Here is a 57,671-nt window from a genome sequence, read left to right as displayed (position 1 = left end):
CCCGCTGCGTACTTAATTCCCAGTTCGATGCAAATTGCGCATTTGCAATAGGAACATTATCTGTATGTCCAGATACTGTGATTTCACGAGGTGATGCTGAAACAAGTAAATTAGACATTTCTTTCGCAATACTTAACGATTCTAATTTTACGTCCGCTTTCCCAGAATCAAATAGTACATTTTCTAATATCGTTACCTTCAATCCCTTTTCTGTTAAATCAGTTTTAAAAGAAGAAGATAATCGATTTTCCTCAATATACTTATCAATACCTTTTTGTACCGCTTTTAATTCGTTCATTTCTTGTTGCTTTACTTCAGCTTCAGCATTCTTTTTAATCTTCTCAGACTCTAAACTACTTGCTGATAATTCCTTTTCATCATTTGGCTTCTGATCACTTAAAAATTCTTTGTTACCTGTTCCACCAGCTAATTCACTTCGAAAAGCAACAGCCATCTGTTTAAACTTAGCAGCATCTATACTGCTCATTGCGAATAAAACGATGAACAATGCAAACAACAACGTTAACATATCAGAATAAGGGATTAGCCAAGTTTCATCGATATGTTCTTCGTGTTTTTTCTTTTTACTTCTTCTATTTTTTTTACTCCGCATTTTTTTCTGCCCCTTTTTCAAGCTTTTTGCGCTCAGTTGCAGAAAGTGCACCTAAAATGCGGTTCTTCATAATAAACGGATATGTACCTTCTTGTAACATTAATAAACAATCAATAATTAAACGTTTTTTCTCTAATTCAGCTGCAGATTTTTGCTTTAATTTATTTGCAAATGGATGCCATAGTATATAACCTGAGAAAATACCAAAAATCGTTGCAATAAATGCACCCGAAATAGCGTGACCTAACTTTTCAATATCAGTTAAATTACCAAGTGCAGCTACAAGACCAATAACAGCACCTAAAACCCCTAATGTTGGTGCATATGTACCAGCTTGAGAAAAAATTGCTGCCCCCTTTGCATGCCTTTCTTCAATTGCTTCTAATTCAGCTTCTAAAATCTGCTCTAAATCTTCTGCAGATACGCCATCAATCACAAACTTCATACCACGCAAAAGAAATTCATCTTGAATTTTGTCTAATTGCTGCTCTAAAGACAAAATACCGTATTTTCTACTTTCAGATGTCCAATGAACAAACAATTCTAGCAACTGTTCATAACTTAAATCTTTTTTATTAGACCCAAAAAGAACTTTAAATAATTTTGGAATCTTTTTTAATTGATCCATCGGAAATGCGATACATACTGCAGCAAATGTACCAACAAAAATAATTAATGCTGCAGCAGGATTAACTAAGGCCATTACGTCAGCGCCCTTGACGACCATCCCTACAACTACCGCCACTACTCCTAAAATGATTCCAATAAGTGTTGCAAAATCCATTCCCATTCACTCCTAGTCTATACAAGAAGTTCTTTATTCTCGATAATCGCTACATCTTCTTATGTATATATATTACATAAAAAATGAATTTCATGAAAGATAAGAAATGAATTATATAAAAAAATACTACAATTCCACACATTTTCTGACATTTTCTTTGCATTTCTATTACGTTACGACTCTTATATTTCTTTTTCAGTAAACTAGACTTATAATAAAAAACGATACATATTTTATTAAGAAAGGATTGTGATTACAAGGCATCATGAAAAAAATAATCCTTATTTCTGCCGCTACTATTGTAATCGGTATCACTTCTTTCGCTTACTTTGATTCTAAATCGCCACTACAAAATGAGGCGAAAGCTGTCGAAAGTCAACAGCATAATAATCACCAAAAAGAAGAGATTCCTGCTTTTCCAAAAGCTGATCATAACGCCAAGAAGCTAGACAATGATTTTTCCGTTGTAACAAATCCAGATTCTAACCTTGTATTAGTTAATAAACATCGAAAACTACCAGATGGATACACACCTGAAGACTTAACAAGACCAAATGTACCATTTACTAGTCCAAAAGATAAAGAAAAAACATTGCTACGCAAAGATGCTGCAGATGCGCTTGAAAATATGTTTGAAGCAGCAAAAAAAGAAGGACTTGAACTTACAGCTGTATCTGGTTATCGTTCATACAAACGCCAAAAATCATTACATGATACATACGTTAGACGTCAAGGAAAAGCTGAGGCAGATTCAGTAAGCGCCATTCCTGGTACGAGTGAACATCAAACTGGTTTAGCAATGGATATTAGTTCAAAATCTGCTAAATTCCAATTAGAGCCTATTTTTGGAGAGACAGCCGAAGGTAAATGGGTTGCAAAACATGCTCATGAATTTGGCTTTGTCATTCGTTATTTAGAAGATAAAACAGAAACAACAGAATACTCATATGAACCGTGGCATTTGCGCTACGTTGGAAATCCATACGCTACATACATATATAAACATCATTTAACATTAGAAGAAGCGATGGAAGACAAAAAATAAGAGAGCATGTTGCTCTCTTATTTTTCTTTCACTCTATTATTGTAGTAATTTTTTCTTCCACTCTTCAGGCCACGGTTCGCCTCTTCCTGTTTTTTTCGACGCTTGGACCATCATTCCACGACCAACTAAACAAACCTCTCCTTCTGCATTCTTCACCATATAATGCAAATCTAATGAAGAATTTCCAACTGATCCCGCTTTTACATACACCTTCAACTGTTCATCAAAATATATTTGTTTAATAAAATTACATTGTAAATCCGCAACAACAATCATCGTTTCTGAAGATTCATGCGTCCATTCTTGCATAAATCCAAGTTCTTTAAACAATGCGATACGAGCTTCTTCAAAATAGGTGAAGGCAACGACATTATTTACATGTCCAAACATATCTACTTCACCAAAACGAACCTTTACAGGATTGTAAAACGAAAAACCACTTTCCCATTGCTCAAAGTCTTCAATATAAGAAATCCTCTTCATTGTTCCCTCTCCTTTTCGTTTTAAAATAAACAGAATAAACAGAAAAATATAGTTATAAATATTGCCCCTTCGAAATGAAGAGGCAATATTTTTTAATAGTTATTGTCGCTACCAAAGAAATCTTTGAACGATTGAATTGTTGTATCACGGTTTAACGCCGCAATTGAAGTTGTTAATGGAATACCCTTTGGACATGATTGCACACAGTTTTGAGAGTTACCACAGTTTGCAAGTCCTCCATCACCCATAATTGCACGTAAGCGATCTGCTTTATGCATTTCACCCGTTGGATGTGAGTTAAATAAACGAGCTTGTGATAACGGTGCTGGTCCAATAAAGTCCGATTTACTATTTACGTTTGGACATGATTCTAAGCAAACACCACATGTCATACATTTTGAAAGCTCATAAGCCCATTGACGTTTCTTCTCTGGCATTCTTGGTCCTGGTCCTAAGTCATACGTACCATCAATTGGAATCCAAGCTTTAACACGTTTTAGAGCATTAAACATGCGACTACGGTCAACTTGTAAGTCACGAACAACCGGGAATGTCTTCATCGGTTTTAAGCGAATTGGTTGTTCTAATTGATCGATAAGCGCTGTACATGATTGACGTGGTTTTCCGTTAATCACCATCGAACATGCACCACATACTTCCTCTAAACAGTTCATATCCCATGCAATCGGAGTTGTTTTGTTTCCTTTTGAATCAACAGGATTACGACGAATTTCCATAAGCGCCGAAATAATATTCATATTCGGACGATACGGAATTTCAAACTCTTGGTCAAACGCTTGCGCATCTGGTCCGTCTTGTCTCGTAATGATGAGGCGGATTGTTTTCTCAGACATGTTGTTTATCCCCCTTCTCTTCACTCTTAGCAGCTACATCGTGTTTTGAAGAATAATCACGTTTACGTGGTTTAATTAATGAAATATCCACGTCTTCGTAATGGAATGCCGGTGCATTTCCTTCTCCTTCAAATTTCGCCATCGTAGTTTTTAAGAAGTTTGCATCATCACGATTTGGGAATTCAGGTTTGTAATGCGCCCCACGACTCTCATTACGGTTATATGCGCCAATTGTAATAACACGTGCTAATTCAAACATATTTGCAAGTTGGCGTGTAAATGAAGCACCTTGGTTGCTCCATCTCGCTGTATCGTTAATGTTAATACGTTTGTAGCGAGCCATTAACTCTTCAATTTTTGCATCTGTTTCTAATAATTTTTTATTTTCACGAACTACTGTAACGTTATCTGTCATCCATTCTCCTAGCTCTTTATGAAGAACATACGCATTTTCGTTACCATCGAGCGTTAAAATATTGTTAAATTTCTCTGTTTCGATTAATTCATTTTGTTCATACACAGTAGATGAAACAGCATCTGATGATTTAGAAAGACCTTTCATATATTCAATTGCATTTGGTCCTGCTACCATACCACCGTAAATTGCTGATAATAGTGAGTTCGCGCCAAGACGGTTACCACCGTGCATAGAATAATCACACTCACCCGCTGCAAATAAACCTGGAATGCTTGTCATCTGCTTATAATCAACCCATAGCCCGCCCATTGAATAGTGAACAGCTGGGAAGATTTTCATTGGTAGTTTACGAGGGTCGTCACCTGTAAATTTCTCATAGATTTCAATAATTCCACCAAGTTTAATATCTAGTTCTTTCGGATCTTTATGAGAAAGATCTAAGTACACCATGTTTTCACCGTTAATACCTAGTTTTTGCTCTACGCAAACATCAAAGATTTCACGCGTTGCGATATCACGAGGTACAAGGTTTCCGTAAGCCGGATATTTTTCTTCTAAGAAGTACCATGGTTTACCATCTTTATATGTCCAAACACGTCCACCTTCACCACGTGCAGATTCACTCATCAGACGTAATTTATCGTCTCCAGGAATTGCCGTTGGGTGAATTTGAATGAACTCACCGTTTGCATAATATGCGCCTTGTTGATATACAGCAGAAGCTGCTGTACCTGTATTGATAATGGAGTTTGTTGATTTTCCGAAGATGATACCAGGGCCCCCTGTTGCCATAATCACGGCATCAGCTCGGAAACTTCTAATCTCCATAGTTTGTAAGTCTTGTGCAACGATTCCTCGGCACACACCTTCATCATCAATAACAGCACGTAAGAAATCCCAACCTTCATATTTCGTTACAAGTCCTGCTACTTCGTGACGACGTACTTGCTCATCTAATGCGTATAGTAATTGCTGTCCAGTTGTTGCACCAGCAAATGCTGTACGGTGATGTTGAGTTCCACCAAAACGACGGAAATCAAGAAGTCCTTCTTCCGTACGGTTGAACATAACACCCATACGGTCCATTAAATGAATGATACCAGGTGCTGCTTCACACATTGCTTTAACTGGTGGTTGGTTCGCTAAGAAGTCCCCACCATAAATTGTATCGTCAAAGTGGATCCATGGAGAATCCCCTTCACCTTTCGTATTTACGGCACCGTTAATTCCACCTTGGGCACATACAGAATGCGAACGTTTTACTGGTACTAAAGAGAACAGTTCAACATTTACTCCTGCTTCCGCCGCTTTAATCGTTGCCATTAAGCCAGCCAAGCCACCGCCGACTACTATAAGTTTCCCTTTCATGCTCTCCCACTCCTTACTGGTTTGCTAGCTGTGGATCGATGAACGCTAATAATGCACTCACACCTACATAAGATAGACCTAAGAAAATAGCTAATGTTACATAAGTAGAGATTCTTTGTGAACGTGGTGATACTGTAATTCCCCAGCTAATGCAGAATGTCCATAGTCCATTTGCAAAGTGGAAAATTGTTGAAACAACACCAACTAAGTAGAATGCGAACATAGCTGGATTGTTTAAAATATCAGCCATCATATCATAGTTTACCTCTTTACCTAACATTGCTTGAATACGAGTTTCCCAGACGTGCCAAGAAATGAAAATCAGCGTAACGATACCTGAAATTCTTTGGAAGACGAACATCCAATTACGGAAATAACCGTAAGAAACCGCATTGTTCTTAGCTGTAAATGCAATATATAAGCCATATATAGCATGGTACAGTATTGGTAAAAAGATAATGAAAATTTCTAGCGCATACCGGAATGGAAGGAGCTCCATAAAGCCTGCAGCTTTGTTAAAAGCCTCTGCTCCTCGTGTTGCAAAGTTGTTTACAATTAAATGTTGCGTCAAAAAGACACCAACCGGGATGACCCCCATTAATGAGTGCCACTTACGAAACGTATACTCGCGGCCTTTCATGTCCCCATTACCCCCCTTGAGTGATTGACTGCTGTTTTCAGATTAGTTTATGGCAATAATGTTTTTTCACTATTGGCATAAGAAAAACTGAAAAAATTATTCGAAATATTTCAGCATAATTTGATACCAAGTTCATTTTACTCCTATTTTTGTCGAAGCGTCAAGAAAACGTATACATAATTTGCATATAATTTGCCATTTCTTTTTTTCTTCTTATATATTCAGATTTTCCTAAAGAAAAATCTGTTTTTATAAATGAGAAATGTTATATAATAATCCCTATAGAAAGAGGGGAATATTGTGAGTAAAAATACAATCGATACAACATCTTTAGAAGATGTTTCATTGAACGCCTTCGCTTACGAATTGCTACGTGAAGAATTACTACCTGATTTAATCGGTAACGATCTAGATGGTATTTTATACTGGTCCGGTAGAAACCTTGCAAGAAAATATCCACTAGACACAATTGAAGAAGTCATTCAGTTCTTTGAAAAAGCTGGCTGGGGCACTTTAAGCATTATTGAACATAAGCGTCGTGAAATGCAGTTCCAACTTAAAGGCACACTCATCGCTGAACGTCAAAAACAAAAAAGACATTCTTCTTATCAATTAGAAGCTGGGTTCATCGCTGAACAAATTCAAAAGCAACGAAACGTCGTTGCAGAGTCCTACGAAGAAAAGAAAAAACGTTCAGACTCTATTACATTTCTCGTAAAATGGGATATAAAAGATCTCATTGAAGTGTAGCATTACCCACAGTCAACTAGACATATCAGTTTAGTTGACTTTTTTGCATTTTCATTCATTTGAATTTATTTTAAATCTTCAGAAATTATACCAAAAAATAGAAGACGTTGTAAACTACAACGTCTTCTTATCCGCTAAATAACTATAAATCGTCTCTGCGACATTTTTCGGCATACCCGCTTCGACAAATTCTGTTACAGAAGCCTCTTTCATCTTTTTTAGCGATCCGAAATGTTTTAACAATATCTTTTTTCGTTTATCTCCAATTCCAGGAATATCATCGAGTGCCGATTGAATGACAGATTTCCCGTGTAATTGACGATGGAATGTAATTGCAAATCGATGCACCTCATCTTGAATGCGCTGCAATAAATAAAATTCTTGGCTATTTCTCTCAAGCATCACAGGTTCAGGTGGATCTCCAATAATTAAATGAGATGTTTTATGTTTGTCATCTTTTACAAGACCTGCCATCGGAATATATAAACCGAGCTCATTTTCTAAAACATCACTTGCAGCCGCCAGATGGCCTTTTCCGCCATCAATAATGATTAAATCTGGTAAAGGTAACCCCTCTTTCAGCGCCCTTGTATAACGGCGTCTCACAACTTCTCTCATAGACTCATAATCATCTGGTCCTTGAACTGTTTTAATTTTATATTTCCTGTATTCTTTCTTAGCTGGTTTCCCATCAATAAAAGCAATCATTGCCGAAACAGGATTTGTCCCTTGAATATTTGAGTTATCAAATGCTTCAATACGATAAGGCGTTTCAATTCCGAGCTGCTTCCCTAAATTCTCTACCGCTTTAATCGTTCGCTCTTCATCACGCTCAATTAAATAGAATTTCTCTTCCAAGGCAATCTTCGCATTTTTATTTGCCAGTTCTACAAGATCTTTTTTCTTACCGCGTTTCGGCTGTGTCGCTTCCACTTCTAAAAAGCGTTCTACTAATTCTGAGTCTATACTTCCTGGAACAACTATTTCTTTCGGCTTAAAATGACTGCTGTTTTCATAAAATTGACCGATAAACGTTAAAAATCCCTCTTCTGGTTCATCATATATTGGAAACATAGAAACATCACGTTCAATTAGCTTTCCTTTTCGAACGAAGAAAACTTGAACACACATCCACCCTTTATCAACTGCATAGCCAAACACATCACGGTCCACTAAATCACTCATAATCATCTTTTGTTTTTCCATAATCGCATCGATATGAGCGATTTGATCACGTAACTCTTTTGCACGTTCAAACTCTAGTTTCTCTGAAGCTTCATACATTTTTGTTTCTAATTCTGAACGAACTTCTTTATGTCCACCATTTAAAAACTTAATAATTTCATCTACAATTTCTTTATTTTGTTCTTCCGTAACTTCTTTCACACAAGGTGCTAAACATTGACCCATATGATAATATAAACAAACTTTATCGGGCATATTTGAGCACTTACGAAGCGGATACATACGATCTAGCAGTTTTTTCGTTTCATGAGCTGATTGTGCATTCGGATAAGGACCAAAATACTTTCCCTTATCCTTTTTTACATTTCGCGTAATAAGTAATCGCGGTTGTTTCTCAGCTGTAATTTTAATAAAAGGATATGTTTTATCATCTTTTAATTGAATATTATATTTTGGGTCATGTTTTTTTATTAAGTTTAACTCCAAAATGAGCGCCTCTAGATTTGAGGAGGTTACAATATATTCAAAATCTACAATTTCTCCTACTAACCGAAGTGTTTTCCCATCATGCGAACCAGTAAAGTACGAGCGCACACGATTTTTAAGCACTTTTGCCTTTCCGACATATATAACCGTTCCTTGCTTATCTTTCATTAAATAACAACCAGGTTGATCTGGTAAAATAGCCAACTTCTCTTTTAAATGTTCGTGCACTCGTTACCCTCCATTTCTACATGCTTAGCATTTTTATTTTCACATGAAAACATACTATGCCAAAATACCCAACATACGTTCTTTCATTGTAACGGAAAGGTGTAAAAAAGGAAAATAAAAAAGGCTACCAAATGGTAGCCTTTTTATTTTAGAAGTGTTTAGAAACTAATTCTACTAACGCTTCTTTCGGTTTGTAACCTAACGCTTGATCAACTACTTTACCGTCTTTTAATACGAAAAGAGCTGGAATGCTCATTACTTCGAATTGACGAGCAGTTTCTTGGTTTTCATCCACGTCTACTTTTACTACTTTTACTTTTTCGCCTAGTTCTGCATCAATTTCCTCTAATACAGGAGCGATCATTTTACAAGGTCCACACCAAGGTGCCCAGAAATCTAATAATACAACACCTTCGCTAGTTTCTGCTGCGAAGCTTTGGTCATTTGCATTTACAATTGCCATTTTATTTCCTCCTTCAAGTATATTCTACCAAGAGTATATCATTAACTTATATACGTGGCGAATAATATGTATCGTTATGTATTGTAACAAAAAAGTGTTCCTTTATACTATATAAAAATACGGATTAAATACTAAAAAGATGAGAGACAGGGGATCTCTCACCTTTTTCTATATATAGGGGTACTTCACTTGGAACTCAAGGGTACTCAAATCATGAATGTACTTTTAACTTTTTAAACTCTTCTGTTAAAAGAGGTACGACTTCAAATAGATCGCCAACAATACCGTAGTCAGCTACTTTGAATATACTTGCTTCTGGGTCTTTATTAATCGCAACGATTATTTTTGAGTTAGACATACCAGCTAAATGCTGAATCGCTCCAGAAATACCGCATGCAATGTATAGGTCTGGTGTAACAACTTTACCAGTTTGCCCAATTTGTAATGAGTAATCACAATACTCAGCGTCACAAGCACCACGAGATGCTCCAACAGCGCCGCCTAGTACGTCAGCTAACTCTTTTAATGGTTTAAATCCGTCTTCACTCTTCACACCGCGTCCGCCAGCGATAATCACTTTCGCTTCTGAAAGGTCAACGCCTTCTGCCGTCTTACGGACGACATCTTGAATGATTGTACGTAAGTCTTTCACATCTACTGTAATAGAAGACACGTCACCACTGCGAGACTCATCTTTTTCAAGCGATGCGATGTTATTTGGACGCACTGTCGCAAATAAGATGCCGTCTGTTACAATTTTCTTCTCAAACGCTTTACCAGAGTAAATTGGACGAGTAAAGATAACATTTCCACCTTCAACTTCTAAAGCAGTTACGTCAGAAACTAGACCAGCTTCAAGCTTCGCTGCTAATTTTGGTGATAAATCTTTACCAAGTGCTGTATGTCCAAATACAATACCTTCTGGATTTTCTTCAGCATATACAGCTAAAAATGCTTGTGCATACCCATCAGATGTATATGATTTTAATTTATCATTTTCAACTGTCACAACGCGATCTGCACCGTAATGAATCAACTCATTTGCAAAAGAGGCAACGCTGTCTCCAACTAGAAGACCTACTACTTCACCGCCTTCTGCAATTGTTTTTGCTGCTGCTACCGCTTCAAACGAAACGTTACGTAGCGATCCATCACGAACTTCACCCATTACTAATACTTTACGAGCCATAGATTTTCCCTCCTGCATATATAATTTCGTATTTTATTAGATTACTTTCGCTTCTGTATGGAGCAACGATACAAGTTCTTTTACTTGATCTTGCAGCTCGCCTTGTAACACTTTTCCTGCATCTTTCTTAGGAGGCAAATAGATTTCAATTGTTTTTGTCTTTGCTTCCACATCATCTTCTTCTAAATCTAAATCATCTAATTCTAATTCTTCTAGTGGCTTTTTCTTCGCTTTCATAATACCTGGAAGCGATGGATAACGAGGTTCATTTAAACCTTGCTGTGCTGTTACTAAAACTGGTAATGAAGTTTCAATCACTTCTGTATCACCTTCAACATCGCGCTCAATCTTCACGTTTGTACCGTCAATTTCAAGTTTTGTAATTGTCGTTACGTACGGAATATTTAATGCTTCAGCTACACGCGGACCAACTTGTCCAGATGCACCATCAATTGCAACGTTTCCGCCTAAAATTAAATCTGCATCTTTATCTTTTAAATATTCAGCAAGCACTTTTGCTGTCGTGAACTGGTCACCATTTTCTACATCATCTTCAATATTAATTAATACCGCTTTATCGCAGCCCATCGCTAACGCCGTACGAAGTTCTTTCTCACTATCTTCGCCACCAACTGTTACGACAGTAACTTCTCCACCTTGTGCGTCTCTTACTTGAATTGCTTCTTCAATTGCATATTCATCGTAAGGGTTGATGATGAATTCCGCTTCGCCATCGTAAATTGCACCGTTTTTAATTACGATTTTTTCTTCTGTATCAAATGTTCGTTTCATGAGTACGTAGATGTTCATTCCATTTACCCCCTTGTTTTTCAGAAAGATTCTATCAATTTTAATTTTCTGTTAATTTATATTAAAAAAATAATTGAACTACCTGCCGCTAAATGAAGGCTTACGCTTTTCTAAAAATGCTGCGACACCTTCTCTTCCATCTTCACTCGTAAATACTTCACCAAAGATTTGAGCTTCGCGTTGTACACCTTCATAATAATGAGACGATTTCGTTGTTTGCAATAACTCTAGTACAGCACGAGTCGTCGCTGGGCTTTTTCCAGCAATCTGTTTTGCAACTTTAAGCGTATCATCTAAAAATGTTTCTTCAGCAAAAACTCCGTTAACTAGTCCCCATTTTAATGCTTCTGCACCAGTAATCGGTGTACTTGTTAACATCATTTCACAAGCTTTCGCTTTCCCAACATAACGTGGTAATCGCTGTGTACCTGCAAATCCAGGAATTAATCCAAGTGTTAATTCAGGTAAACCAAGTTTTGCACTTTCAGTTGCAAAGCGCATGTGGCAAGACATAGCAAACTCAAGGCCGCCGCCAAGTGCCGCTCCATGAATTGCCGCGATAACTGGTTTTGAACATTTTTCAACGCGCTCAAACGTAACTTGTCCAAGCTGCGCTAATTCAGTCGCTTGTTTCGCTTCAGTAACAGATGTAAATTCTTTAATATCTGCTCCCGCCGAGAAGAAGCGCCCTTCACCGTGAATAACAACAACACGAATGTTATCATCCTTCTCCACTTGATCAATTAATTCAGTAACGTCATGCATAACTTGTGAAGACATCGCGTTAGCTGGCGCATGATTTAACGTAGCCACCGCGATATGATCTTCAACTCTTACAGATAGGAATTTCAACATGATCCCTCCCATTATTGACGATAACCACAAGCTGCAATAAGTAGCCCATGTACCGTTTTTGAAAGTGCGACCAGATCATACTTATGATCGCTCATTACCCAATTGGTCACAACTTCATCTACTGTTCCAAAGATCATTTGTCTTGCCACGCGAACATTTAAATCCGCTTGGAATTCACCTTGCTTTATACCTGTCTCTAAAATCTCATCAATAACTTGTAAGTAGCCTTTTAATACTTCATTTATTTTCAGGCGTAAGTCTTGATTGGACTGTCTTAGCTCTAATTGCGTAACGATAGCAAGAGGATCATTTTGCGACAACAGCAAGAAGTGCGTTTCTACCAACATGAATAACTTCGATACAGCGCTTTCAATTCCTGCTGTTTTTTGACGAATTGTTTCGACAAATTCTCCCATCTTCTCTTGGAATAAGGATATTAATATATCTTCTTTATTTTTAAAATATAAATAAATCGTGCCATCAGCTACCCCAGCTTGCTTTGCTATTTTAGAAACTTGCGCTTGATGGTACCCATTCTCCGCAATCACAATGACTGCCGCATCAATAATTTGATTGTATTTCGGTCTATTTTTCTTCACTTTACTGTCCCCTTCAAGAAGATGACTGAATGAATAGTCATTCATATTCTTATAATACTGACTATTTAGAAAAGTGTCAATCCCATTTTTTCAAAAAGAAAGGGCCTTAGCCCGTTTGCTCATCCTCATTCTTTCTTTTCTCTTCCTCAATTAGGACACGGCGCAAAATTTTCCCAACTGTCGTTTTCGGCAGTTCATCTCTAAACTCATATACTTTCGGAACTTTATAGGCCGCTAAATATTTACGAGCAAACTGATTTAATTCTTCCTCAGAACACTCCGTACCTTCTTTTAACACAACAAACGCTTTAACTGTCTCTCCCCTATACGGATCAGGAACTCCAATCGTCACTACTTCTTGCACCTTTTCATGCTCATATAATACCTCTTCTACTTCACGAGGATACACATTAAATCCGCTCGCAACAATCATATCTTTCTTACGATCTTTCACATAGAAGAAGCCATCTTCATCCATGTAGCCAACATCCCCTGTATGAAGCCACCCATCTTGCAGTACAGCTGCTGTTTCTTCTGGCTTATTCCAATACCCTTTCATAATTTGAGGGCCTTTTACTACAATTTCACCGATTTCTCCCGGTGGTAATGCCTCACCAGTTTCAAGCGACATAATCATTGCTTCTGTATCTGGCCACGGAACTCCAATGCTACCTGGCACTCGCTTTTCCCATAAAAAATTACTATGTGTAACTGGAGATGATTCTGTTAAACCATATCCCTCTACTAGTTTCCCCCCTGTAACTGTTTCGAATTTTTCCTGTACTTCTACTGGTAGTGGTGCTGATCCACTAATACAAGCACGAATAGACGAAATATCGTATTCTTTTAAAAGCGGGCTATTTAAAAGAGCGATATAAATAGTTGGTGCTCCTGGAAACAATGTCACTTTATGCTTCTTAATCGCTTCAAAAACCATTTTCATATCAAATTTTGGAATAAGAACCATTTTGTATCCTTGCATAATACTTAAATTCATAACAGCCGTCATGCCGTACACGTGGAAAAATGGAAGAACCCCGAGAACGACTTCTTCTCCTTCTTTGCAATTATATAACCATTGAACTCCCATCAAAGTGTTAGAAACGAGGTTTTTATGCGTTAACATAACGCCTTTCGGAAATCCAGTTGTTCCTCCTGTGTACTGTAAAAGAGCTAGATCATTTTCAGGATCACAAGGCACCTCAACACCTGTATTCACTTCTTTTTCTACTGAGTTCCAAAGGTGAATCGTTTCACTCTCTGATACTTTCACAACTAAATTTGACTGTTTTTTCTGCACAAATGGATACAATAGATTTTTAGGGAAGGGCAAAAAGTCCGCAATACGAGTTACGATAATATGCTCAATTTTTGTAGCAGATTGAACATTCGTTACTCTTGGGAACACTAAATCGAGGCAAAGAATTATTTTTGCTCCCGAGTCATGAAGTTGATATTCTAATTCTCTTTCTGTATATAATGGATTTGTTTGGACTACGATACCTCCCGCAAGTAATGTACCGTAATAACCGATTACAGCTTGCGGACAATTCGGCAACATAATAGCAACTCGATCACCTTTTTCCACACCGAGCTTTTGAAGATAATTTGCAAATCTCTTCACCTTATCATGGAAGACCGAAAATGTAATATCCTTGCCCAAAAAGTGAAGCGCTTTCTTTTCTGGATAGCGAGAAGCCATCTGTTCTACATATTTATGAAGCGGCTGAATATCATAAGAAATCGTACTCGGAATTTCCTCTGGATAACTTTTCAACCATGGTTTTTCCACCTTCATTCCCCCTTCAAATACATAAAAAATAAATGAATGTTCATTCATGATGGTTGTTTTCATTATATTATAGTCACCATAACGTTACAATCATAATATTCTGACTTTTATATAACTATGCTTTACTTCATTAACTTCTTATTATATGTAGAATCTCTCCGAATCTTAAAAGAGTAAGAGAGTTATTATTCAACTTAACCTTATTATCGTTAACACAGCTCCTGGTGTAGTTGTTGATAATGTTGCAACAGCTAACAAACCAAATAGTTGCAAACTAATAGCATCTCCTGCTGCAAGAGTTGTAATAATTGTTGCGCTAAATGATGTAGTTGCTAACGCAGGAGAATTGATCGTTCCAGCAAGTGGTGCTCCATTAATTGTAATACGAGAACTGACTAATAATGAAGCCGTTATATTAATCGTATATGAAATATAATAATTCCCAGCATTTGCAACCGTAAATACTGTATTTCCCCCGGAAACAGTAATACCAGGACCGATATTTTGATTATTCGGAAGCGGGACATTCGTTCCACCGAGAAGTACCGATATCGCTGTTCCCGACGTATTATTTGCAAATGCATACGTCGCCGTGATACTTGTACCTGTAGCTCCGGTTGCCCCCGTTGAGCCCGTTGGACCTGTTGATCCCGTTATTCCTGTCGCTCCGGTTATTCCTGTCGCTCCGGTTATTCCTGTTGCTCCAGTTATTCCTGTTGCTCCAGTTGGACCTGTTGCCCCCGTTATTCCTGTTACTCCGGTTGGACCTGTTGCTCCCGTTGCTCCCGTTATTCCTGTTACTCCGGTTGGACCCGTTGCTCCAGTTATTCCTGTCACTCCGGTTGGACCCGTTGCTCCCGTTATTCCTGTCGCTCCGGTTATTCCTGTTGCTCCCGTTGGACCCGTTACTCCGGTTATTCCTGTTGCTCCGGTTGGGCCTGTTGCTCCTGTTGCTCCCGTTATTCCTGTCGCTCCCGTTGCTCCCGTCGGACCTGTTGGACCCAGCTTAGGGACTGTCCCATCGCAACTAAAACAGCATGAATCAACATGTACACCATTTTGATTATTACACCCACAATATCCATTTATATTATTTCTCCATGAAGACATGTTGATCACTTCCTTTACTTCGATCTTTTAAGTACAATCATCTAGTTAAAAAACACCTATCTAACTAACAAAGAAATAATTTACTTAATAGGATAAACACAGATACATTCCATAGATTCTAGTAATTATTACATGCAATTTGCTCTCCTTTTGCTTGTACTTTCGCCTCATCTCCACAGATTATTAGTTGAATCACTCGGGCAATCAGTAAATAAAACACGCCTTGCTCTCATTGTGTTAGCAACACTACTTGCATCTGTAAATATCGCAGCTGTCGGTACGATTGCCTTTCTAGGTCTTGTTGCACCTCACTTAGCACGAATCGTCGTTGGTATGAATCATCAAAGATTATTCGTTTGCTCCGCACTATTTGGAGCAATCCTTCTTGCCATTGCTGACTTACTCGGACGAACAATTGCATACCCGAAAGAAATCCCTTCTGGTCTTGTCGTTGCTGTACTTGGAGCACCTTATTTCTTATGGTTGATGAGGAAGAGCGAGACGAAGGTTGGTTAGTTAAAAAGAGGCTTCTTATATGAGAAGCCTCTTTTTGTATTCGTTCACTTAACTAAAGGAAACTATCTTTTTTTCACGAATGTAACCTATGAACATAACTAGGAGGGATAAATATGTACCAAACTATTGAAGGCTTCTTACAATCGTGGACATACGAGGCTGAATCTACTCAAAAGATGCTCGATGTACTAACAGATGAATCTTTGTCACAAGAAATTGCACCTGAGCATTGGACGTTAGGCAGAGTTGCTTGGCATATCGTGACGGCAATTCCAGTTATACTATCTGGTACGGGACTTAAATTTGAAGGAGAAACGAAAGATTATCCTGTACCAACTTCAGCAAAAACAATTGCAGATGGGTATCGTAAAGTGAATACGGCTTTTGTTGAAGCACTTCAAAGCGAATGGACGGATAAAGACTTAGCTACTATCAATGACTTCTTTGGTCGTCCTATGCCAAATTCTATATTTTTAATGACACTTATTAATCATCAAAATCATCACCGTGGACAAATGACAGTTTTAATGCGGCAAGCTGGCTTAACAGTTCCTGGCGTATATGGCCCCGCAAAAGAAGAATGGGCTGCCGCTGGAATGGAAGCACCTAAAATGTAACTACAAAAAAAGACAAGGTGTTTATCATCTTGTCTTTTTCTGTAACTTGTTTCATGTGAAACTTTATAATGCATCTTCCCTCTCTATATTTTTAATGCCGTAATATGCAATCACTACTCCAATTGCTGCCAATGCTAGTTGAAGAGGAAGAAAAGTTGCTGTAGAAAACGATGGGTTGCTATTCATTGCAATTGAGACAACGATAAGAGATGAAACAATTGTAGTTGGCACGGAACGTTTACGCATTCCGAAATATAATGGGATTAAACTCATTCCCGCAGTTGCAATGGCTAAAGGAACTAGTTTTATTCCTTCTTGCATCAATTGATCTACTGTGAATGAATTAGGAAGAATTGAAAAATAACTATCTATCCCAAAGAAAATTCCTACTACTAAAATGTTAGATACAATAACTGTTATAAATGTTACTATCGCTGTAATAGCCAACTTACTAGCCATCATTTTCTTTCGGTTAATAGGATAAGAAAACATAAGTAGTATTGTTTTATCTTTATATTCACCAATTATTAACCTTGCGATTAACACACTACCAAAAATAATAAACGTTGCTCTTACTATTGCGCTAGCCATTAACAATATCGTCTCTGGATTCCTTATTTCTGCATCACCTTCTACTTGAGCGATGATGCTCACAAAGATCATTAATGCCAGTATAACAATATTCGCAATAATTGCTCTCTTCACGTACCAACCAAGCTTAAACTTTTTCAATTCTAGCTTCATTAAATGTAGCATGATAGTGTCCTCCTTCCTCCTAAGATTTAATCAATATAAATGACTCCTGTTTCACTTAAAATCTTCGCTTCATTTTTTGCATCACCAATCGTTTCTACTTTTATTTTTTCTGTATTTTTATCTTTCTTAAATCCTTTTAAATCCACTATTACGTCAGTCAACTTACTTTTAGCCGTAAGTTGTAAAGAAGTCGGAACCCCTTTATATCGTACGCCAATATCCCCTGATTTTGTTTCTATAAATAATGATTTTCCTTCTGTCATATCTTTCAACAATACTTCCCCAGATATTGAAGTGATGTTCATATTTGAGTTACTTACATTTGTTATATAGTTATCACCAGTCGTAGACTTTATATTTAATTCTTGTACTGAACTATCTTTTACAACTAACTCTCCACTTTGCGATATGAATTCACCTTTCTCGGCTGATAGCCCTGCAATCATTCCATCTCCAGACTTGCCTTTTGTCACAATACTTTTTACTACTATATCGTTTATTTTCACATCACCCGATTTATTATTTACTACAATTTTGTCTATTTCTTTCTTCGGAATAGCTATAGATATACTATTTTTCTTCCTAAACGTAAAACCATTAAAAAATTTGGTCACCTTTTGTTTTTGCTTAATCAAAATTTTATTTTCGTCATTTTCTATTTTGACGGGATCTATCTCTTTATCTACTTGTTGACCTTGAGCAGAAATTACTATTTTATTAGCGTCTGTACTTTTAAATTCAATATTCCAGTTTTCATTGTCTACTTCTATTTCTTTTATATTATTGATCTCAAAAGACTTTTCTTGCTTAAAATCTTTGCCCTGAAATACCTTAAAACCCAAAACCGCACTAGCAATTGTAATGAATAATATTGCAATTACTATTATTTTTTTCACCAGTCATACCCCAGTTCGTTTTTGTTTTAAGCCTTTTTCACGCTACATCAATTTTATCAATTTTACGATACGATAGATAACTAATAAAAATTCCTAATAAACAGAGTACAATTGGAATAAATATAAAATCATACATACTTACTTGACCGTTTCCAGGACCAACGTTACCGTTTATTAGCATCCCAATTATCACTGCAGAAGTAATCGTTGTCGGTGTCGATTTCTTTCTCATTCCAAAAAACAAAGGAATTAAACTTATACCCGATATCATAAATGCACTTATAATAGTAGTTGGAACGGTAGCTATTATTTCCCCCATCGTAACAGGTGTTTCAAGTATTCCTATTATTGGATTCATACAGAATATGAGCAAACTAATAATGAATGTTGCGATTATCGTGCTCACAAAGCAAAAACTAAAAACAATTGCTAATTTCGCTCTCATTAGCATTTTCCTTTGCAGTGGGTACATAAATAATAGCTGTATTGTTTTGTTCTTGTATTCATCAATCACTAAACGTGATAAAATAACCGATGCAAAAATAATAAATGTAATTCTAATAAAAATATTTGCTAAAGACATGTATTCCATATAGCTAGAGAACATCAAATCATCCTCTACTTTAGATCCCCATGCCATAAGACTTACCGCAGCAAAAATTGCTATAATACCAATCGCTACTCCTTTAAAATAACTAGATAATTTATGCTTTTTCCACTCGAGTTTCATTAATTTAAACATACAAACCACGCCTCCATTCTTTATATAACTGTCTCTACACTGCTAACATTCTAATTCCAGCAGTAACGAAGCTTAACATTCCTATCACTAGTAGAATTAACAACCATTTCCGCTCTGGCTTCCTATAATATAAAATCCCACTTATGAACATTACGACCAATCCACTTACTAGATTTACTAACAATCCATTAAGCATGAATGCCCTCTCCATCCATTACATTTAAGAAATATTCCTCTAAGGAACTATGTTTCTTATTAATACTTTCAATTTCCACATCGTTCATAATAAGCGCTTTTGAAATGGCTTGCTGCGTCACCTTCAATTCATACACACGAATCATATTTCCGCTCATTATTTTGTAATTTTTTATACCGAGTTTATCTTCTAAAATATAAGCTGCACGCTTCACATCAGGAACAGTGATTTCAATGTACTCTGTTTGTTTTCCGTTAATACTCTTCATTGAAACTTCTTTTATTAGTTTTCCATTTTGAATTACACCAATTGTATCCGCCATTTGTTCCATCTCGCCTAAAATATGGCTAGAGACTAATAACGTAATACCATATTCTTTGCAAAGCATTTTAAATAAGTCTCGTAACTCTTTAATACCAATTGGATCTAAACCGTTAATGGGTTCATCTAAAATGAGTAATTCTGGCTTTGTTACGATTGCCCTTGCAATACCGAGTCGTTGTTTCATTCCTAATGAAAAATCTTTTACTTTTTTATTATCTATACCTTGCAGCTTCACTAAATGTAAAGCATGGTCAATTTCATTTTTATCGTAATAGCCCATATATTCACAATGTAATTCTAAGTTTTCTTTCGCCGTTAATTTATCATAAAAGATTGGATATTCAATAATCGTCCCCATTCTCTTTAATACTTCATAAGATGTATCTGTTAACTTCTCACCGAAAATTTCAATCTCACCGCTCGTCGGTTTTATTAAATTTGTAATCATTTTCATAATCGTTGTTTTACCAGCACCATTCGGTCCTAAGAAGCCGTATATCTCTCCTTTTTTCACATGCATGTTAACGCTAGAAATAACTTCTTTTCCTTTAAACACTTTCGTTAACTGATTCGTTTTTAATATATAGGTCATATCACTTTCCCCTTTCGCACTACTTTATATTTCTATAATAGACAACGGAAATCTCTTTTTTCTTACCCGTTTCTTACAAATTCCTTACGCTGCAAAAAAGCTTGTAGAATCTACTTCTCTACAAGCTAAAACTGCATCTTTTTTAATGCAACTGTAAAAATTGTTTTTTCATACGGCTTACTAGAAAGATGAATTTTTCCATCCATCGCTTCTACAAGCCTTTTCGTAATCGTTAAACCTAGACCGCTTCCTTGGTACAATCTATTTCTGGAATCTTCAAGTGTGTACATACGCTCAAACACTTTATCAATATGAGATTCATCAATTCCTTTTCCTGTATCCCATACATCTATATACACATTCGTTTCATCATCTCTTAACGTCATACCAAGTGTCTTTCCATCGTCTCCATATGTAATCGCATTTGATATTAAATTGTTCAATACCCTGCCTAATACTTCTACATTTCCAAGTGCATATATATTTCTTTCTGGTATATCAATATGAACATGAAAACCTTTCGACGTCACTAAATCATAAAAAGATAAAATCTTCTCTCGACAAACTTCATTCATATTTACTTTTGTCATCTCAATTGCCTTGTCACCAGATTCTAACTTTGCTAGATCAAAAAACTTATGAATTAGTTCCATCACTTCTAGTGTTTTCACATGCACCTTTTCAAGTAATATTTGTTGTTCTTCTTTATTTATCGTTTTATCCCTATTTAACATTTCTGTATATCCAAGAATAACTGTTAGCGGTGTTTTCAAGTCATGTGAAATATTTGAAAGCATTTTTCTCATCGAAATTTCTACTTTCGCATGATCAGCATTCGTTTTCTGTTTCGCATCTAACAATTGATTAATTGCCACTAACAATTTTTGCAATTCCAGATCATCTGTCATAACAAGTAACTTCTCGCCTGTTTTTTCATTTACAATACTTTCTAACTTTTCATATGTGTATCGCAAATTTTTGCTACTATTTTTCCTCATTTTATATTGTATATAAATGACACATAACAATATAAAAATAATACCTATTAACAAATTAATCATATTACATCACTTCCAGCTTATAGCCGATGCCCCATAACGTTTTAATATATTCTGGATTAGATGGATCACTTTCGATTTTCTCACGCAACCTTCTCATATGAACATTAATAACGTTATCGTCACCGTAATACTCTTCGTTCCAAATTAATGTATATATTTGCGCTTTTGTAAATACACGATTTTGATTCTTTACAAACAGTTTTAAAATCTCAAATTCTTTTAAAGTCAGTTTCAGAGGCTTCCCGTTTTTTTCCACAGTAAAATTAATTGGATCAATCGTTAAATCACCAATTTGAATCGTCTTTTCTGTTGTTTCTGTAGCCGAATATTTCGTAGACCTGCGAATACCTGCTTTTACACGCGCCGCCAATTCAATCATAGAAAATGGCTTGCAAATGTAATCATCTGCTCCAAGTCCTAATCCAACAGCTTTATCAACATCTGTATCTTTTGCTGACATCATTAAAATCGGTACTGCACTTTTTTCACGAATAATACGTACAACTTCTAATCCGTCTAACTTCGGCATCATAATGTCGAGGATAATCAAATCAAATGAACCTTTTAAATATGTGTTTACCCCTTCTTCCCCATCAGATGCGATTGTAACTTGAAAGCCCTCTTTTATTAAATACTTTTCCACCATCTCTTGAATTGAGAGATCATCTTCAACTAATAAAATATGATGTGACATATGTCTATCCCCTTTTTACAAACGTTAACAATTCAATTGTATCGTAACTACTACAGACTTGAAACAAATATATGAATTTTCAAACCAACTTCCCTTCCTTCCTTAACAATGATATGATGAAATTCACTACGATTGTTCATAATTAACTTTATATAAAGGAGACTTATCATGTCAGAAAATAAAAAAGTAAGCTTAGCTGATTTAATGCGCGAACAACTTGCAAAGAAAAAGCAAGGTAACGGTAATGGTCAAAATGCCAAAAACCAAAGCCAAGAAACAAAAAAATTACAAAACCAACAAACGAAAAAGACAAACAACCAACGTAGACGTACAGGTGTATAAATGAACGGACAAAAACGTTCTAATATCGCACCCGGCCTTGAAGTTGATATTGTATTAAAACAAGATCAACGCACCGGCAAATTAACACGTGGAATTGTAAAAGATATTTTAACGAACTCCTCTTCTCATCCGCATGGCATTAAAGTGCGATTGCAGGACGGGCAAGTCGGTAGAGTACAAAATATCGTTCAATAAGAAAAGGAGCTCAAGTAAACTCGAGCTCCTTTTCTTTATTACCCTTTAATTTTCTCGATGAAAACTACTTTTAAATAGTCTCCTTCTTTAAATTGATCAATTGTACGGAAATCTTCTGGTAAAGAATGTTCTTCTAATATTTTATATTTACCATTCATTTCTTTAAAGGCCGTATCAATAAAGCCTTTAAACTTTTTCATATCGAATGCACTACAATTTGTAGAAGCAACGATAATACCGTTATTTTCTGTAATGGCAATTGTTTCTTTTAATAAATTTTTATAATCTTTTGCTGCACTAAATGTATATTTTTTTGAACGCGCAAAGCTTGGAGGGTCAAGTACGACCATATCAAATTTCATTTTTTTCTTCGCTGCATATTTGAAGTAAAGAAATACATCTTCTACAATGATATCTTGCGCTTCATAATCAACTTCATTTACACTAAACTGCTCAATCGTTTTACTTAAACTACGATTTGCAAGGTCGACACTCGTCGTTTTGCTCGCTCCGCCAAGCGCTGCAAATACAGAAAAAGCACCTGTATAAGAGAACATATTTAACACGGTTCTTCCCTTCGCATATTTATCACGAATTTGTTTTCGCACGTTACGTTGATCTAAAAATACCCCAACCATCGCTCCGTCATTTAAATAAACAGCGAAGTTCACACCATTCTCTTTTACGATAAGTGGGAACTCACCGCGCTCTCCTGCTACGAAATCATCGCCTTCAATGTATTTCCCTTTCGTATCAAAACGCTTCTTCTCATAAATACCTTTAAAGTTTGCTACTTTTTGAAGAGCTGCTATAATCTCATCTCTGAAAGTATAAATCCCTTCGCTATACCAGCTCACTACATAATAACCGTCATAATAATCGATGATTAAGCCGCCAAGACCATCACCTTCACCGTTTAGGGCGCGGAATGCTGTCGTATCACTTGATTTGTAAAATTGCTTTCGTTTATGTAAGGCAGATTTTATTTTACTTTCAAAGAAAGATTGATTAATTTGTTCACTCTCTTTTCTCGTTAAAATCCAACCGTAACCTTTATTTTGTTTTCCATAATAACCTTTTCCGACAAAGTTGTTCTTCTCATCTACTACTTTGATGATTGTCCCTTCTTCACGAACATCGTTTAGATTTTGAATCGCATCTTTTAAAATAAGCGGGTATCCACTTTTAATTTCTTTTATAAATTTCGGTTTTATTTTTACAGTTACTTCTGATCGCATATAAAAACTTCCTTTCCATTTGCATGCTTTCTTTATAGGAAGCACTTAAAAAACGAGACTGAAAAACAGCCTCGTTTCACTATACCATATTATTGCTTTGCTAGTACAACTAGCTCATCCCCTGGCATAACAGCTATATATTTATACAATGTTGAAAAAGTAAGACTACCATCTCTATGGCGAATAAATAGTATTAAATCCTCTGAATCGATTTCTTCTTTATTAATCTTTTGTTCTTCTGCAACTTGTATCGTTTTAAACGTATAACCATCTTCAATTTTTCTATTTAATTCTTCATAAATTTCATTTTGACCAAACAGTAAATGAGCTTTTTTCGAAAGGGAAATGCGTTCTTGTTCAATCTTTTCCACATCATGGATTGGAAGTAAAAATGTATTATGATGTCCAAACTGCGGTACGTATGTATTTGCGACTAATACATTATAAGAATCCGTATCTGTAACTGCAATTAAGTATTCATACTGATTCATATCAACTTCAAATTGTAACTGTTCAGAGAGTACTTGACCATTATATGTATTAAGCCCTTTCACCTTTGCACATTGCAAATGCTCTTCTGATACATCTACAATTAAGCTCGGAATACCCATCTCTTTACAATGCAATGCAAAAGCAGATGAGAATGTACTCGCACCTGAAATTAAAATTCCTGGTGGCTCCGTATTCGCCAATCCTAATCTTTTCGCTAAAAATCCAATTGAAAATCCATGAGCACAAACGGTCGTAATAACGAGTGCAAATGTAAGTGCCGTTAATATAGAAGCATCTTTATAACCTTCTTGTAATAACTCCGTCGCAAAGTAACTTGAAACCGTTAATGCAACAATACCTCGCGGCGCAATCCATCCAACTAGCGCCCGTTCTGCTTTTGTTAACTCTGTGCCGATTGTCGATATCCAAATCGATAAAGGGCGTACAACAAATAGCATCATAAGTACGAAGCTTATAATAGGCCAGCTGAAAATCTCCATAATCGTTGTTCTTGGAAGGGATGCTGTTAATATAATAAAAACAGTCGACGTTAGTAGCACAGAAATATTTTCGTTAAAATGACGAATATCACCGATAGAAGAAATATATTTTTTCATCCGCGCAAGCGTAATCCCCATTACAGTTACAGCTAGCATACCTGTTTCATGCATCACTTCATCCGCAATGCCAAAGCATAACAGTACCGTAACTAGCAAAATTGGGGCTTTTAAATATTCTGGTACTTTTCCCTTTAAAATCATATAGCTCATAAAAATACTAAATACATAACCGAGTACCATTGCAAATAATGAACCTGCAAAGAAATACAACAACGTATGTAATTGTACATTTTCTTTCGTTAAGAAATTTACAATTTGAAAGGCGAATACAGCAAGTAAAGCTCCAAATGGATCAACGATAATCCCTTCCCATTTTAAAATTGCTGCTGTTCTTGGTTTTAATCGCGCTTGGCGTAACAACGGAATAATTACCGTTGGACCTGTCACAATAAAAAGTCCTCCAATAATAAATGCAACCGCCCAATCTAATCCAGCGACGTAATGAGCTGCAAGTGAGCCAGCAATCCACGCGATAAACGCACCAAACGTAACGATACGAAATACTGGTTTTGATAGCCCCCTCAGTTCACGTATATCTAAACTTAAACTACCCTCAAACAATATAATCGCAACAGAAAGTGATACGAGTGGACTAAAAACATCTCCAAGCACCTCTTTTGGATTAATAATACCGAAAACCGGACCAATTAATAATCCAGCAACTGCCATAACAACAATCGCAGGGAGCTGGAAGCGCCATGCAGTCCATTGTGAAGCAATACCTAACGTAATAATAATAACGATACTAAGTAAAAGTGATTCAACCATAATGCCCTCCTTGTTCATAGTATTGCGACAGCAAAGTATAAACCATACTTTACTTCTCTATATTTTCAATTAATTCTATTTACATAATATATAATCAAGTTAAATATATAGTCAACAGGAGGATACTATACTTACATAAAGTGAAACTTTAATCAGCCCCCACCTAACTTCTTCGCTTTCGCTAAATTTTGAGGTGGGGGTCTTACTGCCCGGCAAATAGCGGGATAAAAAATATTATCATAATTTGAGATTATCATTGACATTGATAATGATTTTCATTATCATTTAATGTATATGAATTCTCGAAAATAAAGGCTACACTTATAGGAGGAATAAACATGATTATTGTTACAAATACAGCTAAAATTACAAAGGGTAATGGACATAAATTAATTGATCGTTTTAATAAAGTAGGTCAAGTGGAAACAATGCCCGGCTTTTTAGGATTAGAAGTTCTTCTAACGCAAAATACAGTTGATTATGATGAAGTAACAATTAGCACACGCTGGAATGCAAAAGAAGATTTCCAAGGTTGGACGAAGAGCCCAGCATTTAAAGCTGCTCACTCCCATCAAGGCGGAATGCCAGATTATATTCTTGATAATAAAATCTCTTACTATGATGTAAAAGTTGTACGTATGCCAATGGCTGCAGCACAGTAAACATATTTCTTTTTTAAAGTATAGAATAGGAGAAGTGTTACCACTTCTCCTATTCTATACTTTTTTTACTGTCTTTTTACTAGTTTCGCATGTACGACTAACCTTCCTGCTTCCGGATCGAGTGCATAGTCACACGTCGAAAGTGTTACAATTTGATCACTTGCTGTTACTGTTGTATCCGTTTTATACAACGATTTTTCTTGAATTTTCTCCAAAAATGATGTGTATTCCGTATCACTGCTAAAATCCGTTTCAATGTAATAAAAATCAGTTGTTGTTGTATACACCGAGAACACTTCAAGATCATATCCTTCAAATAATGTATCGTAATATAATTTACGATGTGACATAAAGAAATCTTCATCTAACATTTTCTTTAAACTTCCAAACATAGAACCATCTTTCATACGGTGACCATATAAAATAGTATTTCGATTTTGAGATTTCACATCATTACGATAGTCCATAAAGATGCTTCCTGCTCTCATATCTTCCCCTTTATAATTACGAAATAAATAGTAATCATTGTCTTTCGCTTGAACGATTGGATAATTAATTTGTGTATCATCCATCGTAATCCAGCCAACTATTTCTTGGTTAATTTGCTGCAGAGCTTTGAACTGTTTACGTACTTCCCCGTCTTGTGATTGCTCTTCCATCGGACTTTTTTCATAAATATTTTGTGCTTCGGCCATTACTTTACGATTTTCATAGTAATCCATGAAAATATCACCTAATTCATATACTGAATAGAAAAAGGTACCTAAAAAAACAACTGTAAGTATTCGTTGAAAAAAAGAATTCTTCTTCCGTTCTTTTTTACTACTCAAATTATCACCTCAAAACGGATTGTTCGCATATTTAAATACCCATTGGGACCATATACAATCCTGTATCTTCATCTTGCTTTACAACGACATCTACACCGTATATCGCCTTTATCATACTTTCTGTCACAACGTCATCCGGCTTACCTTTCGTAACAATCTCGCCATCTTTCATAACGATGATGTGATCACTATAGCGAATTGCCTGATTAATATCGTGTAATACCATGACGATCGTCAATCCATGTACTTCATTTAACTCTTTTACTAACTCTAATATTTCAAGTTGATAATAAATATCTAAATAGGTTGTCGGTTCATCTAAAAAGAGTATTGGTGTTTTCTGAGCTAACGTCATGGCAATCCAAACACGTTGTCTTTCTCCACCAGATAAAGCATGAATTTCTTTATCACGTTTACTTAGTAAATTCGTACATGCTAAAGCCCTTTCGATCGCTTCTCTATCTTCATCCGTTTGCGAGGAAAAAATATTTTTATGAGGCATACGACCAAAACTTGTTAATTTCTCTACCGTCATATCTGCTGGTGCTTCATTTTGTTGATGGACAACGGCTAACTTTCTAGCAAACTCTTTCGGTTTATATTGGCTAATTGCTTTCCCATCTAGTATGACCTCTCCGCTACGAGGATCATGATTTCTTGACATCACGCCAAGTAATGTCGATTTCCCGCAACCATTTGGACCAATAATTGTTGTCACTTTACCAATTTCTATTTCACTACTAACCGACTTTAATCGATCCGTTACATTATCATACGAAAAGGTTACATTTTTAATTTCCATGAACTTTATCACTCTTTCTAAGCAAGAATATTAAGAATGGGCCACCAATGACTGCCATAATTGTTGCTGCTGGAATTTCATTAGGTGGCACAATTAACCTTCCAATCGTATCCGCCGTCAAAATTAATAACGCTCCTGCAAGAGCAGAAAATGGAATTAATACTTTATGATCTGAACCGACTAATTGCCTTGAAATATGCGGAACGAGTAATCCTACAAAAGCAATAACACCTGCAATCGCTGTTGATACTGCTGCTAAAAGTACTGCAATAGCAGAGATGATAAGACGAACTCTCGTCACGTGCAAACCTAAGTTTTTCGCAGTCTTATCTTGTAGCGATAATAAGTTACACCAAGCTCCTACAAACAGAGCAAGAACCAAACCAATTGTTCCATACGTAACCATTATTTCTACATCGCTCCACGTCTTCATCGTTATATTAGAAGTCGTCGTTTGCTTAATACTCTTAATGAAATATCCACAAATCGTAATGAACGATTCATTTAATCCAGTAAACATCGCATTAATAGCTATACCAACTAAAATAATACGAAGTGGACTTAACCCTGACTTCCATGAAAAGGCATAAACGAGATAACACGCAAACGCACCACCTAAAAAGGCGAATACTGGTGTCCAGAAAAAGAATTGCGGGAACAACGTTATAATAACAAGTGTCATAAAACTTGCTCCTGAAGATATCCCGATTACCCCAGCATCAGCGAGTGGGTTTTTCATAACAGCTTGAAAAAGCACACCTGAAACAGCAAGAGCTGCTCCAGTGAATAACGCAATAATAATACGCGGGAAACGTAAATCTTTAATGACCTCAACATCTTCATTTCCACCTGTAAATATCCCTTGTACAAGTTCAACAATACCTACTTCTAAACTCCCTTTCATCGCTGACAATGATGTCATAACGATAAGTAATGCAGTAACAATGAGGAAACTCCAAGTTTTTTTATTCATTTCACTCTTCCTTTATATGAAAATGCATCACGGATACATCATTTTTTTCAATTCATCTAACGCTTCGATTGCTGCTAAATTTCCTGTCGTTCCAAATAAACGCTCTTCTAAATCGTAAACACGATTATTTTTAACTGCAGCGAAGTGTTTCCAAATATCATTTGTTTTAAATTCTTTATCAAACATTTTTACAACTTCATCAGGCATACCATGAGCTGCTCGTAAAATAATATCCGGATCAGCTTTCTTTAAATACTCTGTATTAGAAGCTAAATATTCTACTTGTTCACCTTGTACAATATTTTTACCACCTAGTTGTTTCACTAAATCACCAATATAGGAATGCTCTGTTGCTACTAAATAACTCCCCGGCACCCCTAATAAAATAAGTACTGTCGGTTCTTTCTTTCCCTTTACTTCTTTTTGAATGCTAGCAACCTTTTTATCTAACTTCGTTACAACTGCTTCAGCTTGTTTCTCACGCCCATATTGCTTACCTAAATTACTAATGGCATTTTGCATATTTTTTAAACTAGTTAAGTCTACAAAGTTTGCTTTCATACCTACACCATCAAAAACTGGCTTTAATTCATATTCAAGTGTTGTAACAGATAATACTTCTGACGGCTTTAATGACTTTACCTTTTCCATATCAGGACTCATCGGATTCCCGACTTCAGGTAAACCTTTATATCGCTTCGGTAAGGTTTTAGAACTAGTTGGAACACCAACTAAATCTACCTCTAACGCATCCATAATTTCAGTAACAGCGACTGTCGTTGCAACAATTCGCTCTTTACTTTCACTCTTTACTTGCTTCGCGGTTTCTTTTTTAGGTGATGAGCACCCAGCTATACTCACTAATAAAATGATAGCCATTAGTACACTTGCAATTTTCTTCACTCTCAATCACCACTCCTTTCCAAACAATATGAAACAAGTCTTGATGCACGCGAACATGCATCAAGACTCCAAAAATTACAATCTACCTGCTCTATATTTACGAACTAGTAAAGCAAGTGAACCTAGCAGTAACATCATGTATAAACCAAGTTGTGCTGTATCTGCAGTTTTTGAGTTTTTCTCTTTTTTCGAATCATTATTTGTAGCTCCGTTTTTCTTTTTACCATCTGCATTTCGGTTAAAATCAGGAGTTCCTACTGTTTTTACATTATCTACTTTTGGTGTAGTTATTGGTTTTTTCGGTTCATTCTTTGGCTCTTCTTTTACCGTTCCTACAGCGCCAATCTTCGTCGTATCAAATTGAATTTGTACGTCGTAGAAATGATGGTAATTCATTGAATCGATATCTACTTTTACTTTTGCATTTAATTTTGCAAATAAATCATTAGCTTCAAATTCTACGACTCTTGTATTGGCAGCCTTATCTTCACTTACTACTTTTGCATCTGCAAATCCACCATTATTTTCTGTTTGGAACTTCGTAATCCAGTCACTATTTTTCAGTGTCATTGCAACATACTTCTTGCCATCTTTCACTGTTAATCTTGCTGGACTTACAACATATTGATTCATCATTGAAATTTCTTCTGTCTTATCTTTTAACACTTTAAAAGCAATATCGTACTGACCATCTTTTAAATTTTTCGGATCAACTGTTGGGTTTTCATTTAGATTATTCGTTCCATCTTGGTTGTTACTTCCACCTTGGTTGTCGTTTCCGCCTTGGTTGTCGCTTCCGATTTGATTACCATTACCATCTTGGTTAGTATCTCCACCTTGGTTACCTAAAGCTTTAATACTTCCTTTATCGAATGCAAATTGAATATCATAGAAATGATGATAATTCATTGCATCGATATCTACCTTCACTTTTGCATTTAACTTTTTCGATAAATCAGCTACTTCCACTTCTACTACTCTTGTATCTTTCTCTTTATTTGTACCTAATACTTGCGCATCGACGAACGCACCATTCTTTTCAAACTCAAACTTCGTAATCCATGAGCTATTTGTTAATGTGAAGGATACATATTTCTTTCCATCTTTCACTTTTAATACACCTGGATTCTTCGTATATGTGTTCATCATTGAAATTTCTTCTGTTTTATCTTTTAACACTTTAAAACCGATACTGTATTCACCGTCTTTAAGAGCGTTTGGATCAATTGCTGTGTTATCGTCTTGGCTGTCGTTTCCGCCTTGGTTGTTGTTTCCACCTTGGTTGTCATTTTCACCTTGGTTGTCGTTTCCACCTTGGTTGTCGTTTCCACCTTGGTTGTCGTTTCCGCCTTGGTTGTCGTTTCCGCCTTGGTTGTTGTTTCCACCTTGGTTGTCTAACGGTTTAATGCTACCTTTATCAAATGCAAATTGAATGTCATAGAAATGGTGATAATTCATTGAATCGATATCTACTTTTACTTTTGCATTTAACTTTTTCGATAAATCTGGTACTTCTACTTCAACTACACGTGTATCAGCTTTTTTATCTTCACTTATTACATTTGCATCAACAAACGAACCATTTTTCTCAAATTCAAATTTTGTAATCCAAGAACTGTTCGTTAACGTAAATGATACATACTTCTTACCATCTTTTACTTTTAGCACACCTGGACTTTTTGTATATGTGTTCATCATTGAAATTTCGTCTGTTTGATCTTTTAACGCTTTAAAATTGATGCTGTATTCACCATCTTTAATTGTTTCAGCATCTGGTTTTTTATTTTCATCTGGTTTTTCTACTTCCGGTTTTTCTACTTCTGGTTGTTTCTCTTCATTTTTAATTTGTTCAAGTTTATCTTGTTCAAATAAAAGTTGTACATCATGCGTTTGTTTATAATTTCTTGATGCCATCTCAATAAATACTTTTGTATTTAGTTTTTTTGATAAATCAGCTACTTCGAACTCTACTACTCTTGTATCTTTTTCTTTATTTTCACTCACTACTTTTGCGTCAACAAATGCACCATCTTTTTCCGTTTGGAAATTTTTAATTAATGAGCTACTTTTTAACGTTACAACCGCTTTTTTCTTACCATTTTCTACTTTCAATACTCCTGGATTTTCCATGTAACTATTCATTTTAGATTCTTCATCTGTTTGATCTTTTAACACTTTGAAAGGAATGCTGTACGCACCATCTTCAATTGTGTTAGAATTTGGTTGTTGATCTGGGTCAGGCTTTTGGTCGGGCTTCTGACCTGGATCCGTAGTTTCATTTGGATCTGGCTTATTAGCTGGATCCTCTTTTTCATCTGGTTTTTCTACATGAATTGGTGTAATGCTATTTTGATCAAATGCAATACGAACATCATATTCATGATGATAGTTCAGAAAATCAATATCTACTTTTACTTTCGCTTTTAATATCTTCCCTACATCTTCCACATCGAATTCTACTACTCTTGTATCTTTTTCTTTATCTTCACTAATTACATTTGTCTCAACAAGTTGACCTGCTTTGTCTGTTTCAAATTTCGTAATCCATGAACTATTTTTTAATGTAAAGGACACTTTCTTTTTCCCATCCTTCACTTTTAAAGTTCCTGGACTTACAGAGTATTCATTCATCATGGATACTTCATCCGATGCATCTTTAAGAACTTTAAAATCCATTGAGTATTCGCCGTCAGCTAATTGAGTAGCCGCTTGAACTGCAAGTGGTTGTAGTGTTGATACGAATGTAAATATCATTAAAAACATAGTAACAACGATCTTAAGATACCTGTTCAATGAAATAACGCTCCTTTTTATTTATTTACTAAACTTCACGTTACGAATTAAGAAAACACCTGAAATAAGAATTAACACCGCAAATAATCCGATACGTGCTTCATCGCCTGTTTTAGGATTATCTGTTTTTTCAGCTTTACCATTTTCATTTTTTGTATCTTTATTTGTTTCTTTGTTCGCTTCTTTTGTTGTTTCTTTATTCTCTACTTTTGTTTTCTCTTCTTTGACTTGTGTACCTGTTTTCGTTTGATCATTGTTTTTTGTTGTAGCAGCCGCGCCGTTATCTCCACCTACAGCTTTTACATTTGCATCAAAAGCAAAACGAATTGTGTAGTGGTGGTCATAGTTTGCACTTGGTACGACAACATGAATTTTTACTCCTAATGGTTTTGATAAATCATCAATTTTAAATTCAACCGTTCTTTTATCAGCAGCCTCGTCCTTGCTAACTACTTTTGCATCAACAAAATTCCCGTTCTCAGGAGCTTTAAATTCTGTAATCCAAGCACTGTGATTCATTGGAACTTGAACTTTCATCTCACCATTTTTCACAACTAGCTTAGCTGGTTTTTCAAAATAATCATTTGCCATTGAAGCTGAATCATTTTCCGCTTTTTGAATGACATAGTTAATGTCATACGTACCGTCAGCTAGTTGTGCTGAAACTTTCCCATATGGCATGATAAGAAAAGCTAGCATACATACGAACGTTATAATAAAAGCGGGTAATACAGAAATCTTTCTCATTTGGCTTACTTCCTCCTTGTTTATCTTTCATCCCTACTTTTTTGAAAATGATAATTATTCTCATTTTGTTAGAAAAAAATAATAATCTTCTATCATTATTTAATTGTAGTTTATTTATGTAATGTAGATATTACTGATTATCATTCTCACTGTATGTTAAAAATAATACCCCTCCCTATTCTTTATAAAGAGCGATTCGTATTTTAACATAAGTCTCTATTTCTCGTTGATTATCATTCTCAATAAAGCTCAAAAAAAATAAAACTAACCATTTTTCTACTCTATCACCTCTATCTACCAAAATGATATCGTTATAGAAAATCTTATACCTTTCACTCCTCACTTTCCTTCCAATATTTCCACAACTAAGTCAATCTTAGCCTACTCATAATTTTTTTGTCAACTATATTACGTATAAAACTTTAAATATCTGAATTTCCTTATATATGGCTTTTTCTACAAAAAAAGAGGCTTTCTTTCATAGAAAGCCTCTTTTCTCTATTTTTCTACAGCAACTTCTTGCTTTTGAAACAATGAAATGACATATCCAATTACAATACCTACTAGAGCAGGAACGAACCAACCAATCCCAACACTATATAATGGAATTTTATTTAAAATTGGTGTTAATGCTGCAATCTCAAGATTTGCATTGTGTAATCCATCAAAGAAGCTAATCATGAATGCTCCTACAATACCACCTACATACATGACTAAAGGAAGACGAATATAGTTTTCAACCAGTGATAATATAATTAGCACGATACCAATTGGGTAAATTGCGATTAAGATTGGTAATGCTAATGCATTTAACTGAGTTAAACCAAGATTCGCTACCATAAATGCTAATACACAGAAAATGAAAACAACTTTTTGATAAGAAAACTTCGGTAATAAAGAAGAGAAATATTCTCCGCAAGCTGCGACAATCCCTACTGAAGTTGTTAAACATGCTGCTGAAATTGCGATTCCTAATAATAAAGTTCCGTAACTACCGAATAAATGATTTACAACGTTTGTTAAAATAATTCCGCCGTTTGCTCCCATTCCAAGAGAGACACTAGAAGCTCCAAGATAAGCAAGCGCTAAGTAAACGAGTAGTAAACCAAGTGCTGCAATAAACCCTGCAAAAATTGTTACTTTTGCAATGCTATTTTTATTTGTAATACCTTTTTCTTTTAACGCATGAATTACAACATTTCCGAATACAAGTGCTGCAAGTCCATCTAAAGTTAAATATCCGTCAATAAAACCTTTAAATAGCGGAGCACTATATGCTTCTGTTGGTGCACCAAATTCACCCATTGGTGTAATAAGTGCTTTCACTACAATAATTGCAATAACAGCTAATAAAATCGGAGTTAATACTTTACCGATGCGGCCCACTAATTTTGATGGGTTTAAAGCTAAATAAAAAGTTACAGCAAAGAAAATAAATGTAAAGATAACAAGTGGGTACGATTGACCAGCTATCTCACTTGATAAGAACGGTGCAACACTCATTTCATAAGCAACTGTTCCTGTACGCGGCACGCTTACGAATACACCTAAACATAAATAAATTGCAGTAATAAAAACTAGTGCGAATATAGGGTGTACACGCCCTGCTAACTCATTAATATCTCCCTTTAAAGCTATAACGATAACTCCTAATAAAGGCAATCCAACGCCTGTTACGACAAAACCAAACAACGCAATCCATACATCTGTTCCAGCGCCTTGTCCTAATGCTGGTGGAAAAATCATATTACCTGCACCGAAAAACAGTGCAAATAACATTAAACTTATTGCAAACATCTCAGAAAACTTTAAAGATGATTTCATTTCTACTAACCTCCTAATTTAAATTTAACAAAATATTCTGAATTAAAATCCGTCATATATCCTCTTTCAAGCATACTTCCCCGTAAAAGAACGCAAAAAACACCCGTCCCTAACAAAGGGACGAGTGTTGAAATCGTGGTTCCACCCTTATTCTAATAAAATGAATTTATAACGAAATAAGCTCATTTTATAGCTCGTGTAAATTGATAACGGTTTTATCCGCCAAGAATTACAATGCATTATACATGCAGTTCACTCTTGAAGTTTAGAGGTGGTAAGCTTGTCTTTTCGTATTAGGAAGCTCACAGCCTAAGGCTTCCCTCTCTGAGAATCGTAAAAAACAACTCATGTCCTCATCATTACTTTTATAAAATATCTTGTCGAAACTTGTTGTTTTTTATTATATGGGCTATTTTTTAAAAAATCAATAGTTTTATTTTTTCTGACAAAAAAATATAGGGAGAAAATTTTCCCTCCCTATAACTGCCCTATTAAAATTTCTAACTCTTCAGCTGTAACGCTCCGCCACTTTCCAACTTCAAGCTCATTTAGCTCTATATTCATAATGCGTACTCGCTTTAACTTTGTTACAGTAAACCCGAAAGCTCGACTCATTCTACGAATTTGTCTGTTCATTCCTTGCGTTAAAACGATGCGAAATGTAGACTGATCCACTCTCGTCACTTTACATGGCTTCGTCATTCCATCTTTAATCTTTACACCGCTGGACATCTCATTAATAAACCAATCTGTAAAAGGTTTATCAACTGTAACAACATATTCTTTCTCGTGCTCATGATCACCATGTAAAATTTGATTGGCAATCCCGCCGTCATTCGTTAATAAAATAAGTCCTTCTGACGCTTTATCTAATCGTCCAACAGGAAAGATACGCTCTGGGTAATTAATATAATCAATAATATTACCTTCAATATGATCCGCTGCTGTACAAGTAATGCCAACTGGCTTATGAAAGGCTATATACACCTTTTCTTTCTCTTCCTTTACAATAACCCGTCCATCAATCGTTACTACTACATCATCACTTACAATTGCACCGTGCGTACATATTTCGCCGTTAATAGCCACGCGCCCGGCTTTAATAAGGCGATCTGTTTCGCGTCTTGAACAGGATTTTGCTTCGCTTATGTATTGGTTGATTTTCATGTTTTATTCCTTTTCACATATATTAAAAGCGTCAATCTATGGCAATATCATTATGCCACGATTGACGCTCGTTTACTTCGCAAAAACAACTAAATAAATAACCCCAATCACCAAAAATATTCCGCAACAAGCTAACAATACTTTTGCAAGTTTGTCCATAAACATATAATGGTTTCCCCTTTGTTTCGTTGTTTTCTATTTTAATTCGACAACTGTTACGCCTAGGCCTCCCTCGCCCATGTCACCGTAACGGAATGTTTTTACACCGCGGTGCTTCTTCAAGTAATCTTGAACACCTTGGCGAAGTGCTCCTGTTCCTTTACCGTGAATGATTGATACGCGAGGATAGCTTGCAAGCTGGGCATCGTCTAAGTATTTCTCAACGCGCGCCATTGCATTTTCAAATCGTTCACCACGAAGATCAAGCTCTAGCGAAACATGATAGTCTCTACCTTTTACTGTTGCAACTGCTTTTTTCTCTGTTTGCTTCGGTGTGTTAATGTATTCCATGTTAGACTCTTTTACTTTCATCTTCAGAATACCGATTTGTACGCTCCACTCTGTATCGCTTACTTTTTCAAGCAATTGACCTTTTTGACCGAACGTTAATACTTTTACTTCATCACCTGCGCGTAACTGTTGTTTCGGCGCAGTATTTTTCACGTTTACTTTTTGTTTCTTCACAAGCTCTGGTGCTGCGCCTTCTAGACGGCTCTTCGCTTCAATTAACTCGTGATCTTTCACGTTTGCAAGCTGTGCTTTACGCAATTGACGAAGTTCTTGAATAATGCCTTCTGCTTCTTTCTTTGCAGCTTCGACTTTTTCTTCTCCTTCTTTTTGCGCTTTTAATAATCGTTCATCACGTTCTTCGTTAAATTCAATAATTTGACGTTGTAATTCGCGATGCAGTTTTTCAGATTGCTTGCGAAGCGCTTCTGCTTCATTCCAGTCACGCTCTGCGTTCTTTTGACTTTCTTCTAACTTCGCAATCATATTTTCAATTTTGTTTGTATCTGTACTAATGTGATTGCGCGCTTGCTCAATGACGCGATCAGATAATCCAAGGCGTTTCGAAATTTCAAAGGCATTACTACGTCCTGGTACACCGATTAATAATTTATACGTTGGACTTAATGTATTTACATCAAACTCAACGCTCGCATTAATAACTTGCTCACGATTATATCCGTATGCTTTTAATTCTGGGTAATGCGTCGTAGCAACAACGCGGGCACCGCGATTACATACTTCATCTAAAATTGAAATGGCAAGTGCAGCCCCTTCTTGCGGGTCTGTTCCAGCACCTAATTCATCGAATAAAACTAAGCTTTCAAAATCAGCTTTTTCTAAAATATCAACAATGTTCACCATATGTGAGGAGAACGTACTTAAACTTTGTTCAATCGATTGCTCATCACCGATATCAGCAAAGATATTTTTGAATACACAAATCTCTGACTCATCCATTACTGGAATGTGAAGACCAGATTGCGCCATTAAAACACAAATACCAACTGTTTTCAGTGTAACTGTTTTACCACCTGTATTCGGTCCCGTAATAACAATTGTCGTGAAATCTTTACCTAACATAATGTTATTTGGCACGATAACTTCTGGATCAATAAGCGGATGACGTGCCTGTCTTAAATCCATATAACGCTCGTTATTTACGATTGGCTTCGTTGCTTTAATACGCTTCGCATAAAAAGCTTTCGCAAATATGAAGTCAAGATTTGCAACTACTTCTACGTTTGATAAAACGATATCGGCTTCTACTGCCACTTCTTCTGTTAACATTAATAAGATGCGTTCGATTTCTTGTTTTTCTTTCACACGTGCTTCTTGGAGCGCGTTATTTAACTCTACAATGACTTGCGGTTCAATAAATAACGTTTGTCCCGAAGCTGATTGATCGTGAACAATACCGCCATATACGCCGCGGTATTCTTGTTTTACTGGGATTACGTAACGTTCATTACGAATCGTTACAATTGAGTCAGACAGCATCTTTTGCGCGTTTGAAGAACGCGTCATGTTTTCTAACTTTTCACGAATACGGCTTTCTGCAGTACGAATTTGAGTACGAATACCGCGCAGTTTATCACTTGCGCTATCGACTACTTCCCCGCCATCACCGATGCAATTTGTAATTTTCTTTTCTAAATCATATAAAGATACAATTTGAGCGACATGAGTTTCTAAAATGGGAAGCTCAACACCATTATCAACCATATCTTCAATGAAACGTTTCATATTGCGACTACCATACATCGTATTCGCAATATCAAGTAGTTCATTCGGACTTAACATACTTCCAATCTTTGCACGCTTCACATTGGAGCGAATATCCGTAATACCACCTAATGGCGCACTACCTTTTAAACGAATGACTTTCGCTGCTTCATCCGTTGTATCTTGCATCTCTACAATTTCTTCAAAATCAGTGCTCGGCACTAAGTTCTTCACTTTGTCACGACCAAGTGAAGATGCTGTATGTTCAAGTAATTGTTCTTTTACTTTATTATATTCTAATACACGCAACGTTCTTTCTAACATGTTGCAGGTCCCCCTTGTGTTACTTATTACGTTTAATATAGTCTAATAAACGTTCAATATCCCACGTGTTAATTACGTTATCTTTTTGAATCCAACCTTTACGTGCTGCCGCTACACCTGTTTCCATATCTTCTAACATTTCAAGTGTATGAGCATCCGTGTTAATCGCTACTTTTACACCGGCATCTTGTGCTTGTTTTAATAATTTCGCGCTTAAATCTAGACGGTTTGGATTCGCATTTAATTCTAAAACTGTATTTGTTTCTTTTGCGAGTTCGATTAATAAGTCTGTATCTACATCGTAGCCCTCACGACGTCCAAGAAGACGTCCTGTCGGATGGGCAATCATTGTGACATGTTTATTCTCTAGCGCAGCACGAAGACGTTTCATAATCGTTTCACGGTCTTGTGAGAAGCTAGAATGAATTGCTCCAATGACATAATCTAGTTCTGCTAATACTTCATCATCAAAATCAAGCGAGGCATCCGGTAAAATGTCCATTTCAATTCCGCGTAAAATTGTAATGTCTGGATACTTTTCGTTCATACGTTCAATTTCTTTCGCCTGCTCGCGAAGGCGCTCTTTCGTTAAACCGTTCGCTACTTTCAAGTATTGTGAGTGATCAGTAATTGCCATAAACTTATATCCACGAGCACGGCACGCTTGTACCATCTCTTCAATAGAAAAAGCACCATCACTCCATGTTGTATGCATATGTAAATCACCTTTTATATCAGAGAACTGAATTAAGTTTGGATACTCTTTAATTAATTCAATTTCTTTTCCATCTTCACGAACTTCTGGCGGGATAAATGGAAGACCGAAATGAGCAAAGAATTCTTCTTCAGTCTCAAATGTTTTCACTTCCCCTGTTTCCAAGTTCTCTACACCGTACTCACTAATTTTCTCGCCTTTATCTTTTGCGATTTGACGCATTTTTACGTTATGGTCTTTGGACCCTGTGAAATGGTGAAGAGTTGTAATAAACTCTTCTGGTTTTACTAGGCGGAAATCAATCGAAATATCATATTCATATTGAAGACGGACCGAAACTTTCGTATCTCCGCTCGCGATTACTTCAATCATATTATCAAATTGTAGTAAATGCTCACGTACTGCAGCTGGTTCTGTCGTTGCAATGATAAAGTCTAAATCTTTTACTGTTTCACGAACACGGCGCAAACTACCAGCGCGAGAGAAACGAATTACCTCAGCAATATTCGACAATTTCTCCTCTATTTCCCCGGCAATAGGCAATACCATTGCGATTGGTAAACGCTCCGGACGGGATCCTACTTGATCGATTGCTTCTAATATTTTCTCTTCTGTTTTTTTGCCGAAACCAGCTAAAGCTTGTACTTTATTTTCCTCACAAACCGCTTTTAGCGACTCCATATCAACAACACCAAGTTCTTTATATAACTTAGCTACCTTTTTACCACCTAGGCCTGGCAATTTTAATAACGGTAATAAGCTACTTGGAACCTCTTTTTCAAGCTCTTGTAACACTTCAGATGTTCCCGATTCTATATATTCTTGAATAACTGCTGCCGTTCCTTTTCCAATGCCCGGAATCTTCGTGAAATCTTCAATCTCAGAAAGACTACGATCGTCACTTTCTAGCGCTGCTGCCGCTTTACGAAATGCAGATATTTTAAATGGATTCGCGCCCTTTAGTTCCATAAAAAGCCCGATTGTCTCTAATAATTTAATTACTTGTTTTTTATTTACTTTCATCATTGTCCCGCCTTTCTTTCATAGAAAAAAACTTCTCTTTCCGAAAAAAGAGAAGTTATACTCTGCTACCTGTCTGCCATAGTTCCTTCACCTTTTCAGAGAGAATCGGTGTATCGTCTACAATTATTTTGCTAATTGATGATTGTTGTAATGGTGTTTGTAATTGTTCAATCGGAAGAATGTTCCCAATGATAATTAAGACAAACAAAATAATATATACTTCTAAAAATCCGAGGATTGCCCCCGCAAACGCATTTACTTGCTTTAAAACCGGTATTTCTGCAAACATATTTAACAAATTACCAAGTAATGAAAGTGCAATTTTTGTAATAATAAACAATATAATAAACGCAAGTGCTTGATAAAATACTGTTTCAATATTATTTGCATCAATCCATTCTGGAACAGATACATTTTTATCAAATGGATACGGAATAAATTTCGCAAGTGCTGGCGCTAAATCTTTACAGTACCAGTATGCAACAAGGTATGCGATAATAAAGCTTGTTAACTTTACAAGTTGCAGAATAAACCCTCTGCGTAAGCCGAGGAAAAATCCCATAACAAGCAGTAAAATGATAATAATATCAATCATGTTATTCCATTCCTTTTTTTGTCATACTTTCTTTCAATTTCTCATGTTCTTCTTTTAATTTTATGTAATCGTGTATGACGTTTACCGCCGTCAATACCGCTAGTCTACTCGTGTCAAGCGAAGGATTCTTGGCATTGAGTTCGCGCATTTTATCATCCACAATCGCTGCTACCATGCGGATATGACTTGTACTTTCATCGCCAACAACTGAATATTGCTGACCATAGATTTCTACATTAATTCGACTTTTCTTTCCCTTTTGTTGTGACAACTCACCGGCCTCCAATCACGTACAGAATCCTAAAGTTTATCATACCATGAACCTTCATAATATGGAAACAGAAAGAACAATCCGATATGATAAAAATAACAATATAAAAAAAGGGGCAACCATTATGTCAAATTCTATCGTAATTCAAACAAATTCTACAGTAATTGAAGACATGAAACAACAATATAAACATTCGCTTAGCCCGAAAACTCCGCAAGGCGGGATCTTCATGGCAAAGGTGCCATCTTGCACAATTACAGCATATAAATCTGGAAAAGTAATGTTCCAAGGTGGACGTGCTGAAGCAGAAGCTGCCCGTTGGCAAACTGTCTCCCAAACTCCAAAAACAGCTGTAAAAAAAGCTGTCGATTCACACCGTTATGCACCGCCTGCTTCCATCGGTACAATGTCGATCGTAGGGTCAGATGAAGTGGGTACTGGTGATTTCTTCGGACCGATGACAGTCGTTGCTGTATATGTGGATGCGAAGCAAATTCCACTACTAAAAGAACTTGGTGTAAAAGACTCTAAAAACTTAAATGACGAACAAATTACTGCCATTGCAAAACAACTTCTACACGTTGTCCCTTACAGCTCTCTCGTTCTTCATAACGAAAAATATAACGAGCTATTTGATAAAGGAAACAACCAAGGTAAACTAAAAGCTTTGCTACATAATAAAGCTATTACAAACTTATTAGCTAAAATGGCACCTACAAAACCTGAAGGCGTCTTAATCGACCAATTCACACAGCCTGATACATACTACAAATATTTAGCAAAACAAAAACAGGTACAGCGTGAAAATGTTTACTTCGCAACGAAAGGCGAAAGCGTCCATTTAGCAGTAGCCGCCGCCTCCATTTTAGCTCGTTACTCATTCGTAAAACAATTTAACGAACTAAGCAAAAAAGCTGGTATGCCCCTTCCAAAAGGTGCAGGTAAACAAGTTGATATCGCCGCCGCTAAATTAATTCAAAAGCTTGGTAAAGAACGATTACCTGAGTTTGTGAAACTGCATTTTGCTAATACGGAAAAGGCGTTTCGCTTACTAAAATAGTATCGACAAAAACAGGAGCCTACAAACTCCTGTTTTTTGTTTTATCCTACTATTGTCCTTATAGTTTTGTTATAATTACAATATACAGATTATTCTAACATAGGAGGAGATTCCCATTGCTACTTCTACAAATGATTCTAAATATTTTACTAGGTAATCCACACGAAAGGCAGTTTGAAATTAGAGAAAACATTCAGCTGCTAAGTGAACAACGAGCGTTCAACGATTTAATAGAGCGCTATGGCCGATCTTTCTTATTAAACTTTCGGATCCGCAGGTTTATCGGGAAACACGATGCCCGCTTGTTAATACATAATCCAGCAAAACTACAACACTTCTGTGAGGAACTTGAATGTATGATTAGAAAAAGGAGGTTTTTCATATGAACGCTGTAAAAGTTAAAAAGGTATTATATGCATTCGTACACATCGTAGGTCCTCTATCTTACCTCACTATTTCTATCATTTGGGGCGCTTTTTTCACTACTAAATCTACATTTGAAAATATATCTGATAATCTTGGCGTGATGGCCATCTATTACGTGTTCATGAGTTTACTGTGGTTTTTCTATTTCGATCGATTAGACAAGGATGTAGATAACATTACAAAAGAGATTCATGATAAAAAGATATAACACATAAAAAGGAGAGTCGCCAAGACTCTCCTTTTTATGTTAGCTTTGTTTCTGCTTCTTATTAGATGAAGATACTTTATGAGAACCTGTTTCATGTGTTGTCGTTCCTTGTCCTTCTACTTCTGGAGAACCTAGGCCCGATCTCGAATGATCTTTTTTCACTTTTTTACTCATTTATATTCACCCCTTCGCGTTACTTTTTGCTACAGGAGAATAAACTATACAAAATAAAAAGCGAGAGGAAATCCTCTCGCTTTTTTCATATTTTAGAATTCAGAAGAACCTGGAGTTCTTGGGAATGGAATTACGTCACGGATGTTAGCCATGCCAGTGATGTACATTAGGAAGCGCTCGAAACCTAGACCGAATCCAGCGTGTTTTGTACCGCCGTATTTTCTAAGTTCTAAGTACCACCAGTAGTCCTCTTCTTTCATGCCTAATTCTTTAATTCTATCTACTAAAACGTCCATTCTTTCTTCACGTTGGCTTCCGCCGATTAATTCGCCGATGCCAGGAACTAGAAGGTCAGTAGCAGCTACTGTTTTACCGTCGTCATTTAAGCGCATGTAGAATGCTTTAATGTCTTTCGGATAGTCAGTTACGAATACAGGGCGTTTGAAGATTTCTTCTGATAAGTATCTTTCATGCTCTGTTTGTAAGTCAATACCCCATTCTACTGGGTATTTGAAGTCAGCACCTGATTCTTGAAGTACTTTAATTGCTTCTGTATAAGTGATGCGACCGAAGTCAGAGTTAATTACGTTGTTCATGCGCTCTAGAACTGTTTTATCAACGAAGCTGTTGAAGAATTCCATTTCTTCTGGTGCATGCTCTAATACGTATTTCATTGCATATTTCAGCATATCTTCTGTAAGGTTCATTACGTCACCTAGTTCAGCGAATGCAATCTCAGGCTCAACCATCCAGAACTCAGCAGCGTGGCGAGTTGTGTTTGAGTTTTCTGCACGGAATGTAGGTCCGAATGTGTATACATCACGGAATGCTAATGCATAAGCTTCAGCGTTCAGCTGTCCACTTACTGTTAAGTTTGTTTCTTTGCCGAAGAAGTCTTTTGATTCATCAACTTGTCCGTCTTCGCCTTTTGGTACGTTGTTTAAATCTTGCGTTGTTACGCGGAACATTTCGCCCGCACCTTCTGTATCACTACCAGTGATGATAGGTGTATGAACATGTACGAATCCACGCTCTTGGAAGAATTGGTGAATCGCAAATGCTGCGATAGAACGTACGCGGAACGTTGCAGAGAATGCATTTGTTCTTGGACGTAAGTGAGCAATTGTACGTAAGTATTCAAACGTATGACGTTTCTTTTGAAGTGGGTAATCAGAATCTGATAAGCCCTCAATATCAATTTTTTCTGCTTTAATTTCAAATGGTTGTTTCGCTCCAGGCGTTACAATTACTTTACCTTCTACTTTAACTGAAGAGCTAAGTGGAAGTTTTGCAATTTCTTTGAAGTTATCTAATTCTGTATCGAAAACGATTTGAACGCTTTTGAAGAAGCTACCGTCGTTTAATTCGATGAAGCCAAATGCTTTTGAATCACGTAAGTTACGAATCCACCCTGATACTTGTACTGTTTGACCTGCGTATTTATCTGTATCTCTATACAGACTTTTTACTAATGTGTTTTCCATAGTGAAATTCTCCTTTGCTGATATATTTAAATACAAAAAAACCTTTCATCCATAAAGGGACGAAAGGTTAAACTTCGCGGTACCACCCAATTTGTCATAAAGACCAACTTTAACTCGTATGTAATACATACTTCCCGGTTTGTAACAGGCCGGATTCCCGTCTAAGTCTACTCTTGAATACAAGATTCAATTTCGGTTAGCAACTCCAAGGTGTTCTTCACATATACCGCCTCATCAGGCTCTCACCATCCCTGACTCGCTTTGGATTATAGTATATACTACTTTTCCTTATCATCGTCTTTCATTTTGTTAAACTAAAATTAATGTACTACATTCGTGAGAAAGATGCAAGGTGCCAGAAAATATATCAGCGATTTTCACAATATATCGAACGTAACTCCAAATATATCGGCGATTTTTATAATTTATCGACTTACCGACATTTTCCGACAACCAATCCACTAAAAAAATTGCCGGAATAAATCCGGCAATTTCTTATTACTTACGTAACTCCGCACCAAATTTCTCTTCTACCGCTGTTAACACGCGGTTATGTGCTTCTGTTACTTCTTCGTCTGTTAACGTACGCTCTGGATCGAAGTAGTTCATAGAGAATGCAAGTGATTTCTTGCCTTCTTCCATTTTTTCACCTTCGTATAAGTCAAATAGTGTTACGTCTTTCAGAAGTTCTCCACCAGCTTCAGCAATAACTTGCTTCATTTCGCCAGCTTTTGTTTCTTTCGTTACGACAACAGCCATGTCACGTGTCATAGATGGGAAACGTGGAATTGCTGAGTAGTAAGTTTCTTCAGCGTCTGCACCGAATACTTTTACAAGAGATAGTTCGAATACGAATGTATTTTTCACATCTAATTGTTTTTCTGCTTCTGGGTGCAATTGACCGATGAAACCAATTACTTCGCCTTCTAATACGATGTCAGCTGTACGACCTGGGTGCATACCTTCACGTTTTGCTGGTGCATATGTGATTTGGTTTGAAACGCCAAGTACGTCAAATAGACCTTCTAGTACACCTTTCACAACGAAGAAGTCTACTACTTTTTTCTCACCTTGCCATGCATGGTGAAGAGCAAGACCTGTCATAACACCCGCAAGATGTTGTTCTTCTTTCGGAAGTTCTCCTTCTTCTGTCGGTAAGAAGATAGAACCTACTTCGTATAAAGCAACGCTATCGTTTTTACGAGCGACATTGTATGAAACTGCTTCTAACAATTGTGGCACTAAGCTTAAACGAAGTTGGCTGCGTTCTTCACTCATTGGAAGTGCAAGAGCTACAGGCGCTTTTTCGTTTGGCTCCACCATATATTGTTTCGCTTTGTCAGCGCTTGTTAATGAATACGTGATTGCTTCATATAAACCAGCACCTTCTAAGAAGCGACGTACTTTACGACGTTTCGTTTGCGCTGCTGTTAATTTACCACGTGTCATTGTTCCAGATGGTAATGTAACTGGAATGTGATCATAACCGTATAGACGGCCCACTTCTTCTACTAAGTCTTCTGAAATTGTAATATCAGGACGACGTGCTGGTACATTCACGTGGAATGTTCCTTCTACTTCTGTAAATGGGAATTTTAAGTTTGTGAACATTGTACCCATTTCACTTGCAGAAATATTTGTACCTAATACACGGTTTACTTTTTCAGCAGTAACAGATACTGTACGCTCTTGTACTTGTAAGTTGTCAGCTTCTACTACTCCTTCAAGTGCTTCACCGCCAGCGTATTTCGCCATTAAAGCAGCTGCATGTTGAATTGCTTCAAATGTACGTGTTGGGTCGATTCCTTTTTCGAAACGTGCACTTGATTCACTGCGAAGACCTAAGTCTTTTGATGTACGGCGCACTGTTTGACCTGCAAAGTATGCAGACTCAATTAGAACGTTTACTGTCTCATTTGTAACTTCTGAATCCGCTCCGCCCATTACACCAGCAACAGCTAACGCTTTTGTGCCGTTTGTAATAACAAGGTGGTGGCTTTGTAACGTACGTTCTTGATCATCTAATGTTTCAATTTTTTCGCCTTCTTTTGCAAGACGAACAACGATTTCTTTTGAACCTAATTTATCGTAATCGAATGCATGTAACGGTTGACCGTATTCCATTAAAATGTAGTTTGTAATATCAACTACATTGCTAATCGGACGAATGCCAGCTGCCATTAGGCGAGTTTGCATCCACATTGGTGATGGACCAATTTTTACGTTCTTCACCATTTTTGCAATATATAATGGGTTTTCTTCTTTCGCTTCTACACTTACAGAAATGTAATCAGAAGTTTTTTCTGCTGTTTCTTGTAAGTCGATAGCTGGAAGTTTTACTTCGCGGCCGTAAATAGCAGCTACTTCATATGCAACACCTAACATGTTTAAGCAATCTGCACGGTTTGGTGTTAAACCAAGCTCAAGTACTTCATCATGTAAGTTTAAAATTTCAAGTGCATCTGCACCAACTTCAGCGTCACTTGGGAAGATGAAGATACCATCTGCGTATTCTTTTGAAACTAACTTTCCATCAATGCCAAGCTCTTGAAGAGCACAAACCATACCGTGAGAAGCTTCACCACGTAGTTTTGCTTTTTTAATTTTGAAATTACCAGGAAGTACAGCGCCAACTTTTGCAACTGGTACTTTTAAACCTTTTGCAATGTTAGCAGCACCACAAATAATTTGAACTGGTTCTTCTTCACCGATATCGATTAAACATTTGCTTAACTTATCAGCTTCTGGGTGTTTTTCACATTCTAATACGTGACCAACTACAACACCTTTTACACCTTTATTTAATACTTCAACACCTTCTACTTCAATACCACTTTTCGTGATTTTGTCTGCTAGTTCTTGTGCTGTTACATCTTTAATATCTACATACTCTTGTAACCAACGATATGATACGAACATACTTATCCTCTCCTTCCCTTACGCTCGTTTGAATTGTTGTAAGAAACGTACATCATTTGTATAGAAATGACGAATGTCATCTACGCCGTATTTCAACATTGCGATACGCTCTGCGCCCATACCGAATGCGAAACCTTGATATTCTTTTGAATCATAACCAGCCATTTCAAGTACGTTCGGGTGAACCATACCTGCGCCTAAAATTTCGATCCAACCAGTTCCTTTACAAGTGCCGCAACCTTTGCCGTGACACATCATACAAGAAATATCCATCTCTACAGATGGCTCTGTGAATGGGAAGAAACTTGGACGAAGACGGATTTCACGATCTTCACCGAACATCTTTTTCACGAATACTTGCAGTGTACCTTTTAAGTCACTCATGCGAATGTTCTTATCAATTACAAGACCTTCAATTTGCATGAACTGGTGTGAATGAGTCGCATCATCGTCATCGCGGCGATACACTTTACCAGGACAAATAATTTTAATTGGGCCTTTTTCTTTATTATTTTCCATCGTACGTGCTTGCACAGAAGATGTATGTGTACGTAGTAACGTTTCTTCTGTAATGTAGAATGTATCTTGCATATCGCGTGCTGGGTGATCTTTCGGTAAGTTTAATGCTTCGAAGTTGTAGTAGTCTTTTTCTACTTCTGTTCCTTCCGCTACTTCATAACCCATACCGATGAATACATCTTCAATTTGTTCAACAACAGCTGTTAACGGATGGTGACAACCTGTTTCAACAGGACGACCTGGCAATGTAACATCAATTGTTTCAGTTGCTAATTTCGCTTCAATTACTGCTTTTTCTAAGTTGCTGATTTTGTCGTCTAGACGCGTTTGAATCGCTTCACGTACTTCATTTACTAATGCTCCCATACGTGGACGCTCTTCTGCTGATAATTTTCCCATGCCGCGTAATACTTCTGTAATTGGACCTTTTTTTCCTAAATACGCTACGCGTACGTCGTTTAAGCCTTTTAGCTCTTTCGCTTCTTCAATAAGCTCTAACGCTTTTTGCTTTAGCTCTTTTAAACGTGCTTCCATTTGGAACCCTCCTAATTTTAAAAATAAAAAAACCTCGCTCCCAAAAAGGGACGAGGTAAATTCGCGGTACCACCCTAAATTGACAGAACATGTCTGCCCACTCATTAGTTATAACGATCAATTCTGACCGGAACGCCTTTACATATACATGGTCCTGGCGTCAACTCCAGAGGTGAATTCACTTCCGTCTACCATAAGAATGCTTTCAGTCTACGGCATTCTCTCCCTATATGGCGATTTTGTAAGCTACTCTTCTCTATCAACGTTTTTCGTTATTTAACTTTTAATATAATGTACTTCAACTTATTATAAGAAGTTTTTTATTTGTTCGCAACCGGGCTTTGCAAATAATACGTTAAAATCCCTGCTGCAACTGCAACATTTAATGATTCTGCCCCGCCGTAAATCGGAATATACAAGTTTTGATCCGTTTTCGCAAGAATTTCTTGGCGTACGCCGTTTCCTTCATTTCCTACAATTAATGCAAAACTACCAGCTGGTGTTACTTCCCCGTACGGAACTCCATTTTCAAGAGCTGTTCCATATACAGGAACGTTATTTTCTTTTAGTTTGTCTACCCATTCTTCTAAGTTTCCTTTTACAATTGGTAAGTGAAAAATAGAGCCTTGTGTAGAGCGGAGTACTTTACTATTATATGCATCAACACAACCTTCTCCAAGCACAACGGCATGAATACCAGCTGCATCAGCTGTACGAATAATTGTCCCTAAGTTACCTGGGTCTTGCAGGCCATCTAATAAAAGAAACTTCCCATCAGCAAGAGCTACTTCCTTCTCATGCTTTTCACAAACCGCAAATACACCTTGCGTCGTTTCTGTTTCACGAAGTACTTTTACGATTGCTTCCGGTACGATATACATTTCTACATCATTAACTGTCCAATCTTTCGGAAGGTCTGTCTGATCTGAAACGATAAGTTCTGTTACAACTCCTGCTTTTAAAGCTTCCTCCACTAAATGGAATCCTTCTACAAAAAATAAACCTTTTTTATCGCGCTCTTTCTTCGTCTGCAGCTTTTTCCACTGCTTCACACGCGGATTTTGTACTGAATCAATGTTTTTCATAATATGTATTTCCCTCTCTTCTTGTCTTATCATTATAGCCTATTTTTCATACATATTTACATAAAAAAGAACAAAAACTAACGTCAGTTTCAATTCTGAAGAAGAGGTGAAAACAATGAGTTTTAATTTACGCGGTGCTGTATTAGCAAATGTATCTGGTAATACACAAGACCAATTACAAGAAACAATTGTCGATGCAATTCAAAGCGGTGAAGAAAAAATGCTTCCAGGTCTTGGTGTTTTATTCGAAGTCATTTGGAAAAACGCTGATGAAAATGAAAAGCATGAAATGTTAGAAACACTAGAGCAAGGATTAAAAAAATAAGCAATTTAAAAATCACCTTTGCATAAGCTAAGGTGATTTTTTTGCGGAAATTTTTTTCTTCTCCTAAACATTTCTACTTTACTAACGAACTATGATGGAGTACAATGTTCAAAATACATTTAAACCGATCGATTTTCTTTATAGACACCATTAGATAAAAGGAGTGAATGTTTTATGCACCGTATTACGCTTGAACAAATTTTTAAACACCACATTACACAAAAATACGTAAATCGTTCTGGGATGGTCCACGCGATCGCTGTCGCTTACCATGCGTTTCACTTAGCTAAAAAGCATCACGCCTCAGTCGATGCTGCGACAAAAGCCGGTTTCCTTCATGATATCGGACATCATACGTGGTACACAGGCGGCGAATGGGACTATGATTTATATAAAAAGAATGATATACACGCAATTAAAGGAGCAGAAAGAGCTCATAAATTGCTTATTAGATTAGGAGAGCACCCTAAACTAGCAAAAGAAATTTCTATCGCCATTCTTCTTCATACAGATTCTTTCTTAGTACAGCAAGAAATCGAAAGAACATCTCTGCAAAACATTATTAAATGGGCAGACGAAGCAGATGAAGAACCGGGCGGAGCGCATCATTATCGAACAATTTCTTATGAAAAAGCACTAAAAGCAATTCAACAGTTAGACCGATTGGTAGAACGTGAATTACAAATAGAGCAATCAAAATCAAATAACAAAGCAGAACATAGTTACCAATAAGAAAGAGGCATCACTATAGGGTGATACCTCTTTTATTATTTTATGGAAAATACACCTTTATATGTAATATTTAAATATTACACCCGAAAACAAGATGTTTTATAATTAAATATACAAATATAAAGAGGTGATTTTACATATGCAATCTGCTACACAACTTTCTAATGAACAGAACTACTCTATGTCATGGTTACAATTTCTTGGAGTTCTATTCATTCTCTTTCCATGTCTCTCATTAATAAATATAATTCTTACATTTTTACCTATTGAGTTATACGGATACATTAACCCAAATACAAATAAATTTTTGCTTGATTCTATAAAAAATGTAAGTTATGAATTAGTTGCCTTACTTTTACTAATTGCATTTATCACGAAATATAGACCACTGAAAGAACTAGTATTACCTACATTCGATTTTCGAGTTTTAAAATCTTTTCGGATGTACATCTATGTTCTTATTTATTATGTAATCACCTTGTTTGTAGATATGTTTGTGCTAGATAAATTATTCCCTTCATCCGTACAAGAACAGTCTGATGCATTACAACTTTCAACACTAGAGCACTATCCACTTCTCTTACTTCTAGCTAGTGGGATTTTTGCCCCTATTTTTGAAGAGCTTGTATGCAGAGGGATTCTTCTTCGTTTTTTCGAAGAGAAGTTTACCTTTTGGATAGCTGTAATCCTCTCAAGTTTAATTTTCGGTATTGCTCATGCCTACTCTGTGGGAGTTATGTTTAGTGCATTTGTTACTGGAATTTTCGCTTGTTTATTATACAAACAAACTAAATCTATTATTCCAGCTATCCTATTACACATTTTAACCAACATAATCGCTTTTTTACATTAAGAGAGAGGTATCACAATTATAAACTCTTCTGTTAACACTTTTAGACAAACCATTTGTACAGAACATCAATATAAAATTATTACTGTCTGTAAATAGTAGCTTCAACATATCTTTTTTACTACAATGATGACTTTTTTGTACAAATATCCTATAATCTTTATATATAATTATTTAATATAAAAGGATAGGTGATTCACTATTATACAAGCCACGCAACTAACTTACCCACAAAAGCATCCTATGTCACTCTCGCAATTTCTATTTTCGCTTGTTTTCGCGATTTGGGGAACAGGATTTCTAGCTGACCTCTTTATAGGTCTTCCTACCGTTATTTATACAGAAGGTTTAACCGATCCAAAACAAATTGCTTTAGCAAAATCACTTACTACTTTTGGAAGGCATTTATTTGTATTGTGCATTTTATTAATTTTAATTTATGCATATAAACCGTTAAGAAATTTAATTGTCCCAACACTAAACTTTACAGCATTAAAAAAAGTAAGCACATACATCTATATAATCCTTTTTTACGGGATACATATCGTTAATGATATATTTATAATTAATAATATTTTTCCTGATGCGGTAAATGAACAGTCATCCGCCTTAGACCTAGAAATGTTAAAACAATACAAACTGTTATTGCTGATAGGTGGCGCTATACTTGTACCTATTTTTGAAGAACTTATAGTCCGCGGTATTATTCTTCACTTCCTACAACAGCGCTTCCCCTTTTGGATTGCAGCACTTGGGTCTAGTTTCCTCTTCGGAATAGGTCATATATATTCAACTGGTGTGATGTTTAGTATGTTCATCATGGGTCTATTTATGGCGATTTTATGTAAAAAAACAAAATCCATTATTCCAGCTATATTACTTCATATTATGAATAATATGTTAGCCTTTTTAGGATAAAGAGAGGTATCATCACGATACCTCTCTTTACTCTTTTATAACAACTTCAAACTCTTCTTCCGTTAACACTTTTCGATAATTCGTTTTCTTTTCTCCCTCTTCACCAGAAGTTAGGACAGGCGTCAGTATAATTTTCGTTACACTATTTTCTAGTTTTTCAAAACGCCAATAACTATTTTTCGATAAGGTAAGACCTGAATGTGGTATTAACTCTTTACCATCTTGATCTTTTCCAATAAATGTTACATCTACCTTTGTTCCATTCAACATCTTATAGTTCAACTTTGTAGATATAGGAGACACTTTCAAATCTTCCACTTCTATTTTTTGACCATTTTCTAATTTAAAATGCTTATGAATTGGAATTGTTTTCGTTTCAGCTTTTAATTTGTCCCCAGATGCTTTAAAGGAAAAACCCCATTCTCCTTTCCATGTTGATTTCCCCTCTTTTAAAGAGATATCCCTATACACAACTTGTATATCACATTCTCCACGAATTTCTAGAGGATTCATTTCATCGTCTTTTAAATCTACATTTGAGAAAAATGTATATGTGTATTCATTTATTTTTTTGTCTCCGCCACTACCGCTGCCATTTAACAGTTTTCCATTTATATAAATATCAGGGCTAGGATAAGAGTCCTCTAAATTGACCTGACTAGACTTAAACGTACTATTAACAATAATCTGTCCCTCATCTATCATCACTTCGTCTAATCGTACTTCTACACCATTATCATAAACTGTTTGTCCTATTGTCGTTTTATATTCTTTTAAAGGTTCTCCTCTACTGTTCACGTAGTCTTCCATTTTACTTCCGATTAACGGTATATCTGCAATCATCCTTCTCATATCTACAGTCATCATCATAATAAATAATGCCGCGGCCGTTGTTACAATAGCTATATTCTGTTTCGTATGGGCTTTGTTCTTGTTTATTTTTTTGTGAATTCGCTTTTTTATTTTCTTTTTCTCTATGTGCGTTAGGTTAATCTCTTCATATTCATTCTCATCCATTTTTATATCATTTAACATTTCATATGGATCTTTCATTTCCTTCACCTCTTTTCTTATTTATTTCATCCGGTTATGTAAAAATAATGCCCTTAACTTCTTTCGACCTCTTGATAGACGATTGTATATAAAAGAAGTTTTCACCCCCATTTTCTCCGCAATATCTTCTACACTATCCTCTTCCACGTAATGCTTCATAAAAATTTCTTTATCGTTCTTCTTTAAATGATTTAATATATGTTCCATATCATTACTAATCTCTTTTTTAGTAGTATCGGTATGTACCGCTATTTCATCTATTTGATCTATTCCTTTTTCATTTACTGTCTTCGTATATTTTCTCGCATAATCGATAGATTTATATTTTGTAATAGCTGCAATCCAATTTTTTAGCGTATTTTTCTCTTCATCATACTTTTCAATATGATTCCAAATTGCCAATAACACATCATCCATACATTCCTCTTGCACATCTTCAAACGAAGCTAAATGCTTCTGAATAATACTTTTTATTAGTCCGCCGTATTGGTCAATAATAAAATACAATGCTTTTTCATTCCTTTTCCTTAGCTGATTTACAACATTTTCTTCTGTAATTTTCATACGTCTCCTCCCCTCTCTCATGCTCTACATCTATTAATTCGTATCGGTACTACTCATTTCTATCAATTTATACATATTTATTATATAATATCCAAAATAAACCTCATGTAGTAAAATATAACTGATTACACAGAAGGAGATTACATATGTTGAGCTTACTTTGGGTTGTTTATATGCCACTTCTTGTTTTATGCGGATTCTTCGGTGGTATTTTTTTAATTGTTACTAGCGTGAAACACCGTAAATTATTTGTCGGTTTAATGGGGCTACTTAGCTTTTCCTTTGTCACACTACCTTTTGTTTTTTGGGGCATGGGAGTGGAGAGCAATACAATCATCCCTATTTCAACTACTTTATATTGGGTACTGTTTTCTTTAACTGGATTATTAGCTGGATTAAGTGGATTACAAGCAAAGATTAAAAGTATCCGTAATATGGGATTCATTATTTTTATCGCTGGTATATTAGGGGTTATCTTCTGGTTACTCATGACTGTGGGTGATTCATACTATATATAATATTTTTTGAAACTCACAAATCGGAGGTAGTACAGAAGTGTTCGGAATATTAACTTGGATGATTTTAGCTCTTACTTTGATGTTATGCGAATTCATTGTCGGTATTTTTTTAATTATTGGTGGCATGAAACATCGGAAATCACTTACCACTATAGCTGGTTTCATTAGCATATCCCTTATCATTGTTCCTATCATTTGTATAGGTTCTGGAATAGATTTAGAGGGGATGGTTCCAATTTCGGGAACTTTATATTGGTGCTTCTTCTCTTTAGCTGGACTATTAGCTATTATAAGCGGAAGACAAATATCGAGTATTCGTTCTATGGGGACGATTTTGTTTATAGCAGGGCTTTGCTCCGTAACTGGTTATCATCTTTTATATGTAACTGCATAAAAAGCACAAAAAAGCAGGGAAATTAATTCCCTGCTTTTCTATTTGGTTTATTGCCTGATGGTAAGAAGAACGATAACACCCAAGCAATCCCTGCGAGTATTGTCGCGATTAAGAAGGCATCGTTAATACCGTTAATTGCAGATAGCTTTGAAATTTGTCCATATAATAGCTGCGTGCTCATCGCATCTCCTGCTTGCGCTGAGCCGGCTAAGGCCGCTAAGCTTTGCCCCATGCCGTGTACTTTATCAACTAAAATTGGGTTTGACGTTGTTAACATATTTCCATAATCTGCTACGTGCGCAGTCGTTTGTTGCGTCATAAGCGTGATTAATATCGCTGTTCCAATTGAACCAGCTACTTGTCTTGACGTATTTTGCGTTGCTGTACCGTGAGAAATTAATTTCATCGGTAGCGCGTTCATACCAGCTGTCATAATTGGCATCATAATGAATGACATACCAATTGAGCGTATAATATAATCCGTCATAATAACGCTATACGGTGTATCCATCGATAATTTTGTAAATTCATATGTCGCATACGTCGTAATTGCCAATCCAATTATCGCTAATGGACGAATGCCATATTTATCGAATAATTTACCCGCTACTGGCCCCATGATTCCCATAATTAATGATCCTGGAAGAAGTAGTAAACCAGATTCAATTGGCGTAAAGCCACGAATGTTTTGCAGATATACCGGAAGTAATAACATACCTCCGAATAATGCCATCGTAACGATTGCATTAATTACTAAAGTAAAAGTAAATACTGGATATTTAAATACTTGTAAATCAAGCATTTTATTGTCCGTTGTTAACTCTCTCCAAATAAATAACGCTAAACCAATTACACCGATAATAAGTGAAATAACAACTTCTGCACTAGTCCAACTATTATTTCCAGCTTCACTAAATCCGTACAATAAGCTTCCTAGTCCAATACTTGAACTAACAACACCAAATATATCTAATTTTGTTTTAGACACTGGCTGAGCTAGTGTAAAGAATTTTAAAGATAGGAACGTAATAATTAAACCGATAATAAACATCGCATAGAACATTAAGTTCCAGCTGTAATTTTCAATTACCCAACCTGTTACAGTTGGTCCGATAGCTGGTGCTAAAATCATTGCTACACCTAGTAATCCCATCGCTGCTCCGCGCTTATGAGGCGGGAATAGTGTCATGAAGATATTCATACCAACCGGCATTAAAATACCCGCGCCAACCGCTTGAATAACACGGCCCGTCATCATCATTGTAAAGTTTCCTGAAGTAGCACAAATGATAGATCCTACCGTGAAGAATAACATTGCGGCTACGAATAATTTACGATACGTAAATCGTGAAACTAAAAAGGCACTAATCGGTACTAAAATACCATTTACAAGCATGAAGCCTGTAATTAACCATTGTGCTGTTGAAGTTGATACGTTAAATTCATTCATTAACGGAGGCAATGCAACGTTAATGATTGTTTGGTTTAAAATAGAAACGAACATGCCGAGAATTAATACAGCTACCACTGCTTTTACGTTCACATTCTCTACAGGCATAGACATTTGTTTTTTCGGCACTTCTTTTTCTTGTTTTACTTCTTCTTGCTTTCCTGTTTCCAACTCAACTACATTAGAAATTTCTGGTTCTTGCTTTCGTTCAATGTCTTTCTCTTCTGTTTCTACCTTACTTACTTCTATTTTACTTACGGCTGGGACTTGTTCTTCTCCCATTTTCGTTTTTTTCTTTCGTAAAAGACGATTTACAAGGAAGAAGACGATTATACAAAATAGTGCATATCCTGCAATTACGATTGAGGACATCTCATCTCCCCCTTACTTATGAATACGAACTGTCACATTCATGCCAGGAACAATATTTACTGATTTGCTATGATCTAAAGAAATTTTAACTGGTACTACTTGTGTTACTTTCGTATAGTTCGCTGTTGCGTTGCTTGATGGTAACATAGAGAATGTGTTCGCTGTTGTTAAGCCCACTTGTTCTACTTTTCCTGTTAACGTTGTATCTGGGTATGCATCTACATACACATCTACATCTTGACCTTTTTGAACATCATCAACATCTGTTTCTTCAATGTTTGCTGTTACCCATAAATTGTTCATATCAAATGCATAAGCAATCGGGCTACCTGCTCCAACGAAAGCATTTGTTGTCGCGTTTGATTGTACAACTGTTGCATTTTGTGGAATTGTTACATCTACTGTTTGTTCTCCATTCGCTGCTGCTACAGTGACAGCACCTAATTTATCATTCTCGTTGTAGTTCTTACCTACTTCAGCTTTCCAGTCAGTTAATTTCCCTGC

The 57,671-nt window shown here is 36.3% G+C and carries 59 protein-coding genes, 1 pseudogene and 3 other annotated features (2 of these 63 running past the window's edge); of the genes and pseudogenes, 16 read left to right on the top strand and 44 right to left on the bottom strand.

What is annotated here, in order from left to right; all coding sequences use genetic code 11:
- On the bottom strand, positions 1–613 hold the 5' portion of the coding sequence (gene motB / locus MR147_RS17000; protein WP_001256753.1) for a flagellar motor protein MotB. 173 nt of this gene lie to the left of the window's left edge; 613 of the gene's 786 nt are visible here — the first part of the coding sequence; the start codon lies at positions 611–613; its stop codon lies beyond the left edge, outside the window.
- Positions 603–1,397 carry a flagellar motor stator protein MotA gene (motA, locus tag MR147_RS16995; protein WP_000344867.1) on the bottom strand — a complete coding sequence of 265 codons (795 nt, stop codon included), beginning with the start codon at positions 1,395–1,397 and terminating at the stop codon, positions 603–605. Before motA ends, motB begins: the two co-directional genes overlap by 11 nt.
- 265 nt (positions 1,398–1,662) lie before the next feature.
- Between motA and MR147_RS16990 the strand changes: the two genes are divergently transcribed.
- Positions 1,663–2,442 carry a M15 family metallopeptidase gene (locus tag MR147_RS16990; protein ID WP_074607620.1) on the top strand — a complete coding sequence of 260 codons (780 nt, stop codon included), beginning with the start codon at positions 1,663–1,665 and terminating at the stop codon, positions 2,440–2,442.
- 36 nt (positions 2,443–2,478) lie between these two features.
- Here MR147_RS16990 and MR147_RS16985 read toward each other — a convergent pair whose 3' ends face one another.
- The 4 genes from MR147_RS16985 to sdhC all read right to left on the bottom strand — a co-directional run bounded on the left by MR147_RS16985 (position 2,479) and on the right by sdhC (position 6,205).
- On the bottom strand, positions 2,479–2,925 hold the full coding sequence (locus tag MR147_RS16985) for an acyl-CoA thioesterase (protein ID WP_000822740.1): 447 nt from the start codon (positions 2,923–2,925) through the stop codon (positions 2,479–2,481).
- Between the two features lie 92 nt (positions 2,926–3,017).
- The gene (sdhB, locus tag MR147_RS16980) at positions 3,018–3,779 is read right to left on the bottom strand and encodes a succinate dehydrogenase iron-sulfur subunit (protein ID WP_001291826.1); all 762 of its coding nucleotides are present in this window, start codon (positions 3,777–3,779) and stop codon (positions 3,018–3,020) included.
- Positions 3,772–5,565 (bottom strand): succinate dehydrogenase flavoprotein subunit, encoded by a 1,794-nt coding sequence (gene sdhA / locus MR147_RS16975; protein WP_000676735.1) that lies wholly within the window; start codon positions 5,563–5,565, stop codon positions 3,772–3,774. Before sdhA ends, sdhB begins: the two co-directional genes overlap by 8 nt.
- A gap of 13 nt (positions 5,566–5,578) precedes the next feature.
- Entirely contained in the window at positions 5,579–6,205 is a 627-nt protein-coding gene (gene sdhC / locus MR147_RS16970) for a succinate dehydrogenase cytochrome B558 (RefSeq protein WP_000678354.1), read from the bottom strand.
- Between the two features lie 300 nt (positions 6,206–6,505).
- Here sdhC and MR147_RS16965 point away from each other — a divergent pair, with 300 nt between their 5' ends.
- Entirely contained in the window at positions 6,506–6,955 is a 450-nt protein-coding gene (locus tag MR147_RS16965; protein ID WP_000042220.1) for a YslB family protein, read from the top strand.
- A gap of 114 nt (positions 6,956–7,069) precedes the next feature.
- On the opposite strand, the gene uvrC is transcribed toward MR147_RS16965, so the two are convergent.
- The 8 genes from uvrC to MR147_RS16925 form a co-directional block, all read right to left on the bottom strand.
- Complete coding sequence (gene uvrC, locus MR147_RS16960) at positions 7,070–8,854, bottom strand: excinuclease ABC subunit C (RefSeq protein ID WP_000544272.1); 1,785 nt, start codon at positions 8,852–8,854, stop codon at positions 7,070–7,072.
- A gap of 148 nt (positions 8,855–9,002) precedes the next feature.
- On the bottom strand, positions 9,003–9,317 hold the full coding sequence (trxA, locus tag MR147_RS16955; RefSeq protein WP_001018943.1) for a thioredoxin: 315 nt from the start codon (positions 9,315–9,317) through the stop codon (positions 9,003–9,005).
- A gap of 211 nt (positions 9,318–9,528) precedes the next feature.
- Entirely contained in the window at positions 9,529–10,506 is a 978-nt protein-coding gene (etfA, locus tag MR147_RS16950; protein ID WP_074607618.1) for an electron transfer flavoprotein subunit alpha, read from the bottom strand.
- Between the two features lie 36 nt (positions 10,507–10,542).
- Positions 10,543–11,316 carry an electron transfer flavoprotein subunit beta gene (gene etfB, locus MR147_RS16945; RefSeq protein WP_001029030.1) on the bottom strand — a complete coding sequence of 258 codons (774 nt, stop codon included), beginning with the start codon at positions 11,314–11,316 and terminating at the stop codon, positions 10,543–10,545.
- Between the two features lie 78 nt (positions 11,317–11,394).
- On the bottom strand, positions 11,395–12,171 hold the full coding sequence (locus MR147_RS16940; protein WP_000911295.1) for an enoyl-CoA hydratase: 777 nt from the start codon (positions 12,169–12,171) through the stop codon (positions 11,395–11,397).
- Between the two features lie 11 nt (positions 12,172–12,182).
- Entirely contained in the window at positions 12,183–12,770 is a 588-nt protein-coding gene (locus tag MR147_RS16935; protein ID WP_000742222.1) for a TetR/AcrR family transcriptional regulator, read from the bottom strand.
- Positions 12,771–12,876: 106 nt separating this feature from the next.
- A complete protein-coding gene (locus MR147_RS16930; protein WP_139302768.1) occupies positions 12,877–14,562 on the bottom strand; it encodes a long-chain-fatty-acid--CoA ligase in 1,686 nt (561 codons plus the stop codon).
- Between the two features lie 189 nt (positions 14,563–14,751).
- The gene (locus tag MR147_RS16925; RefSeq protein ID WP_074607617.1) at positions 14,752–15,672 is read right to left on the bottom strand and encodes a BclA C-terminal domain-containing protein; all 921 of its coding nucleotides are present in this window, start codon (positions 15,670–15,672) and stop codon (positions 14,752–14,754) included.
- Positions 15,673–15,855: 183 nt separating this feature from the next.
- On the opposite strand from MR147_RS16925, the pseudogene MR147_RS16920 reads away from it, so the two are divergent.
- Both MR147_RS16920 and MR147_RS16915 read left to right on the top strand, forming a co-directional pair.
- Positions 15,856–16,188 (top strand): annotated as a pseudogene (locus MR147_RS16920) (FecCD family ABC transporter permease); the annotation flags it as partial.
- Positions 16,189–16,301: 113 nt separating this feature from the next.
- A complete protein-coding gene (locus MR147_RS16915; RefSeq protein ID WP_074607615.1) occupies positions 16,302–16,805 on the top strand; it encodes a DinB family protein in 504 nt (167 codons plus the stop codon).
- 63 nt (positions 16,806–16,868) lie between these two features.
- On the opposite strand, the gene MR147_RS16910 is transcribed toward MR147_RS16915, so the two are convergent.
- The 7 genes from MR147_RS16910 to MR147_RS16880 form a co-directional block, all read right to left on the bottom strand.
- Positions 16,869–17,561 (bottom strand): ABC transporter permease, encoded by a 693-nt coding sequence (locus tag MR147_RS16910; protein WP_000902916.1) that lies wholly within the window; start codon positions 17,559–17,561, stop codon positions 16,869–16,871.
- A 26-nt stretch (positions 17,562–17,587) separates the two neighbouring features.
- The gene (locus MR147_RS16905; RefSeq protein WP_074607613.1) at positions 17,588–18,457 is read right to left on the bottom strand and encodes a DUF4097 family beta strand repeat-containing protein; all 870 of its coding nucleotides are present in this window, start codon (positions 18,455–18,457) and stop codon (positions 17,588–17,590) included.
- Between the two features lie 37 nt (positions 18,458–18,494).
- Positions 18,495–19,199 (bottom strand): ABC transporter permease, encoded by a 705-nt coding sequence (locus MR147_RS16900; protein WP_074607611.1) that lies wholly within the window; start codon positions 19,197–19,199, stop codon positions 18,495–18,497.
- Positions 19,200–19,233: 34 nt separating this feature from the next.
- Positions 19,234–19,395, bottom strand: coding sequence for a hypothetical protein (locus tag MR147_RS16895; RefSeq protein ID WP_000931776.1), 162 nt, complete (start codon positions 19,393–19,395; stop codon positions 19,234–19,236).
- Positions 19,388–20,311 (bottom strand): ABC transporter ATP-binding protein, encoded by a 924-nt coding sequence (locus tag MR147_RS16890; protein WP_000221097.1) that lies wholly within the window; start codon positions 20,309–20,311, stop codon positions 19,388–19,390. Before MR147_RS16890 ends, MR147_RS16895 begins: the two co-directional genes overlap by 8 nt.
- A 125-nt stretch (positions 20,312–20,436) precedes the next feature.
- Entirely contained in the window at positions 20,437–21,372 is a 936-nt protein-coding gene (locus MR147_RS16885; RefSeq protein WP_074607609.1) for a HAMP domain-containing histidine kinase, read from the bottom strand.
- Between the two features lies 1 nt (position 21,373).
- Complete coding sequence (locus MR147_RS16880) at positions 21,374–22,066, bottom strand: response regulator transcription factor (RefSeq protein WP_074607607.1); 693 nt, start codon at positions 22,064–22,066, stop codon at positions 21,374–21,376.
- Positions 22,067–22,234: 168 nt separating this feature from the next.
- On the opposite strand from MR147_RS16880, the gene MR147_RS16875 reads away from it, so the two are divergent.
- Positions 22,235–22,408, top strand: coding sequence for a hypothetical protein (locus MR147_RS16875; RefSeq protein ID WP_001293578.1), 174 nt, complete (start codon positions 22,235–22,237; stop codon positions 22,406–22,408).
- Complete coding sequence (locus MR147_RS16870) at positions 22,409–22,603, top strand: YwbE family protein (protein ID WP_074607606.1); 195 nt, start codon at positions 22,409–22,411, stop codon at positions 22,601–22,603.
- A gap of 38 nt (positions 22,604–22,641) precedes the next feature.
- Here MR147_RS16870 and MR147_RS16865 read toward each other — a convergent pair whose 3' ends face one another.
- Both MR147_RS16865 and MR147_RS16860 read right to left on the bottom strand, forming a co-directional pair.
- Positions 22,642–23,841 carry a class I SAM-dependent rRNA methyltransferase gene (locus MR147_RS16865; protein WP_074607603.1) on the bottom strand — a complete coding sequence of 400 codons (1,200 nt, stop codon included), beginning with the start codon at positions 23,839–23,841 and terminating at the stop codon, positions 22,642–22,644.
- A gap of 89 nt (positions 23,842–23,930) precedes the next feature.
- Positions 23,931–25,721 carry a cation:proton antiporter gene (locus MR147_RS16860; protein ID WP_000230341.1) on the bottom strand — a complete coding sequence of 597 codons (1,791 nt, stop codon included), beginning with the start codon at positions 25,719–25,721 and terminating at the stop codon, positions 23,931–23,933.
- A 338-nt stretch (positions 25,722–26,059) separates the two neighbouring features.
- On the opposite strand from MR147_RS16860, the gene isdG reads away from it, so the two are divergent.
- Positions 26,060–26,383: a heme oxygenase gene (isdG, locus tag MR147_RS16855; RefSeq protein ID WP_000587815.1), complete on the top strand. Its 324-nt coding sequence runs from the start codon at positions 26,060–26,062 to the stop codon at positions 26,381–26,383.
- Positions 26,384–26,448: 65 nt separating this feature from the next.
- Here isdG and srtB read toward each other — a convergent pair whose 3' ends face one another.
- From srtB to zapA, 12 genes are all read right to left on the bottom strand, one after another.
- Complete coding sequence (srtB, locus tag MR147_RS16850) at positions 26,449–27,213, bottom strand: class B sortase (protein ID WP_071736756.1); 765 nt, start codon at positions 27,211–27,213, stop codon at positions 26,449–26,451.
- Between the two features lie 31 nt (positions 27,214–27,244).
- The gene (locus MR147_RS16845) at positions 27,245–28,015 is read right to left on the bottom strand and encodes an ABC transporter ATP-binding protein (RefSeq protein WP_074610112.1); all 771 of its coding nucleotides are present in this window, start codon (positions 28,013–28,015) and stop codon (positions 27,245–27,247) included.
- Positions 28,005–28,988, bottom strand: a complete 984-nt coding sequence (locus MR147_RS16840) for a FecCD family ABC transporter permease (protein WP_074610110.1) — start codon at positions 28,986–28,988, stop codon at positions 28,005–28,007. The genes MR147_RS16845 and MR147_RS16840 overlap by 11 nt, the downstream gene beginning before the upstream one ends.
- 27 nt (positions 28,989–29,015) lie before the next feature.
- On the bottom strand, positions 29,016–29,897 hold the full coding sequence (gene isdE, locus MR147_RS16835) for a heme ABC transporter substrate-binding protein IsdE (protein ID WP_139302892.1): 882 nt from the start codon (positions 29,895–29,897) through the stop codon (positions 29,016–29,018).
- 69 nt (positions 29,898–29,966) lie between these two features.
- Positions 29,967–32,654: an NEAT domain-containing protein gene (locus MR147_RS16830; protein WP_242304592.1), complete on the bottom strand. Its 2,688-nt coding sequence runs from the start codon at positions 32,652–32,654 to the stop codon at positions 29,967–29,969.
- Between the two features lie 51 nt (positions 32,655–32,705).
- Positions 32,706–33,431 (bottom strand): heme uptake protein IsdC, encoded by a 726-nt coding sequence (gene isdC / locus MR147_RS16825; RefSeq protein ID WP_074610104.1) that lies wholly within the window; start codon positions 33,429–33,431, stop codon positions 32,706–32,708.
- A 498-nt stretch (positions 33,432–33,929) separates the two neighbouring features.
- Entirely contained in the window at positions 33,930–35,255 is a 1,326-nt protein-coding gene (brnQ6, locus tag MR147_RS16820; protein WP_242304568.1) for a branched-chain amino acid transport system II carrier protein BrnQ6, read from the bottom strand.
- Between the two features lie 113 nt (positions 35,256–35,368).
- Positions 35,369–35,624: a binding site (T-box leader), on the bottom strand.
- Between the two features lie 108 nt (positions 35,625–35,732).
- Positions 35,733–36,422, bottom strand: a complete 690-nt coding sequence (locus tag MR147_RS16815; RefSeq protein WP_074610099.1) for a 23S rRNA pseudouridine(2604) synthase RluF — start codon at positions 36,420–36,422, stop codon at positions 35,733–35,735.
- Between the two features lie 195 nt (positions 36,423–36,617).
- Complete coding sequence (locus MR147_RS16810; RefSeq protein ID WP_074610096.1) at positions 36,618–38,978, bottom strand: endonuclease MutS2; 2,361 nt, start codon at positions 38,976–38,978, stop codon at positions 36,618–36,620.
- A 19-nt stretch (positions 38,979–38,997) separates the two neighbouring features.
- Positions 38,998–40,716 (bottom strand): DNA polymerase/3'-5' exonuclease PolX, encoded by a 1,719-nt coding sequence (gene polX, locus MR147_RS16805; RefSeq protein ID WP_000867535.1) that lies wholly within the window; start codon positions 40,714–40,716, stop codon positions 38,998–39,000.
- 55 nt (positions 40,717–40,771) lie between these two features.
- Positions 40,772–41,311, bottom strand: coding sequence for a CvpA family protein (locus MR147_RS16800; RefSeq protein ID WP_000565408.1), 540 nt, complete (start codon positions 41,309–41,311; stop codon positions 40,772–40,774).
- A gap of 1 nt (position 41,312) precedes the next feature.
- Complete coding sequence (gene zapA / locus MR147_RS16795; RefSeq protein ID WP_000082701.1) at positions 41,313–41,582, bottom strand: cell division protein ZapA; 270 nt, start codon at positions 41,580–41,582, stop codon at positions 41,313–41,315.
- Between the two features lie 124 nt (positions 41,583–41,706).
- On the opposite strand from zapA, the gene rnhC reads away from it, so the two are divergent.
- The 3 genes from rnhC to MR147_RS16780 all read left to right on the top strand — a co-directional run bounded on the left by rnhC (position 41,707) and on the right by MR147_RS16780 (position 43,276).
- Positions 41,707–42,642: a ribonuclease HIII gene (rnhC, locus tag MR147_RS16790; RefSeq protein ID WP_074610094.1), complete on the top strand. Its 936-nt coding sequence runs from the start codon at positions 41,707–41,709 to the stop codon at positions 42,640–42,642.
- 116 nt (positions 42,643–42,758) lie between these two features.
- Positions 42,759–43,028, top strand: a complete 270-nt coding sequence (locus MR147_RS16785) for a hypothetical protein (protein ID WP_074610092.1) — start codon at positions 42,759–42,761, stop codon at positions 43,026–43,028.
- The gene (locus tag MR147_RS16780) at positions 43,025–43,276 is read left to right on the top strand and encodes a hypothetical protein (RefSeq protein WP_074610090.1); all 252 of its coding nucleotides are present in this window, start codon (positions 43,025–43,027) and stop codon (positions 43,274–43,276) included. Before MR147_RS16785 ends, MR147_RS16780 begins: the two co-directional genes overlap by 4 nt.
- A 39-nt stretch (positions 43,277–43,315) precedes the next feature.
- Here the strand turns inward: MR147_RS16780 and MR147_RS16775 are convergent, their stop codons facing one another.
- The 5 genes from MR147_RS16775 to MR147_RS16755 form a co-directional block, all read right to left on the bottom strand.
- Positions 43,316–43,450 (bottom strand): YuzL family protein, encoded by a 135-nt coding sequence (locus tag MR147_RS16775; RefSeq protein ID WP_000039589.1) that lies wholly within the window; start codon positions 43,448–43,450, stop codon positions 43,316–43,318.
- Between the two features lie 92 nt (positions 43,451–43,542).
- Positions 43,543–44,934, bottom strand: a complete 1,392-nt coding sequence (asnS, locus tag MR147_RS16770) for an asparagine--tRNA ligase (RefSeq protein WP_000432166.1) — start codon at positions 44,932–44,934, stop codon at positions 43,543–43,545.
- Between the two features lie 52 nt (positions 44,935–44,986).
- Positions 44,987–45,238: a binding site (T-box leader), on the bottom strand.
- Positions 45,239–45,432: 194 nt separating this feature from the next.
- Positions 45,433–47,853 (bottom strand): phenylalanine--tRNA ligase subunit beta, encoded by a 2,421-nt coding sequence (gene pheT, locus MR147_RS16765; protein ID WP_074610088.1) that lies wholly within the window; start codon positions 47,851–47,853, stop codon positions 45,433–45,435.
- Between the two features lie 18 nt (positions 47,854–47,871).
- Complete coding sequence (gene pheS / locus MR147_RS16760) at positions 47,872–48,906, bottom strand: phenylalanine--tRNA ligase subunit alpha (RefSeq protein ID WP_000388219.1); 1,035 nt, start codon at positions 48,904–48,906, stop codon at positions 47,872–47,874.
- Between the two features lie 43 nt (positions 48,907–48,949).
- Positions 48,950–49,178, bottom strand: a binding site (T-box leader).
- A gap of 48 nt (positions 49,179–49,226) precedes the next feature.
- On the bottom strand, positions 49,227–50,024 hold the full coding sequence (locus tag MR147_RS16755) for a TrmH family RNA methyltransferase (RefSeq protein ID WP_139302891.1): 798 nt from the start codon (positions 50,022–50,024) through the stop codon (positions 49,227–49,229).
- A gap of 82 nt (positions 50,025–50,106) precedes the next feature.
- Between MR147_RS16755 and sspI the strand changes: the two genes are divergently transcribed.
- The 4 genes from sspI (at position 50,107) to MR147_RS16735 (ending at position 52,816) form a co-directional block, all read left to right on the top strand.
- Complete coding sequence (gene sspI / locus MR147_RS16750) at positions 50,107–50,316, top strand: small acid-soluble spore protein SspI (protein ID WP_000009513.1); 210 nt, start codon at positions 50,107–50,109, stop codon at positions 50,314–50,316.
- A 174-nt stretch (positions 50,317–50,490) separates the two neighbouring features.
- Positions 50,491–51,048, top strand: a complete 558-nt coding sequence (locus MR147_RS16745) for an HD domain-containing protein (RefSeq protein ID WP_000554791.1) — start codon at positions 50,491–50,493, stop codon at positions 51,046–51,048.
- Positions 51,049–51,187: 139 nt separating this feature from the next.
- On the top strand, positions 51,188–51,901 hold the full coding sequence (locus MR147_RS16740) for a CPBP family intramembrane glutamic endopeptidase (protein ID WP_074610084.1): 714 nt from the start codon (positions 51,188–51,190) through the stop codon (positions 51,899–51,901).
- Positions 51,902–52,141: 240 nt separating this feature from the next.
- Complete coding sequence (locus MR147_RS16735; protein ID WP_074610082.1) at positions 52,142–52,816, top strand: CPBP family intramembrane glutamic endopeptidase; 675 nt, start codon at positions 52,142–52,144, stop codon at positions 52,814–52,816.
- A gap of 27 nt (positions 52,817–52,843) precedes the next feature.
- On the opposite strand, the gene MR147_RS16730 is transcribed toward MR147_RS16735, so the two are convergent.
- Both MR147_RS16730 and MR147_RS16725 read right to left on the bottom strand, forming a co-directional pair.
- Positions 52,844–53,869 (bottom strand): DUF4179 domain-containing protein, encoded by a 1,026-nt coding sequence (locus tag MR147_RS16730; RefSeq protein WP_074610079.1) that lies wholly within the window; start codon positions 53,867–53,869, stop codon positions 52,844–52,846.
- Between the two features lie 21 nt (positions 53,870–53,890).
- Positions 53,891–54,433, bottom strand: coding sequence for a sigma-70 family RNA polymerase sigma factor (locus MR147_RS16725; protein ID WP_074610076.1), 543 nt, complete (start codon positions 54,431–54,433; stop codon positions 53,891–53,893).
- Between the two features lie 146 nt (positions 54,434–54,579).
- Between MR147_RS16725 and MR147_RS16720 the strand changes: the two genes are divergently transcribed.
- Positions 54,580–54,951 carry a hypothetical protein gene (locus MR147_RS16720; protein WP_000950050.1) on the top strand — a complete coding sequence of 124 codons (372 nt, stop codon included), beginning with the start codon at positions 54,580–54,582 and terminating at the stop codon, positions 54,949–54,951.
- A 37-nt stretch (positions 54,952–54,988) separates the two neighbouring features.
- Positions 54,989–55,345 carry an ammonia permease gene (locus MR147_RS16715; RefSeq protein WP_074610074.1) on the top strand — a complete coding sequence of 119 codons (357 nt, stop codon included), beginning with the start codon at positions 54,989–54,991 and terminating at the stop codon, positions 55,343–55,345.
- 22 nt (positions 55,346–55,367) lie between these two features.
- Here the strand turns inward: MR147_RS16715 and MR147_RS16710 are convergent, their stop codons facing one another.
- Positions 55,368–57,167, bottom strand: a complete 1,800-nt coding sequence (locus tag MR147_RS16710; RefSeq protein WP_074610072.1) for a DHA2 family efflux MFS transporter permease subunit — start codon at positions 57,165–57,167, stop codon at positions 55,368–55,370.
- A 12-nt stretch (positions 57,168–57,179) separates the two neighbouring features.
- Positions 57,180–57,671, bottom strand: partial view of an HlyD family secretion protein gene (locus tag MR147_RS16705; protein ID WP_001071404.1) — the 3' portion only. Its footprint extends 162 nt past the window's final position; 492 of the gene's 654 nt are visible here — the last part of the coding sequence; the start codon falls outside the window, past its right edge — the gene reads right to left on this strand; it ends in the stop codon at positions 57,180–57,182.

It is taken from the genome of Bacillus cereus group sp. BfR-BA-01350, assembly GCF_022663775.1.
Classification (GTDB): domain Bacteria; phylum Bacillota; class Bacilli; order Bacillales; family Bacillaceae_G; genus Bacillus_A; species Bacillus_A paranthracis.
This window is presented reverse-complemented; position numbering and strand designations above follow the sequence as displayed.

What these genes read in the sequence shown, in the direction of transcription:
- motA (WP_000344867.1), bottom strand. Translation starts at nt 1,397, where the DNA reads ATGGATTTTGCAACACTTATTGGAATCATTTTAGGAGTAGTGGCGGTA.
- MR147_RS16990 (WP_074607620.1), top strand. Translation starts at nt 1,663, where the DNA reads ATGAAAAAAATAATCCTTATTTCTGCCGCTACTATTGTAATCGGTATC.
- MR147_RS16985 (WP_000822740.1), bottom strand. Translation starts at nt 2,925, where the DNA reads ATGAAGAGGATTTCTTATATTGAAGACTTTGAGCAATGGGAAAGTGGT.
- sdhB (WP_001291826.1), bottom strand. Translation starts at nt 3,779, where the DNA reads ATGTCTGAGAAAACAATCCGCCTCATCATTACGAGACAAGACGGACCA.
- sdhA (WP_000676735.1), bottom strand. Translation starts at nt 5,565, where the DNA reads ATGAAAGGGAAACTTATAGTAGTCGGCGGTGGCTTGGCTGGCTTAATG.
- sdhC (WP_000678354.1), bottom strand. Translation starts at nt 6,205, where the DNA reads ATGAAAGGCCGCGAGTATACGTTTCGTAAGTGGCACTCATTAATGGGG.
- trxA (WP_001018943.1), bottom strand. Translation starts at nt 9,317, where the DNA reads ATGGCAATTGTAAATGCAAATGACCAAAGCTTCGCAGCAGAAACTAGC.
- etfA (WP_074607618.1), bottom strand. Translation starts at nt 10,506, where the DNA reads ATGGCTCGTAAAGTATTAGTAATGGGTGAAGTTCGTGATGGATCGCTA.
- etfB (WP_001029030.1), bottom strand. Translation starts at nt 11,316, where the DNA reads ATGAACATCTACGTACTCATGAAACGAACATTTGATACAGAAGAAAAA.
- MR147_RS16940 (WP_000911295.1), bottom strand. Translation starts at nt 12,171, where the DNA reads ATGTTGAAATTCCTATCTGTAAGAGTTGAAGATCATATCGCGGTGGCT.
- MR147_RS16925 (WP_074607617.1), bottom strand. Translation starts at nt 15,672, where the DNA reads ATGTCTTCATGGAGAAATAATATAAATGGATATTGTGGGTGTAATAAT.
- MR147_RS16915 (WP_074607615.1), top strand. Translation starts at nt 16,302, where the DNA reads ATGTACCAAACTATTGAAGGCTTCTTACAATCGTGGACATACGAGGCT.
- MR147_RS16910 (WP_000902916.1), bottom strand. Translation starts at nt 17,561, where the DNA reads ATGCTACATTTAATGAAGCTAGAATTGAAAAAGTTTAAGCTTGGTTGG.
- MR147_RS16900 (WP_074607611.1), bottom strand. Translation starts at nt 19,199, where the DNA reads ATGTTTAAATTAATGAAACTCGAGTGGAAAAAGCATAAATTATCTAGT.
- MR147_RS16895 (WP_000931776.1), bottom strand. Translation starts at nt 19,395, where the DNA reads ATGCTTAATGGATTGTTAGTAAATCTAGTAAGTGGATTGGTCGTAATG.
- MR147_RS16890 (WP_000221097.1), bottom strand. Translation starts at nt 20,311, where the DNA reads ATGACCTATATATTAAAAACGAATCAGTTAACGAAAGTGTTTAAAGGA.
- MR147_RS16885 (WP_074607609.1), bottom strand. Translation starts at nt 21,372, where the DNA reads ATGATTAATTTGTTAATAGGTATTATTTTTATATTGTTATGTGTCATT.
- MR147_RS16880 (WP_074607607.1), bottom strand. Translation starts at nt 22,066, where the DNA reads ATGTCACATCATATTTTATTAGTTGAAGATGATCTCTCAATTCAAGAG.
- MR147_RS16875 (WP_001293578.1), top strand. Translation starts at nt 22,235, where the DNA reads ATGTCAGAAAATAAAAAAGTAAGCTTAGCTGATTTAATGCGCGAACAA.
- MR147_RS16870 (WP_074607606.1), top strand. Translation starts at nt 22,409, where the DNA reads ATGAACGGACAAAAACGTTCTAATATCGCACCCGGCCTTGAAGTTGAT.
- MR147_RS16865 (WP_074607603.1), bottom strand. Translation starts at nt 23,841, where the DNA reads ATGCGATCAGAAGTAACTGTAAAAATAAAACCGAAATTTATAAAAGAA.
- MR147_RS16860 (WP_000230341.1), bottom strand. Translation starts at nt 25,721, where the DNA reads ATGGTTGAATCACTTTTACTTAGTATCGTTATTATTATTACGTTAGGT.
- isdG (WP_000587815.1), top strand. Translation starts at nt 26,060, where the DNA reads ATGATTATTGTTACAAATACAGCTAAAATTACAAAGGGTAATGGACAT.
- MR147_RS16845 (WP_074610112.1), bottom strand. Translation starts at nt 28,015, where the DNA reads ATGGAAATTAAAAATGTAACCTTTTCGTATGATAATGTAACGGATCGA.
- MR147_RS16840 (WP_074610110.1), bottom strand. Translation starts at nt 28,988, where the DNA reads ATGAATAAAAAAACTTGGAGTTTCCTCATTGTTACTGCATTACTTATC.
- MR147_RS16830 (WP_242304592.1), bottom strand. Translation starts at nt 32,654, where the DNA reads ATGTTTTTAATGATATTTACATTCGTATCAACACTACAACCACTTGCA.
- isdC (WP_074610104.1), bottom strand. Translation starts at nt 33,431, where the DNA reads ATGAGAAAGATTTCTGTATTACCCGCTTTTATTATAACGTTCGTATGT.
- brnQ6 (WP_242304568.1), bottom strand. Translation starts at nt 35,255, where the DNA reads ATGAAATCATCTTTAAAGTTTTCTGAGATGTTTGCAATAAGTTTAATG.
- MR147_RS16815 (WP_074610099.1), bottom strand. Translation starts at nt 36,422, where the DNA reads ATGAAAATCAACCAATACATAAGCGAAGCAAAATCCTGTTCAAGACGC.
- MR147_RS16810 (WP_074610096.1), bottom strand. Translation starts at nt 38,978, where the DNA reads ATGTTAGAAAGAACGTTGCGTGTATTAGAATATAATAAAGTAAAAGAA.
- polX (WP_000867535.1), bottom strand. Translation starts at nt 40,716, where the DNA reads ATGAAAGTAAATAAAAAACAAGTAATTAAATTATTAGAGACAATCGGG.
- MR147_RS16800 (WP_000565408.1), bottom strand. Translation starts at nt 41,311, where the DNA reads ATGATTGATATTATTATCATTTTACTGCTTGTTATGGGATTTTTCCTC.
- rnhC (WP_074610094.1), top strand. Translation starts at nt 41,707, where the DNA reads ATGTCAAATTCTATCGTAATTCAAACAAATTCTACAGTAATTGAAGAC.
- MR147_RS16780 (WP_074610090.1), top strand. Translation starts at nt 43,025, where the DNA reads ATGAACGCTGTAAAAGTTAAAAAGGTATTATATGCATTCGTACACATC.
- MR147_RS16775 (WP_000039589.1), bottom strand. Translation starts at nt 43,450, where the DNA reads ATGAGTAAAAAAGTGAAAAAAGATCATTCGAGATCGGGCCTAGGTTCT.
- asnS (WP_000432166.1), bottom strand. Translation starts at nt 44,934, where the DNA reads ATGGAAAACACATTAGTAAAAAGTCTGTATAGAGATACAGATAAATAC.
- pheT (WP_074610088.1), bottom strand. Translation starts at nt 47,853, where the DNA reads ATGTTCGTATCATATCGTTGGTTACAAGAGTATGTAGATATTAAAGAT.
- pheS (WP_000388219.1), bottom strand. Translation starts at nt 48,906, where the DNA reads ATGGAAGCACGTTTAAAAGAGCTAAAGCAAAAAGCGTTAGAGCTTATT.
- MR147_RS16755 (WP_139302891.1), bottom strand. Translation starts at nt 50,024, where the DNA reads ATGATAAGACAAGAAGAGAGGGAAATACATATTATGAAAAACATTGAT.
- sspI (WP_000009513.1), top strand. Translation starts at nt 50,107, where the DNA reads ATGAGTTTTAATTTACGCGGTGCTGTATTAGCAAATGTATCTGGTAAT.
- MR147_RS16745 (WP_000554791.1), top strand. Translation starts at nt 50,491, where the DNA reads ATGCACCGTATTACGCTTGAACAAATTTTTAAACACCACATTACACAA.
- MR147_RS16740 (WP_074610084.1), top strand. Translation starts at nt 51,188, where the DNA reads ATGCAATCTGCTACACAACTTTCTAATGAACAGAACTACTCTATGTCA.
- MR147_RS16735 (WP_074610082.1), top strand. Translation starts at nt 52,142, where the DNA reads ATGTCACTCTCGCAATTTCTATTTTCGCTTGTTTTCGCGATTTGGGGA.
- MR147_RS16730 (WP_074610079.1), bottom strand. Translation starts at nt 53,869, where the DNA reads ATGAAAGATCCATATGAAATGTTAAATGATATAAAAATGGATGAGAAT.
- MR147_RS16725 (WP_074610076.1), bottom strand. Translation starts at nt 54,433, where the DNA reads ATGAAAATTACAGAAGAAAATGTTGTAAATCAGCTAAGGAAAAGGAAT.
- MR147_RS16720 (WP_000950050.1), top strand. Translation starts at nt 54,580, where the DNA reads ATGTTGAGCTTACTTTGGGTTGTTTATATGCCACTTCTTGTTTTATGC.
- MR147_RS16710 (WP_074610072.1), bottom strand. Translation starts at nt 57,167, where the DNA reads ATGTCCTCAATCGTAATTGCAGGATATGCACTATTTTGTATAATCGTC.